52 protein-coding genes (1 of these 52 only partly in view) are annotated in these 57,435 nt (G+C 64.2%); 18 read left to right on the forward strand and 34 right to left on the reverse strand.

Going from position 1 to position 57,435, the window contains the following annotated elements; genetic code table 11:
• A partial coding sequence (locus tag PCE31107_RS12570) for a Rossmann-fold NAD(P)-binding domain-containing protein (protein WP_484549308.1) occupies positions 1 to 409 on the reverse strand: 409 nt, incomplete at its 3' end.
• 42 nt (positions 410 to 451) lie between these two features.
• A complete protein-coding gene (locus tag PCE31107_RS12575; protein ID WP_017231689.1) occupies positions 452 to 826 on the reverse strand; it encodes an HAD family hydrolase in 375 nt (124 codons plus the stop codon).
• Between the two features lie 250 nt (positions 827 to 1,076).
• Here PCE31107_RS12575 and PCE31107_RS12580 point away from each other — a divergent pair, with 250 nt between their 5' ends.
• Positions 1,077 to 2,072: a LysR family transcriptional regulator gene (locus PCE31107_RS12580; protein ID WP_150608814.1), complete on the forward strand. Its 996-nt coding sequence runs from the start codon at positions 1,077 to 1,079 to the stop codon at positions 2,070 to 2,072.
• A gap of 62 nt (positions 2,073 to 2,134) precedes the next feature.
• Here the strand turns inward: PCE31107_RS12580 and PCE31107_RS12585 are convergent, their stop codons facing one another.
• From PCE31107_RS12585 to oxlT, 7 genes are all read right to left on the reverse strand, one after another.
• Positions 2,135 to 2,908 carry a fumarylacetoacetate hydrolase family protein gene (locus PCE31107_RS12585; RefSeq protein WP_130025389.1) on the reverse strand — a complete coding sequence of 258 codons (774 nt, stop codon included), beginning with the start codon at positions 2,906 to 2,908 and terminating at the stop codon, positions 2,135 to 2,137.
• Between the two features lie 137 nt (positions 2,909 to 3,045).
• Positions 3,046 to 4,293, reverse strand: coding sequence for a formyl-CoA transferase (gene frc, locus PCE31107_RS12590; protein WP_130025388.1), 1,248 nt, complete (start codon positions 4,291 to 4,293; stop codon positions 3,046 to 3,048).
• Between the two features lie 12 nt (positions 4,294 to 4,305).
• The gene (locus PCE31107_RS23370) at positions 4,306 to 4,443 is read right to left on the reverse strand and encodes a hypothetical protein (RefSeq protein ID WP_165385250.1); all 138 of its coding nucleotides are present in this window, start codon (positions 4,441 to 4,443) and stop codon (positions 4,306 to 4,308) included.
• A gap of 549 nt (positions 4,444 to 4,992) precedes the next feature.
• Positions 4,993 to 5,433 (reverse strand): PAS domain-containing protein, encoded by a 441-nt coding sequence (locus tag PCE31107_RS12595; protein WP_017231694.1) that lies wholly within the window; start codon positions 5,431 to 5,433, stop codon positions 4,993 to 4,995.
• Positions 5,434 to 5,676: 243 nt separating this feature from the next.
• Positions 5,677 to 6,927, reverse strand: coding sequence for a formyl-CoA transferase (gene frc / locus PCE31107_RS12600; protein WP_130025387.1), 1,251 nt, complete (start codon positions 6,925 to 6,927; stop codon positions 5,677 to 5,679).
• Positions 6,928 to 6,952: 25 nt separating this feature from the next.
• Positions 6,953 to 8,743: an oxalyl-CoA decarboxylase gene (gene oxc, locus PCE31107_RS12605; RefSeq protein ID WP_246176608.1), complete on the reverse strand. Its 1,791-nt coding sequence runs from the start codon at positions 8,741 to 8,743 to the stop codon at positions 6,953 to 6,955.
• Positions 8,744 to 8,934: 191 nt separating this feature from the next.
• Complete coding sequence (oxlT, locus tag PCE31107_RS12610) at positions 8,935 to 10,281, reverse strand: oxalate/formate MFS antiporter (RefSeq protein WP_130027771.1); 1,347 nt, start codon at positions 10,279 to 10,281, stop codon at positions 8,935 to 8,937.
• A gap of 741 nt (positions 10,282 to 11,022) precedes the next feature.
• Between oxlT and PCE31107_RS12615 the strand changes: the two genes are divergently transcribed.
• The 7 genes from PCE31107_RS12615 (at position 11,023) to PCE31107_RS12645 (ending at position 19,482) form a co-directional block, all read left to right on the forward strand.
• Positions 11,023 to 12,036, forward strand: coding sequence for a 2-dehydropantoate 2-reductase (locus PCE31107_RS12615; RefSeq protein WP_130025386.1), 1,014 nt, complete (start codon positions 11,023 to 11,025; stop codon positions 12,034 to 12,036).
• 566 nt (positions 12,037 to 12,602) lie between these two features.
• Positions 12,603 to 12,821 (forward strand): hypothetical protein, encoded by a 219-nt coding sequence (locus PCE31107_RS12620; RefSeq protein WP_017231699.1) that lies wholly within the window; start codon positions 12,603 to 12,605, stop codon positions 12,819 to 12,821.
• 29 nt (positions 12,822 to 12,850) lie between these two features.
• Positions 12,851 to 13,564, forward strand: a complete 714-nt coding sequence (locus PCE31107_RS12625; protein ID WP_130025385.1) for a GntR family transcriptional regulator — start codon at positions 12,851 to 12,853, stop codon at positions 13,562 to 13,564.
• Positions 13,565 to 14,094: 530 nt separating this feature from the next.
• Positions 14,095 to 14,562, forward strand: coding sequence for a formate dehydrogenase subunit gamma (locus PCE31107_RS12630; RefSeq protein WP_150608816.1), 468 nt, complete (start codon positions 14,095 to 14,097; stop codon positions 14,560 to 14,562).
• Complete coding sequence (locus PCE31107_RS12635; protein ID WP_150608818.1) at positions 14,559 to 16,160, forward strand: formate dehydrogenase beta subunit; 1,602 nt, start codon at positions 14,559 to 14,561, stop codon at positions 16,158 to 16,160. The genes PCE31107_RS12630 and PCE31107_RS12635 overlap by 4 nt, the downstream gene beginning before the upstream one ends.
• A 13-nt stretch (positions 16,161 to 16,173) precedes the next feature.
• Positions 16,174 to 19,038: a formate dehydrogenase subunit alpha gene (fdhF, locus tag PCE31107_RS12640; protein ID WP_150608820.1), complete on the forward strand. Its 2,865-nt coding sequence runs from the start codon at positions 16,174 to 16,176 to the stop codon at positions 19,036 to 19,038.
• A 210-nt stretch (positions 19,039 to 19,248) separates the two neighbouring features.
• Positions 19,249 to 19,482, forward strand: coding sequence for a formate dehydrogenase subunit delta (locus PCE31107_RS12645; RefSeq protein WP_130025382.1), 234 nt, complete (start codon positions 19,249 to 19,251; stop codon positions 19,480 to 19,482).
• 135 nt (positions 19,483 to 19,617) lie between these two features.
• Here the strand turns inward: PCE31107_RS12645 and PCE31107_RS12650 are convergent, their stop codons facing one another.
• The gene (locus tag PCE31107_RS12650) at positions 19,618 to 20,466 is read right to left on the reverse strand and encodes an EamA family transporter (protein WP_150608822.1); all 849 of its coding nucleotides are present in this window, start codon (positions 20,464 to 20,466) and stop codon (positions 19,618 to 19,620) included.
• Between the two features lie 422 nt (positions 20,467 to 20,888).
• On the reverse strand, positions 20,889 to 21,392 hold the full coding sequence (locus PCE31107_RS12655) for a hypothetical protein (RefSeq protein WP_150608824.1): 504 nt from the start codon (positions 21,390 to 21,392) through the stop codon (positions 20,889 to 20,891).
• Positions 21,393 to 21,748: 356 nt separating this feature from the next.
• On the opposite strand from PCE31107_RS12655, the gene PCE31107_RS12660 reads away from it, so the two are divergent.
• Positions 21,749 to 22,297, forward strand: a complete 549-nt coding sequence (locus PCE31107_RS12660; RefSeq protein ID WP_246181820.1) for an SLOG cluster 4 domain-containing protein — start codon at positions 21,749 to 21,751, stop codon at positions 22,295 to 22,297.
• Here PCE31107_RS12660 and PCE31107_RS12665 read toward each other — a convergent pair.
• Both PCE31107_RS12665 and PCE31107_RS12670 read right to left on the reverse strand, forming a co-directional pair.
• Positions 22,281 to 23,516, reverse strand: a complete 1,236-nt coding sequence (locus PCE31107_RS12665) for a ShlB/FhaC/HecB family hemolysin secretion/activation protein (protein ID WP_150608826.1) — start codon at positions 23,514 to 23,516, stop codon at positions 22,281 to 22,283. The two genes, PCE31107_RS12660 and PCE31107_RS12665, sit on opposite strands and share 17 nt — an antisense overlap.
• 457 nt (positions 23,517 to 23,973) lie before the next feature.
• The gene (locus tag PCE31107_RS12670; RefSeq protein ID WP_246181821.1) at positions 23,974 to 24,276 is read right to left on the reverse strand and encodes a hypothetical protein; all 303 of its coding nucleotides are present in this window, start codon (positions 24,274 to 24,276) and stop codon (positions 23,974 to 23,976) included.
• A gap of 380 nt (positions 24,277 to 24,656) precedes the next feature.
• On the opposite strand from PCE31107_RS12670, the gene PCE31107_RS12675 reads away from it, so the two are divergent.
• On the forward strand, positions 24,657 to 25,988 hold the full coding sequence (locus PCE31107_RS12675) for an MATE family efflux transporter (protein ID WP_150608830.1): 1,332 nt from the start codon (positions 24,657 to 24,659) through the stop codon (positions 25,986 to 25,988).
• Between the two features lie 58 nt (positions 25,989 to 26,046).
• Here PCE31107_RS12675 and hisN read toward each other — a convergent pair whose 3' ends face one another.
• Positions 26,047 to 26,847: a histidinol-phosphatase gene (gene hisN, locus PCE31107_RS12680; protein ID WP_130025376.1), complete on the reverse strand. Its 801-nt coding sequence runs from the start codon at positions 26,845 to 26,847 to the stop codon at positions 26,047 to 26,049.
• Between the two features lie 198 nt (positions 26,848 to 27,045).
• Here hisN and rarD point away from each other — a divergent pair, with 198 nt between their 5' ends.
• From rarD to PCE31107_RS12695, 3 genes are all read left to right on the forward strand, one after another.
• Entirely contained in the window at positions 27,046 to 27,966 is a 921-nt protein-coding gene (rarD, locus tag PCE31107_RS12685) for an EamA family transporter RarD (protein WP_150608832.1), read from the forward strand.
• A gap of 93 nt (positions 27,967 to 28,059) precedes the next feature.
• Positions 28,060 to 28,314, forward strand: coding sequence for a YgdI/YgdR family lipoprotein (locus PCE31107_RS12690; RefSeq protein WP_150608834.1), 255 nt, complete (start codon positions 28,060 to 28,062; stop codon positions 28,312 to 28,314).
• Between the two features lie 265 nt (positions 28,315 to 28,579).
• On the forward strand, positions 28,580 to 29,041 hold the full coding sequence (locus tag PCE31107_RS12695; protein WP_017233675.1) for a universal stress protein: 462 nt from the start codon (positions 28,580 to 28,582) through the stop codon (positions 29,039 to 29,041).
• 105 nt (positions 29,042 to 29,146) lie between these two features.
• On the opposite strand, the gene PCE31107_RS12700 is transcribed toward PCE31107_RS12695, so the two are convergent.
• The 14 genes from PCE31107_RS12700 to PCE31107_RS12765 form a co-directional block, all read right to left on the reverse strand.
• Positions 29,147 to 29,965: a carbohydrate ABC transporter permease gene (locus tag PCE31107_RS12700; protein ID WP_174966658.1), complete on the reverse strand. Its 819-nt coding sequence runs from the start codon at positions 29,963 to 29,965 to the stop codon at positions 29,147 to 29,149.
• A 62-nt stretch (positions 29,966 to 30,027) separates the two neighbouring features.
• Entirely contained in the window at positions 30,028 to 30,903 is an 876-nt protein-coding gene (locus tag PCE31107_RS12705; protein ID WP_130025372.1) for a carbohydrate ABC transporter permease, read from the reverse strand.
• A gap of 108 nt (positions 30,904 to 31,011) precedes the next feature.
• Entirely contained in the window at positions 31,012 to 32,316 is a 1,305-nt protein-coding gene (locus PCE31107_RS12710; RefSeq protein WP_150608838.1) for an ABC transporter substrate-binding protein, read from the reverse strand.
• Positions 32,317 to 32,406: 90 nt separating this feature from the next.
• Entirely contained in the window at positions 32,407 to 33,609 is a 1,203-nt protein-coding gene (locus tag PCE31107_RS12715; RefSeq protein WP_150608840.1) for an ABC transporter ATP-binding protein, read from the reverse strand.
• 120 nt (positions 33,610 to 33,729) lie between these two features.
• A complete protein-coding gene (locus PCE31107_RS12720) occupies positions 33,730 to 34,599 on the reverse strand; it encodes an alpha/beta hydrolase (RefSeq protein ID WP_150608843.1) in 870 nt (289 codons plus the stop codon).
• Between the two features lie 2 nt (positions 34,600 to 34,601).
• Entirely contained in the window at positions 34,602 to 35,483 is an 882-nt protein-coding gene (locus tag PCE31107_RS12725; RefSeq protein ID WP_150608845.1) for a DUF4118 domain-containing protein, read from the reverse strand.
• A 176-nt stretch (positions 35,484 to 35,659) separates the two neighbouring features.
• Positions 35,660 to 36,478 (reverse strand): M55 family metallopeptidase, encoded by an 819-nt coding sequence (locus tag PCE31107_RS12730; RefSeq protein WP_017233668.1) that lies wholly within the window; start codon positions 36,476 to 36,478, stop codon positions 35,660 to 35,662.
• Between the two features lie 24 nt (positions 36,479 to 36,502).
• The gene (locus tag PCE31107_RS12735) at positions 36,503 to 37,612 is read right to left on the reverse strand and encodes a DmpA family aminopeptidase (RefSeq protein ID WP_240756212.1); all 1,110 of its coding nucleotides are present in this window, start codon (positions 37,610 to 37,612) and stop codon (positions 36,503 to 36,505) included.
• Positions 37,613 to 37,632: 20 nt separating this feature from the next.
• Entirely contained in the window at positions 37,633 to 38,541 is a 909-nt protein-coding gene (gene gsiD, locus PCE31107_RS12740) for a glutathione ABC transporter permease GsiD (RefSeq protein ID WP_130025367.1), read from the reverse strand.
• 10 nt (positions 38,542 to 38,551) lie between these two features.
• Positions 38,552 to 39,472, reverse strand: coding sequence for a glutathione ABC transporter permease GsiC (gene gsiC, locus PCE31107_RS12745; RefSeq protein ID WP_026131899.1), 921 nt, complete (start codon positions 39,470 to 39,472; stop codon positions 38,552 to 38,554).
• A gap of 98 nt (positions 39,473 to 39,570) precedes the next feature.
• Complete coding sequence (gsiB, locus tag PCE31107_RS12750) at positions 39,571 to 41,130, reverse strand: glutathione ABC transporter substrate-binding protein GsiB (protein ID WP_150608847.1); 1,560 nt, start codon at positions 41,128 to 41,130, stop codon at positions 39,571 to 39,573.
• Positions 41,131 to 41,253: 123 nt separating this feature from the next.
• Positions 41,254 to 43,140: a dipeptide ABC transporter ATP-binding protein gene (locus PCE31107_RS12755; protein ID WP_150608848.1), complete on the reverse strand. Its 1,887-nt coding sequence runs from the start codon at positions 43,138 to 43,140 to the stop codon at positions 41,254 to 41,256.
• A 137-nt stretch (positions 43,141 to 43,277) separates the two neighbouring features.
• Positions 43,278 to 44,234, reverse strand: coding sequence for an isoaspartyl peptidase/L-asparaginase family protein (locus tag PCE31107_RS12760; protein ID WP_150608849.1), 957 nt, complete (start codon positions 44,232 to 44,234; stop codon positions 43,278 to 43,280).
• Entirely contained in the window at positions 44,231 to 45,337 is a 1,107-nt protein-coding gene (locus PCE31107_RS12765) for a MurR/RpiR family transcriptional regulator (protein WP_130025364.1), read from the reverse strand. The genes PCE31107_RS12760 and PCE31107_RS12765 overlap by 4 nt, the downstream gene beginning before the upstream one ends.
• Before the next feature lie 418 nt (positions 45,338 to 45,755).
• Between PCE31107_RS12765 and PCE31107_RS12770 the strand changes: the two genes are divergently transcribed.
• Complete coding sequence (locus PCE31107_RS12770; protein WP_150608850.1) at positions 45,756 to 45,977, forward strand: hypothetical protein; 222 nt, start codon at positions 45,756 to 45,758, stop codon at positions 45,975 to 45,977.
• A 198-nt stretch (positions 45,978 to 46,175) separates the two neighbouring features.
• Here the strand turns inward: PCE31107_RS12770 and PCE31107_RS12775 are convergent, their stop codons facing one another.
• The 3 genes from PCE31107_RS12775 to PCE31107_RS12785 form a co-directional block, all read right to left on the reverse strand.
• Complete coding sequence (locus PCE31107_RS12775) at positions 46,176 to 46,733, reverse strand: YggT family protein (RefSeq protein WP_017233659.1); 558 nt, start codon at positions 46,731 to 46,733, stop codon at positions 46,176 to 46,178.
• 64 nt (positions 46,734 to 46,797) lie between these two features.
• Complete coding sequence (locus tag PCE31107_RS23660; RefSeq protein WP_246181822.1) at positions 46,798 to 48,090, reverse strand: enoyl-CoA hydratase/isomerase family protein; 1,293 nt, start codon at positions 48,088 to 48,090, stop codon at positions 46,798 to 46,800.
• Positions 48,091 to 48,181: 91 nt separating this feature from the next.
• A complete protein-coding gene (locus tag PCE31107_RS12785) occupies positions 48,182 to 49,315 on the reverse strand; it encodes an acyl-CoA dehydrogenase family protein (protein WP_130025362.1) in 1,134 nt (377 codons plus the stop codon).
• Positions 49,316 to 49,756: 441 nt separating this feature from the next.
• Between PCE31107_RS12785 and PCE31107_RS12790 the strand changes: the two genes are divergently transcribed.
• The 3 genes from PCE31107_RS12790 to PCE31107_RS12800 all read left to right on the forward strand — a co-directional run bounded on the left by PCE31107_RS12790 (position 49,757) and on the right by PCE31107_RS12800 (position 53,375).
• Positions 49,757 to 51,418 carry an acyl-CoA synthetase gene (locus PCE31107_RS12790; protein WP_150608851.1) on the forward strand — a complete coding sequence of 554 codons (1,662 nt, stop codon included), beginning with the start codon at positions 49,757 to 49,759 and terminating at the stop codon, positions 51,416 to 51,418.
• Positions 51,419 to 51,453: 35 nt separating this feature from the next.
• Positions 51,454 to 52,221: a 3-hydroxyacyl-CoA dehydrogenase gene (locus tag PCE31107_RS12795; RefSeq protein WP_150608852.1), complete on the forward strand. Its 768-nt coding sequence runs from the start codon at positions 51,454 to 51,456 to the stop codon at positions 52,219 to 52,221.
• 143 nt (positions 52,222 to 52,364) lie between these two features.
• Positions 52,365 to 53,375, forward strand: a complete 1,011-nt coding sequence (locus tag PCE31107_RS12800; protein ID WP_150608853.1) for an AraC family transcriptional regulator — start codon at positions 52,365 to 52,367, stop codon at positions 53,373 to 53,375.
• 15 nt (positions 53,376 to 53,390) lie between these two features.
• Here the strand turns inward: PCE31107_RS12800 and PCE31107_RS12805 are convergent, their stop codons facing one another.
• Together PCE31107_RS12805 and PCE31107_RS12810 are read right to left on the reverse strand one after the other, a co-directional pair.
• Positions 53,391 to 54,761 (reverse strand): MFS transporter, encoded by a 1,371-nt coding sequence (locus PCE31107_RS12805; RefSeq protein ID WP_150608854.1) that lies wholly within the window; start codon positions 54,759 to 54,761, stop codon positions 53,391 to 53,393.
• A gap of 237 nt (positions 54,762 to 54,998) precedes the next feature.
• Positions 54,999 to 55,814 carry an IclR family transcriptional regulator gene (locus tag PCE31107_RS12810; protein WP_150608855.1) on the reverse strand — a complete coding sequence of 272 codons (816 nt, stop codon included), beginning with the start codon at positions 55,812 to 55,814 and terminating at the stop codon, positions 54,999 to 55,001.
• 727 nt (positions 55,815 to 56,541) lie between these two features.
• Between PCE31107_RS12810 and PCE31107_RS12815 the strand changes: the two genes are divergently transcribed.
• Complete coding sequence (locus PCE31107_RS12815; protein WP_017233651.1) at positions 56,542 to 56,937, forward strand: transposase; 396 nt, start codon at positions 56,542 to 56,544, stop codon at positions 56,935 to 56,937.
• Between the two features lie 166 nt (positions 56,938 to 57,103).
• On the opposite strand, the gene PCE31107_RS12820 is transcribed toward PCE31107_RS12815, so the two are convergent.
• Positions 57,104 to 57,435: the end of an NAD(P)/FAD-dependent oxidoreductase gene (locus tag PCE31107_RS12820; protein ID WP_130025357.1), read on the reverse strand. 772 nt of this gene lie beyond the right edge of the window; only the last 332 of its 1,104 coding nucleotides appear in the window; the start codon falls outside the window, past its right edge; its stop codon occupies positions 57,104 to 57,106.

Below are 57,435 nucleotides of genomic sequence, written 5' to 3' on the forward strand. Positions count from 1 at the left end.
CGGCGATGTTGGCCTGCGAGGACAACACGTCCATGCTTTGCGCGCGCGTGGTCCGCGGCGCGGCTTCCAAGGCGAAGCCAATGACACCCGCCGCCGCCATGCGCGCATTGTTCTCGGCATCGAACGGATTGAGCATGCCGACCACCGCACTGCCACGTGGAATCAACGCGATTTCCGCGATCGACGGCGCGCGTACCTTGAGCACCAACTCGGCGCCAAGGGCTTCGGCCGCGCTACCGCTCGACGCGCCCGCTGCGACATACGCCGCATCAGGCACGCTGGCCGCCTCGCCCGCACCACGCTCCACGGTGACGCGATGCCCTGCGCCCACCAGCTTCTTCACCGTTTCCGGTGTGGCCGCGACGCGGGATTCGCCGGCGGCCGTCTCCTTTGGAATGCCAATATGCATAGTTATTGTCTCGGGGTCTGAGCCCCTGTCGTGTTGTGAAACTCAGGCCGCAACGGCTCTCGGCGACTGCATCGAACGCCCTTCATTGGCCGCTTCGAAGCAACGCACCTTGGTGCAGTGAATCAGGTCGCACAGGAATTCCGGCTCGTAGGCGCGCAGCAGATGCGGCTGATGTCCGTCGAGATAAGCCCCGATCAGCAGCAGCTCGGCCATGCGCAACGCCTGCGCCGAAGCGCCTTCGAGATACGCCAGCGGTAAATCTTGGTTCCCGGTCGCGTGCAGCAAACGGGCATAGGTGGGGTGATCCCAATACCAGTCCAGCCCCAATTCGACGAATGCGTTGTTGAACGCATGCAGATGGGCGTTGGCAACCGGTGCCAGGGCGGCGGGTTTGATATGCGATTCGATGACAGACATGATGGCGCTCTCCCAAAACAGTGATCGTCTCCAGAACACGCAGACCCGCGCTCGCCTGACATGACAGGTCACCGACGCTTTGCTGTCACACCACTTTCATGCGGGCTGCCATTGCAGATTACGCAGCCCAATCCATAAAAGACAGTTAAAGTTAATTATGCAAACCATCAACGATTACTTATACTTCTTCGACAACGCTTCGCGCGCGGAAATCATTCCGCCGCCCCACTGATGTCAGGATGACCGCCGCATGAAACACGCCACGCTTCGTCAACTCAAGGTCTTCGAAACCGTGGCGCGCCATTTGAGCTTTTCGCGCGCCGCCGAAGAGCTTCACCTCACGCAACCGGCCGTCTCGACACAGGTCAAGCAGCTCGAGAGTCACGTCGGCCTCCCGCTTTTCGAGCAGTTGGGCAAGAAGGTCTTTCTCACGCCGGCGGGCGCCGAAATGCTCCATTACAGCCGCGCGATCATTGCGCTCTTTCGCGAAACCGAAGAGGCAATGGATCACCTCAAGGGCATCACGGGCGGCAAGCTCAACGTGGCCGTGATCAGCGCGGGCGACTATTTCTTTCCCAGGTTGCTCGCGGCCTTTACCGCACGCCATCCCGGCGTGACGCTCAATCTCACGGTTCACAACCGCGAGGAACTCCTGCATCAGCTCACCGAAAACCTCACCGATCTGGCGGTGATGGTGCGTCCGCCACCGGAGATCGACACGATCAACGAAGCCTTCGCACCCCATCCGTATGTCATCGTGGCACCGCCGGATCATCCGCTGGCGAGCCAGCGTCAGATTCCCTTCTCGCGTCTGACGGAAGAACCGTTCATCAGCCGCGAGCGCGGATCCGACACGTGGAATTCCCTGCAGGACGCCTTCGGTCAGCGCACCCAGCGACTCAAGATCACGATGGAGATCGCCAGCACGGAAACCATCAAGCAAGCGGTCGTGGCGGGCATGGGCATCAGCTTCCTGTCGGCCCATACCGTTGGCATGGAGCTTCAGACCGGTCAGTTGACGGTGCTCGACGTCCAGGGCTTTCCGGCCTGGCAAAGCTGGTACGTCGTGCATCGTCGCAGCAAGCGGCTGCCGCCGGTCGCGCTCGCCTTCCGGGAATTCCTGCTGGCCGAAGGCGCTGCGCTCATCGACGGCATGATGGCCTACAAGAGTCCCGTGCCGCCTCCCGCTGCGCGCGGCGGCGATCACGCCGTCTCGCGCCGGACAGATCCCGGATCCGCCGAATGAAAAAGGGCGATCGACTCAGGCCTTTGCCACCCCGGCCGACCACCGTGAAATCGATTGCTTCCTCAGCCGCCCATGCGGTTGGCTAACGTCCCCAGTCCGTCGATGCTCACCTCGACCAGCGCGCCCTCTTTCATCGAGCCCACGCCAATCGAGGTGCCCACGGCGATCACGTCCCCCGGCATCAGGGTCATGTCCTGTGAGATACGCGCGACGAGTTGCCACGGGTTGAAGATCATGTCGGCGAGCGGATAGCGCTGACGCTCCGTGCCGTCGAGCCGCGTGACGACCTCTGCCTCGCGCCAGTCGAAATCCTGTGCAATGACGGGGCCGAGACAGCCGAACGTGTCGAAGCCCTTGGCCCGCGTCCACTGTGCGAAGTTGCCGTCCTGCTCGATGATTTCAGCGGCGGTCACGTCGTTGACCAACGTGTAGCCGAGGATGTAATCGCGCGCGGCTTCCTCGCTCACTTGGCTCGCGCGCTTGCCGATCACAACGCCCAGTTCGCCCTCGAACACGATCTTGCCCGCATACGACGGGGGACGCTGAATCACCGCGTCGGGCCCGTTCAGCGACGTGGCCGGCTTGATGAGAAAGAGCGGATGCGACGGCGCGGCCTTGCCGAGCTTCGCGCCGAGCGCGTGAAAGTTGTTCCACAGCGCCACGATTTTCGAGGGCTCGCACGGGCACAGCAGGTCGACCGTATCGCGCGCGATCGTCGCGCCCGTGGCGATCGGCTGATCGTAGAGATCGCCGCGATGTTCGAGAATATGGTCGTCCTGCAGCAGGCCAAAGCCGATGCGACCATGCGCGGTCTTGAAACGGGTCCAGAGCTTCATGCGTATGCCTTATCTGTAACCGCCCGGCGCTACGGCAGGGTTCGCCGTTCGCGCGCCGGACGCGATGTCGTGACGTCATTCCCATCTGCCTCGTGCAGACGACTTGCGTTCGTGCGACGACGCTTACGCGGCGCCGCTTATACCGCGCCGATTTCGCGCAGTGCCGCGATCTGCTGTGTGCTGTAGCCGAATTCCGAAAGCACGTCGTCGGTGTGTTCGCCAAGCAGCGGCGAGCGCTCCACGTGCGTGGGGCTGGCCGAGAGCTTGATCGGGTTGCCGACGGTGAGGTACTTGCCGCGCTTCGGGTGATCGACTTCGACGATGGTCCCGGTCTCGCGCAGCGACATATCCTCGGCAATCTCTTTCATCGACAGAATCGGACCGCACGGGATGTCGTACTCGTTGAGGATCGCCATGACCTCGAACTTCGTCTTGGTCATGGTCCAATGCTCAACCGTGTCGAAGATCTCGCGCAGGCGCGGCAGACGGGCACGCGGCGTGGCGTAGTCGGGATGCTCGACCCACTCGGGCTTGCCGATCACCTTGCAGATCGAGCCCCACACGGGCGCCTGGGCGATGAAGTAGATGTACGCGTTCGGGTCGGTCTCCCAGCCCTGGCATTTAAGAATCCAGCCCGGCTGACCGCCGCCCGACGCATTGCCGGCACGCGGCACCGCGTCGCCGAACTCGCCGTTCGGGAACTGCGGATACTCTTCCATCACGCGCGCGCGCTCCAGGCGCTGCTGATCGCGCAGCTTCACGCGGCACAGGTTCAACACCCCGTCCTGCATGGCGGCGAGCACGCGCTGGCCCTGTCCGGTCATCGTGCGCTGATACAGCGCCGTAACGATGCCCAGCGCCAGATGCAGCCCCGTTCCCGAGTCGCCGATCTGCGCGCCCGTGACCATCGGCGGGCCGTCGTCGAAACCGGTCGTCGACGCCGCACCGCCCACGCACTGCGCCACGTTCTCGTAGACCTTGCAGTCCTGGTACGGACCGGGTCCGAAGCCCTTGACCGAGGCCACGATCATGCGCGGGTTCAACGCGTGGATGTGCTCCCACGTGAAGCCCATGCGATCGAGCGCGCCGGGGGCGAAGTTTTCAACGAGCACGTCGCAGTCGCGGATCATGCGCTCGAGCACCGCCTTGCCTTCCGGGTGCTTCGTGTCGAGCGTGATCGAACGCTTGTTGCTGTTGAGCATCGTGAAGTAGAGACTGTCCGCGTCGGGAATGTCTCGCAGTTGATCGCGCGTCACGTCGCCGTGTCCCGCGCGTTCGATCTTGATCACGTCCGCGCCGAACCAGGCGAGCAACTGCGTGCAAGTCGGCCCCGACTGCACGTGCGTGAAGTCGAGAATGCGCACACCTTCAAGTGCCTTGCCCATGATCGGCTCCGCTCAGCAAGTGGCCCGGGCAGCCGCGCCCGACGCCGACAGTTGAACTTGCGCATGGCGCACGGCACATGCCGCGACCTGCTGAATGTGCGTGCCACGCGCTGGGCGGGCTTCGCGCCGGATGCTGGCGACGATGATCATGGTTTGTCTCCTCCTGATGCGACGGCGTTTATGTAATCGGTGCGCGAGACGCGACGACACGCGAGGCTCGCCTGATCGCTCGATGGTTGTCGCCTCTGCGGGCGCCATCCCCATCGTGGATCGATTGCTGTGATATACAGTATTTCATACACGATATTTTATCAACGGCTTTTTGTTGCCGATGAGATTTGCTGTCTCGCCGCATCGATCGGCAAAAAATCGCCAGAATCCCCATGTATCAAGGGAGTCCGCACCGCAACATGGTCCATGCGATCCGACCGGGCTACGGGTTTACAGGCATGTGTCACAGCGATGAAATTCGGTCGCCTGCGGTGCGGATTCCTTGCAAATCCTGTGAATATATTGAATACAAAATATTTTCGTCCCGCCGCATCGCCTTTGCCTGGCGGCCGAAATGCAAAAAGCACCGATTCGCGACGCCGCCCTTTCGGGCGCGTTGCGAATCGGTGCTTCCTGTCTCTTGCGGTGACGGCCGGGCGTTAGCGGCGACCCCAGGCGCACCGCGCTGCGTCGACCGACATCGAACGATCAGCCTGCGGTGGCGGCCACCTTCGCCTCGAGTTCCGCCACGCGCTTGCGCAACTGACGATCTTCCTGGAAGCGCGCAGTCTCGTCGCGAATCACGGCCACGATACCGGTGACTTCGCCGCCCTCGCCATGCAACAACGCCACGGTGAACGCAATCGACATGGCGCGGCCGTCCTTGTGCGCGGCGGGGACTTTGAGCAGATCGCTGCCGTACTTCGTCTGCCCGGTCTCCATCGTCTTCACATAGCCTTCATTGTGGCGCGCGCGCAGCCGCTCGGGAATGATGATGTCCAGCGGCTGCCCGAGCGCCTCGGCCTCGGAGAAGCCGAACATCTTTTGCGCGCCGCTGTTCCACAGCGTGATGATGTTGTTCGGATCGGCCACGACGATGGCGTCGCCCACTACCTGGACCAACTGACTGACGTCGACGGATGCGCTCATGATGTCTCCAATAATTTTGTGGGAAATGCGATTGGCAGGGATATCAAACATGCCAATAAAGTACATCAATTAGAGGACAACACGGTCCCGAAAATAAAAATGGGTGCTGGCTCCGCTTGGCGCCGCACCCATGAACATTGCCTGCCTTGCGTCCCGCGCGCCGTCACCGCCCAAAGGCGGCGTCGGCACAGGCGGCGCATTGGCGGCGAGCCGGGCTCGGCCTGACTCGCCCCCCTCGCGGACTTAAACCGACCGCGACGAATGCAGGTTCGCGATCTGGTCCTTGCTGTAGCCCAGCTCGGCCAGGATCTCGTCGGTGTGCTCACCCAGCAGCGGCGAACCGGTGATTTCCGGCTTCAGACCCGAGAACTTGATCGGGCTGCCGACGGTCAGGTACGTACCACGCTCCTTGTGCGGCACTTCCACGATCGTGCCCGACGCGCGCAGCGACGGGTCGTTCGCGATTTCCTTCATCGACAGGACCGGTGCGCACGGAATATCGAACTTGCGCAGGATGTCGACCGCTTCGTACTTCGTCTTGTCGGCCAGCCAGGCTTCGATGGTCGCGAAGATGTCGAAGATGTGCGGTTGACGTGCTTGCGGCGTGGCGTAGTTCGGATCTTCGATCCACTCCGGCTTGCCCAGCGCGCGGCAGATCGGCTCCCAGGCGTGGCCCTGAATCGTGAAGTAGATGTACGCGTTCGGGTCCGTCTCCCAGCCCTTGCACTTGAGCACCCAGCCCGGCTGACCGCCACCGCCGGCGTTGCCGCCACGCGGCACCACGTCGCTGAACTCGCCATGCGGGTACTGCGGATACTCTTCGAGGTAGCCGATACGGTCCAGGCGTTGCTGGTCGCGCAGCTTCACGCGGCACAGGTTGATGACCGAATCCTGCATCGAGACGGCGACCTTCTGACCACGCCCCGTCTGGCCACGGCCGATGATGGCCGTCAGAATGCCGATCGCGAGGTGCATGCCGGTGTTGCTGTCGCCCAGCGCCGCGGCCGACACCGTCGGAGGGCCGTCCCAGAAGCCCGTCGTCGATGCCGCGCCACCTGCGCACTGCGCCACGTTCTCGTACACCTTCAAGTCATCGTAGTGGTGACCGTCCGAGAAGCCCTTCACCGAGGCCATGATCAGCTTCGGGTTGAGTTCGTTCAGACGCTCCCACGAGAAGCCCATGCGATCCAGCGCGCCCGGGCCGAAGTTTTCCACCAGCACGTCGGATTCACGCACCAGCTTTTCGAGAACTTCCTTGCCTTCCTGCGTCTTCGTGTCCAGCGTCAGCGAGCGCTTGTTGCTGTTGAGCATCGTGAAGTACAAGGCGTCGGCGTCGGGGATGTCGCGCAGTTGGTTACGCGTGACGTCGCCCGAACCCGGGCGTTCCACCTTGATGACGTCCGCACCGAACCAGGCCAGCAACTGCGTGCAGGCGGGGCCGGCTTGAACGTGCGTGAAGTCGATGATCTTGATACCTTCGAGGGGTTTGCTCATGTCATGTCTCCTTAATTGACTCGAGTTACTTTTTCATCGCCGCGCTTTGCGGATTCAGGTTCGTCAGACGGCCGCTTTCGGTGCCCGCCGCTTCGTCGATGACGGCGTTAATCAGCGCCGGCTTGCCTGCTGCGATGGACTCCTGCAGCGCCTTCGTCAGTTCTTCCGGCGTGGTGACGTGGTAGCCGATGCCGCCGAACGCTTCGATCATCTTGTCGTAGCGCGCGCCCTTGACGAACACCGTCGGTGCCACGTCCTTGCCGCCCGTCGGATTGACGTCGGTGCCGCGATACACACCGTTGTTGTTGAAGATGATGGTGGTGACAGGCAGCTCGTAACGGCAGATGGTTTCGAGTTCCATGCCGCTGAAGCCGAATGCGCTGTCGCCTTCGATGGCCACGACCGGCTGACCGCTCGTGACGGCCGCGCCGATGGCGAAGCCCATGCCGATGCCCATCACGCCCCACGTACCCGAGTCGAAGCGCTTGCGCGGCTGGTACTGGTCGATGATGGCGCGCGCGTAGTCGAGCGTGTTCGCACCTTCGTTGACGAGGTTGATGTCCGGATGCTGCTTGAGCACGTCGCGAATCGCACCCAGCGCGCTGTGGAAGTTCATCGGCGACGGATTCTGCGCCAGCGTTGCCGCCATCTTCGCCAGGTTTTTGCTCCTGCGCTCGGCGATGGCGCCGGTCCATTCGGTCGACGGCTTGCCGAAGTTGGCGTCCACACCGGCGAGCAGTGCCGACACGCACGAGCCGATGTCACCGATCACCGGGGCCGCGATGGCCACGTTGCTGTCGATTTCCGTGGGCGAGATGTCGATCTGCACGAACTTCTTCGGGGCGGCGCCCCACGTCTTGCCCTTGCCGTGCGCGAGCAGCCAGTTCAGGCGCGCGCCGATCAGCACGACAACGTCGGCTTCCTGCAGCACGAACGAACGTGCGGCCGCGGCCGATTGCTCATGCGTGTCGGGCAGCAGCCCCTTGGCCATCGACATCGGCAGGTAGGGAATGCCGGTCTTCTCGATGAGCGCGCGAATGTCGGCGTCGGCTTGTGCGTACGAAGCGCCCTTGCCGAGCAAGATCAGCGGACGCTTGGCGCCCTTGATGACGTCGAGCGCGCGCTGGACGGCATCCGGTGCCGGGATCTGACGCGGTGCGGCGTCGATCACGCGAATCAGGGAGTCCTTCGCCTTCTGTGCGTCGATGGTCTGGGCCAGCAGCTTGGCCGGCAAATCCAGGTAGACGCCGCCCGGGCGGCCCGACACGGCGGCGCGAATGGCGCGGGCCAGGCCCACGCCGATGTCTTCGGCGTGCAGTACGCGGTAGGCCGCCTTGCAATACGGCTTGGCCGCATTGAGCTGGTCCATCTCTTCGTAGTCGCCCTGCTGCAAGTCGACGATCTCACGCTCGCTCGAACCGCTGATCAGGATCATCGGGAAGCAGTTGGTGGTCGCGTTGGCGAGGGCGGTCAGGCCATTCAGGAAGCCAGGGGCCGACACGGTCAGGCAGATGCCGGGCTTTTGCGTCATGTACCCGGCGATGGCTGCGGCATGCCCGGCATGCTGTTCGTGGCGGAAGCCGATGAAACGCATGCCTTCGGCTTGCGCGAGTCGCGCCAGATCGGTGATGGGAATCCCCACCAGACCGAAGATGGTGTCGATGTCGTTCGCTTTCAGGGCGTCAATGATCAGATGGAAGCCATCAGTCGTTGCTGCCTCGGACACGATGTTCGCGTGTCGGCTGGTGTCATTGAGCGTGTTGCCCGCGGTGTCGTTTTCCGCTTTGCCGACTGGCACGGTCATCGCAATGGACATAATTCTCTCCTCCAATTTTTCCGGTTTCAGTGTTGCGTCGTCTTGTCTGACGATTAATGGGTATTCCCAAACTGCTGCGCTACTTGCTCACCCGGCCGTGCAACCGGCCCCGCAAGGGCACGGATTGCACGCCGGTCAAACATCTCTTCAATCCAGCCGCTCACGCGACGTCTTCATATCGTCAGTTCACGTTACGTGGTACTGCGCGATAGATCCGCCGCCTGCACGACCGGCTCGCTGGCTTGCGCCTTGTAGTCACTGGCGTAACGCTGTGCCAGACGGGCACGCATCGGCTTGAGGACGAACAAGGCAAGGAAGGCGGCGAAGGCGTTCATGGCGCAAGCGATCATGAACACGGCCTGCCAACTGCCGGTCGACGTGGTGATGATGCTCGAGAAGGGCACCAGCAACGCGGCGGTCCCCTTCGCGGTGTAGAGCATCCCCGCGTTGGTGGCGGCGTACTTCGAGCCATACGTGTCGGCGCAGGTCGCCGGGAACAAGCTGTAGATCTCTCCCCAGGCGAAGAACACCAGCCCCGTCAGGATCACGAAGGCCACCGGATGCTGGCCGAACTTGGCCAAGGCATAAATCCCGACGGCTTCCATCGCGAAGGCGATGAACATCGTGTTTTCGCGACCGATCTTGTCGGAGATCCAGCCGAACACCGGACGCGTCACCCCATTGAGCACACGGTCGATAGCCAGTGCGAAGGTGAGTGCGGGCAGCGTCAGACCGAGGATCGACACCGGGGCCTGATCGAGACCGTAGTCCTTGGCGATCGGACCGAGCTGTGCCGTCGCCATCAAACCGCCGGCGGCCATCAGCACGAACATCAGATACATCATCCAGAACACTGGCGAGCGCATCACTTCCGTCGGCTTGGCGTTGTAGCGCATGGCACCCGGGGCCAACTTCTTGAGTGCCTCGATCGATGCCGGCGGGTTGCAGAGCGCCAGACCCAGCAGCAGCACGATGATCCCCTGGCCCAGACCGAAGGTCAGGAAGGTGTTTTCGTAGCCGCTCGACTTGATCATGTTGGCAATCGGCACCACCGTCAGTGCCGAACCGGCGCCGAAACCCGCGGCGGTCAAGCCCGCAGCCAGACCGCGGCGATCCGGGAACCACTTCAACGCATTACCCACGCAGGTGCCATATACCGCACCGGCACCCACCCCGCCCACGGCCGCCGCGAAATACAGCATCGGCAGCGACGAGGCATGGGCATTCAACACCCAGGCGACACCGCACAACAGACCACCCCCGACCACCACCGGGCGCGGGCCGAATTTGTCGACCAGATACCCTTCGATCGGCACCAACCAGGTTTCGGTCACGACAAAAATCGTGAACGCCACCTGAATGGCCGTACGGCCCCAGTGATACTTCTCATCGATCGGGTTGACGAACAGCGTCCACCCGTACTGCAAGTTGGCGATCATCGCCATGCAAATCACGCCGAACACGAGCTGAACCCAAGGGCTCGCGAACACGGATTGCTTACCGTGTTGATTTTTCGTCTCCACTTGTACCTCCTCCATCGGTTTCCAGTTGTTTGGCAGCTTCACAACAACAACACCTTCCGGATGGGGTCTGTGCCCCCTGGGTATGCTTTACGAGGTCTTCGCCTCGTCGACTTGTCTCTGATGCTTACGGGGTCCATTGCATTTCCCGTAAATATACCGAACGAAATATACGATATATCAGATATAAGTCAACACTAATTTATTGCGATCCTCGTCGTCCGCTTCGTGTACCGCAGTCGTTTTCGTCCATTGCAGCGAAAACCATTCCGGCACACGAGGCACTGTTCTAAGTGGCGGCTAGATACAGTAACGCCACTGTAGGCCCGAGCGACGCAACAACGCAATGCGAAAATACTAAGGAGTTAACCTGATCTGAAAGGCTTACCTGATAAGGCACTCCGCCTTTTTATATCGGCCTCCTTGGCAATTTTTAAAACCAACACAAGACGATATTTTTGATAGTTTTTCTCACAATAGACCCACTTCGAGCATTCTCGCGAATCTCTTGTAATACACCGTAATAATTCACCTAAGGGACGCGCAACGCGTTTTCCAGGCCCCCTTCTCATGCCCGATGTGCTCACACATCCCGACGCCGGTTTTGGGTGCGTCTGCGGGGAAACCATGACGGGAATTGCCCCCAGAAGGCTTGGCGCTCCGGATCTTGTGATATACGATATACAACATTTGGTATTAGAAGAATAAATGGCCAGTACCAGGCCCAGGTTTCGATTCACCTTTGGAGGGAGAGACTTCATGAAGATTTGCATCTATGGCGCCGGTGCCATCGGTGGCTATCTCGGCGTGCAACTCGCACACGCCGGAGCCGATGTCAGTCTAGTGGCCCGCGGCCCGCATCTGGCCGCCATGCGCGAACACGGACTCAAGCTGCTGATCGATGGCGAGGAACGCGTCGCCCAGCTGCGTTGCACGGACGATCCGCGTGAACTCGGTCCGCAGGATTACGTGATCATCGCGTTGAAGGCGCATTCGGTCCCCGCGGTACTGGACGCGATGCAGCCCCTGATCGGTCCGAATACGGCGGTCGTCACGGCGGTGAACGGCATCCCCTACTGGTACTTCTATAAGCACGGCGGCGCGCTTGAAGGCACGACGCTCGAGAGCATCGACCCGGGCGGCCGTCAGTGGCGTCAGCTCGGCCCCGAGCGCGCCATCGGCTGCGTGGTCTATCCGGCCACTGAAGTGGTGGCCCCCGGCGTGATCCAGCACGTCTACGGGAACAAGTTCCCGCTGGGCGAAGCCAGCGGCGAGCGCACCGAGCGTGTGGAGAAGCTCTCGCAGTTGATGACCGCCGGCGGACTCGACGCGCCGATTCGCGAGAATATCCGCGACGAAATCTGGCTCAAGCTCTGGGGCAACCTCTGCTTCAACCCGATTTCGGCACTCACGCACGGCACGCTCGATATCATCGCGAGCGATCCGGGCACCCGCGCCATTGCGCGCGCCATGATGCTCGAGGCCAAGGCGATCGGCGACAAGTTCGGCGTGCATTTCCGCGTCGACGTGGAGCGTCGCATCAACGGTGCGGGTGCGGTCGGTGCCCACAAGACGTCCATGCTGCAGGATCTGGAACGTGGCCGTGCGATGGAAATCGATCCGCTCGTCTCGGTGGTGCAAGAGATGGGGCGCCTCGCCAACGTGCCGACACCGACGCTCGACGTGGTGCTGGCATTGATCAAGCAGCGCGAGTTCATGACGCAGCCCGACGCGGTCGCGGCCGCGCAAGCGCGTCTGGCCAAAGCGGCCTGAGCCAAACGTTGTTTCCGTGAAACACTCCTCGCGGGACTGACGGGACTGTCCCGCGAGAATCGGCCCCTCTATATATAGAGAGGCGGCGTACGCAAGCGAAGGTAGGAATGGGTTCATCGCCCCGCCCTGCCGTCGTTCGAGTGGGCCGCCACCGAATCGCCGGCCGCGGTCGATTTTTCGCCGATAACCCGCGACCCGTCGCGCCGAACCACGCCATTGCCGATGTGGTTTCGCGGCAACGCAATAATTCGCTTTCGCACCACGTTCAGAGCACTTCGGGTTCTCCCTGAAACCACGCGCGCCACGGGCGTCCCGAAATCCGCACCAATGCAAGCCTGACGGACCACCCAGGAGGTTCACCGCCACCCTCGAACCACAGAACAAAATCGGAAAAAAAGACAAATCCGGGCAGTCAAGCATCGCAACGACACAGGGAACGTCCCGAAAAACGATAAATATTGGTATTTGGTATGTGGTATATCTTGAGACTTGTTGCAGCGCGACATACAATGCAAAGCAAGTTCTCCCCCACATTTCATTCGTCAACTTTTATCAGGAGTATCACCATGTTCGTCGCTGCGCTGACTTTGCTTGCCCTTGCTTCCGCCCTTGCCACCGGTGTTGCGATGGTTCACCTCTTCGTCGCCCTGCCGGCCTCGATGCTCGAAAAGGCCGAAAAGAACGGCCGCTTCGCCTACCTGGCGGAAACCACGCAGGCAAATGAATCGGGTAAACTCGTTACCAAGCCGGCAACCATCGTGGGGCAGCAAGCATTGCGCCTCTGAAGGGGCCGTAATACCTAGGAGACTATTGCATGTCCCTGATCACCCCAACTCCGGCGCGCGTGACTCCGCTCGCGCTGGAGCCGATCGACACCACCACGAGTTTTCGCAATCAGGCGTATGCGCTGCTGAAAAAAGCCATCGCCGATGCCGATATATATAACCAGAAGGAAGAAATTCGCCTGGACGAGCGTCAGCTCATCCAGGTGCTTGGCGTTTCGCGCACGCCGATTCGCGAAGCGATGACCTTGCTGGAACAGGAAGGTTTTCTGCGGACGGTGCCGCGCCGGGGCATCTTCATCATCCGCAAGACCAAGCGCGAAATCGTCGAGATGATTCAGATGTGGGCAGCGCTCGAGGGGATGTCCGCGCGTCTGGCGACATTGCACGCAACCGACGAGGAAATCGCCAGGCTGCGCCATCTGTTCGACGAGTTCGTCAACGCGCCGCCGACGGATCATATCGAAGAGTATTCGGACGCGAACATCGACTTCCATCAGGCGCTGATCAATCTTGGCGGCTCGCAAGCCATCGCCAATACGATCAAGAACCTGTTCATTCACGTGCGCGCCATCCGCAAGGTGACGATCGCTCAGAACGACCGAGCCGCCCGCTCGATTGTCGATCACCTGAAGATCATTACCGCCCTCGAGAAGCGCGACACGGAACTCGCCGAGAAGCTCGCGCGCGACCACACCCTGGGCCTGGCCGCCTTCGTCGAAGAGCATTGCGACTTCCTCGAATAACGCGCTTGTGCCGCTGCACCGCGCCCGGTAACGGACGCGAGCCCCAATAAAGCCAGTGACATCGGTATGTCGCTGGCTTTTTTCTTTTGCCCCCGCCCTATCGCGTTCCCGCCCAAGTCCCGCGTCACGCCGGCATCCCTTCTGCCCTCCCCCCACAGTCTCGACAATTGCGGGGGATTCTGGAGCCGAGTACCAGCCCCCAATTCGGGTAAACGAGCCTGTCAAACCCGCCCCGAATCTATTGCACGTATACCGTATATCATATATCGTGTTTCACATACGGATGTACCGCAGCACCGACTTGTTGACGCAGGTTGACGAAGTAAGCCACGGGCGAGAGGCCGAGCTCGTGCGGCATATGGTGGGGGCTATGTGCCGCACGCTCGTCCGGCGCCGCGCTGATCGCTAGACCCGAGCAGCGTCGCCGGATGTGACCATTGGGCCTCTCGCCCCAGGGCAAGACAAGAACAGATAACTCACACCCTCAGGCGCCCCGTTCCCCGCAGGGTGCCAAACAGGAGACAACAGCCATGCGCGAGGCTTTTTCCATCGCCACGGTGCACGCGATTCTGGACGCCCATTCGACTCAGGAAGGTCCGCTTCTACCGATCCTTCATGACGTTCAGGACGCTTTCGGCTATGTCCCCCCGGACGCCGTGCCCGTCATCGCCAACGCCCTCAACCTGTCTCGCGCCGAAGTGCACGGCGTGATCACGTTCTACCATCACTTCCGCACCAGCCCGCCGCCGCGCCACGTCGTGCAGATCTGCCGCGCCGAGGCGTGTCAGAGCATGGGCGCCGACGCGCTTGTCGCGCATGCCGAACGCGTGCTGGGCTGCACGATGCACAGTCATCACGGCGACGTTGCGCTCGAACCAGTGTATTGCCTGGGCCAATGCGCGACGTCACCCGCGATCACGATCGACGACAAGCTTCACGCGCGCGTCACCCCCGAGAAATTCGACCGTCTGGTCGCCCGTGCCAAGGATGCCGCATGAGCCAATCCTCCACTTCCGCCCAACCGTCCTCCGGCAAGGTACGGCTTTATTTGCCGCGTGACTCCGCCGCACTCGCGCTCGGTGCCGACGACGTCGCCGATGCCATCGTGGCGCAAGCCGCCCAGCGCGGTCTCGACATCGAACTGGTGCGCAATGGTACGCGCGGCATGCTGTGGCTTGAACCGTTGCTCGAAGTCGCGACCCCGGCGGGGCGCGTCGCCTATGGTCCGGTCGATGTCGACGACGTCCCGGGCCTGTTCGATGCCAACGTCACGGCCGGTGGCGATCATCCGCTCGCCCTCGGACTGACCGAAGAGATTCCGTATTTCAAGAAGCAGGAACGGTTGACGTTTGCGCGCGTGGGCATCACCGATCCCGTATCGGTCGATGACTACGTTGCACATGACGGCTATCGCGGTCTGCGCAATGCGCTCGCGTTGGACGGCGCGGCCATCGTCGCGCAAGTCACCGAATCGGGCCTGCGCGGTCGCGGCGGTGCGGCGTTCCCGACCGGCATCAAGTGGAAGACGGTGCTCAACACGCCCGCCGCGCAAAAGTACATCGTCTGCAATGCGGACGAAGGCGATTCGGGCACGTTCGCCGACCGCATGCTGATGGAAGGCGATCCGCTCGTGCTTGTCGAGGGCATGACGATTGCCGGCATCGCCGTGGGCGCCACGCGCGGCTATATCTACGTGCGCAGCGAGTATCCGCATTCCATCGATGTGCTCAACGAAGCCATTGTCAACGCCGGCAAGGCGGGCTACCTGGGCGATGACATCCTGGGCTCGGGCAAGACCTTCCATCTCGAAGTGCGCAAGGCGGCCGGGGCTTACGTCTGCGGCGAAGAAACCGCATTGCTGGAAAGTCTCGAAGGCAAGCGCGGCGTGGTGCGCGCCAAACCGCCGCTACCGGCCATCGAAGGTCTCTTCGGCCTGCCCACCGTCATCAACAACGTGATTTCGCTGGCGTCGGTGCCGATCATCATGGATCGCGGCGCGGCGTTCTACAAGGACTTCGGCATGGGTCGCTCGCGCGGCACGCTGCCGATCCAGCTCGCGGGCAACATCAAGTACGGCGGCCTGATCGAGAAGGCCTTCGGCGTGACGCTGCGCGACATCCTGTACGAGTTCGGCGGCGGCGCCATCACCGGTCGCCCGCTGCGCGCGGTACAGGTCGGCGGCCCGCTCGGCTCCTATCTGCCCGAATCGCAATGGGACACCCCACTCGACTACGAAGCGTTCGCCGCACTCTGGGCGGTGCTCGGCCACGGCGGCATCGTGGCGCATGACGACACCGTCGACCTCGCCAAGCTCGCGCGCTATGCGATGGAGTTCTGCACCATCGAGTCGTGCGGCAAGTGCACGCCGTGCCGCATCGGTTCGACGCGCGGCGTCGAAGTGATGGACAAGATCATCGACGGACGCGACCGTCCCAAGCAGATCAAGCTGCTGCGCGACCTGTGCGACACCATGCTCTCCGGCTCGCTGTGCGCGATGGGCGGCATGACGCCCTACCCCGTGCTGTCTGCACTGAACCATTTCCCCGAAGACTTCGGCGCGGCCGAACCGTCGAATCTGCCGACCCAGGCCGCCTAGGAGATCGCCCACCATGATGGACCCGATGTTTGAGAAGGATTACGGCACCCCGCGCCGCGAATCGACGCAGGAAGTCACGCTGGAGATCGACGGCGAACAGGTCACCGTGCCCGCGGGCACGTCGATCATGCGCGCCGCCTCCGAAGGCGGCGTGAACGTGCCCAAGCTGTGCGCCACCGACTCGCTCGAGCCGTTCGGCTCGTGCCGTCTTTGCCTCGTCGAGATCGAAGGCCGACGCGGCTACCCCGCGTCGTGCACCACGCCCGTCGAACCGGGCATGAAGGTGCGCACGCAATCGCCGAAGCTCCAGGAACTGCGCAAGGGCGTGATGGAGCTGTACATCTCCGATCACCCGCTCGACTGCCTGACCTGCGCGGCCAACGGTGACTGCGAACTGCAGGGCATGGCCGGCGTGACGGGCCTGCGCGAAGTGCGATACGGCTTCGACGGCGACAATCACTTCGACAGCCAGAAAGACGAGTCGAACCCCTACTTCACCTACGACGCCTCGAAGTGCATCGTCTGCAACCGTTGCGTGCGCGCCTGCGAAGAAACGCAGGGCACATTCGCGTTGACGATCTCGGGCCGCGGGTTCGAAGCGCGCGTCTCGGCGGGACAGGATCAGTCGTTCATGGATTCCGAATGCGTGTCGTGCGGCGCCTGCGTGGCCGCCTGCCCGACCGCGACGCTGCAGGAAAAGTCGGTCATCCATCTCGGCCAGGCCGAGCACGCCAAGATCACCACCTGCGCCTATTGCGGCGTGGGTTGCTCGTTCAAGGCCGAGATGAAGGGTAACGAAGTCGTGCGCATGGTGCCGCACAAGGACGGTCAGGCCAACGAAGGCCACGCCTGCGTGAAGGGCCGCTTTGCCTGGGGTTACGCCACGCACAAGGACCGTATCCTTACGCCCAAGATTCGCAAGAAGATCACCGATCCGTGGCAGGACGTGTCGTGGGACGAGGCGCTCGACTATGCGGCGTCGGAGTTCAAGCGCATTCAGGCCAAGTACGGGCGCGATTCGATCGGCGGTCTGGTGTCGTCACGCTGCACGAACGAAGAAGACTACCTGGTGCAAAAGCTCGTGCGCGCCGCGTTCGGCAACAACAACGTCGACACCTGCGCACGCGTGTGCCACTCGCCGACCGGCTACGGCCTGAAGGCAACGCTCGGCGAATCGGCCGGCACGCAGACGTTCAAGTCGGTCGAACACTCGGACGTGATTCTCGTGATGGGCGCGAACCCAACCGACGGTCACCCGGTGTTCGGCTCGCGCATGAAGAAGCGCTTGCGCGCAGGCGCCAAGCTGATCGTGATCGATCCGCGCCGCATCGACCTGGTCAACAGCCCGCACGTCAAGGCCGACTACCATCTGCAACTGCGTCCCGGCACGAACGTGGCGATGATCAACGCGCTTGCGCACGTGATCGTCACCGAAGGCCTGATGGACGACGCGTTCATTGCCGAGCGCTGCGAGGACCGCGCGTTCCAGCAGTGGCGCGAGTTCACTGCCCGCGCCGAAAACTCGCCCGAAGCCACCGAAGTGCACACCGGCGTGCCGGCGCACCTCGTGCGCGGTGCCGCGCGTCTGTATGCCAAGGGCGGCAACGCGGCGATCTATTACGGTCTGGGTGTGACGGAGCATGCGCAAGGTTCCACGACGGTGATCGGTATCGCCAACCTCGCCATGGCCACCGGCAACATCGGCCGTGAAGGCGTGGGCGTGAACCCGCTGCGCGGCCAGAACAACGTGCAGGGCTCGTGCGACATGGGCGCATTCCCGCACGAACTGCCGGGCTACCGTCACGTGTCGGATTCGACTGCCCGCGCGCTGTTCGAAGCGGAATGGGGCGTCGAGATCCAGTCCGAGCCGGGCCTGCGCATTCCGAACATGTTCGACGCGGCGATCGCGGGCACCTTCATGGGCCTGTACTGCCAGGGCGAGGACATCGTGCAGTCCGACCCGAACACGCAACACGTGACCCATGCGCTCGAACAGATGGAGTGCATCGTAGTGCAGGACATCTTCCTGAACGAAACGGCGAAGTATGCGCACGTGCTGCTGCCGGGCTCGTCGTTCCTGGAGAAGGACGGCACGTTCACCAACGCCGAGCGTCGTATCTCACGCGTGCGTCAGGTGATGCCGCCGCGCGCCGGTTACGCCGACTGGGAAGTCACGATCCAACTGGCCAAGCGACTGGGCTACGAGATGAACTACTCGCACCCGTCGGAAATCATGGACGAGATCGCACGCCTCACGCCGACGTTTACCGGCGTGAGCTACGAGAAACTCGACCAGTTGGGCAGTGTGCAGTGGCCGTGCAACGAAGCGGCACCGGACGGCACGCCCGTCATGCACATCGACGAATTCGTGCGCGGAAAGGGCAAGTTCCTCATCACGCAGTACGTGCCCACGGATGAAAAGGTCACGCGCCGTTTCCCGCTCATCCTGACCACCGGGCGGATTCTGTCGCAGTACAACGTCGGCGCGCAAACGCGCCGCACGGACAACGTTCACTGGCATGACGAGGACCGGCTCGACATCCATCCGCACGATGCAGAAGAACGCGGTGTGAAGGACGGCGACTGGGTCGGCATTCAGAGTCGCGCGGGCGAGACCGTGCTGCGTGCCGTCGTGAGCGACCGCATGCAGCCCGGCGTGGTGTACACAACGTTCCACTTCCCGGAGTCGGGCGCGAACGTGATCACCACCGACAACTCGGACTGGGCGACCAATTGCCCCGAGTACAAGGTGACAGCGGTGCAGGTCACGCCGGTGGCGCAGCCGTCGGAATGGCAGCGTCAGTACTCGGACTTCAATCGCCAGCAAGAGGCCTTCCTCGAGCACGCTCGCGGTGCGAGCGAGGCCAACGCGAACTGAGTCAGGGCAGGAAAAAGGGAAGCAACGCGCGCCGCGTCATCGGGGAGACCTTCGAGGCGGCGCGCTGCGACGGACAATCCGCGTCCATCGCCGGCGGCTGCGGCGAGCCTCATCGTCGATTGCCATCAGACGGTGCGGCGGACGCGCGATTGGCCACGTAAATGACGGCGGCCAACGCACCGAGAACGAATTCAGGGGACACAACAGATCATGGACACCGACAATCTGGTCAAGATGGCCAATCAGATCGGGGATTTCTTCGAGACGATGCCCGACCGCAGCGAGGCGCTCGACAACATTGCAGGCCACCTGCGACGCTTCTGGGCGCCGCGCATGCGCATGACGATTCTCGAACACCTCGAATCCACCGACGGACATGGGATGCGCGAGATCGTCGTGGCGGCGATCACGGCGCATCGCGCCGAACTCTGGCCACGCGGCTGAGCACACCCCCCCCAGGTACGACGCATGGCCGCCGGGGCCGCTGATCGGGTGGCTGATGCATCGACGGGTGCCTTCGCAGATGTCGCCACGTAGTCGCTGCGCAGGTGCCGCTCAGGTCAGCGCTCGGGTGCGCACCTAAGCGCTCAGTTTGATGAGTACCGCCCCGCCGACCACGAGGCCGCACGCCACGAGACGGCGGGCATTGAGCTTTTCGCGCAGGAACAACCAGCCCAGCAGCACCGCGATGATGGCGCTGGACTCGCGCAACGCCGACACGACACCCATCGGCAGGTATTGCAGCGCGAACACCACCATGGCATAGGCGCATTGCGCGACGATGCCCGCCCCCAGCGCTTCGGCCACGCGGCGGCGCGGCGCAAGGAACATGCCGCGCCATCCGCCCCGCCACTTCGCCACGGCACCGATCACCGGCACGCTCGCGAAAAGGTAGGCCCATGCGAGGTACCCGAAGCCGTTGCCGTTCGACAATCGCACGCCGAAGCCGTCGACAATCGTGTACGCCGCAATGAACACTCCCGTGAGCAACGCCGCAGGCACGCTGTCGCCCGAGAAGCGGCGCCCACGCAACGCCAGCGTCAGAATGCCGGCGCAGATACTCACGATGCCCCACGCCGCCATCGCCGTCGGCCACTCGCCCGCCAGCAGCAACGCCGCCCCCGAAATCAGCAACGGAGAAATGCCGCGTGCGATGGGATAGATTTGCCCGAACTCACCGACGCGATAGGCCCGGATGAGCGCCGCCGTGTATGCGACCTGCGCGCCGGCGGAGAGCAGAACAAGCGGCCAGACCTGTACTGGCGGCAGCGGCAACCACACGATGCCGGCCACGGCGGCGAGTCCTTGCGGCACCGCCATCACGCCGACTTGCCAGACGCGATCGGGACTGGCGTGGAGAAAGGCGTTCCAGGTGGCGTGCATCAGTGCCGAGAGCAGCACCAACAGCACAATGGGCGTGGTTGTCATGGGAATGAATCGCAGCGGGCGAATGCCCGGGGGGACGACGCAGGCCGCCCGCGTCGGACAGCACGCAAAGCGCCATTGTCGCAGCGGCGACCCCATCGAGATAGGGCCAACGTGAAGGATTCCTACGGGGCCAGGCCGCTGCGCGATCGCCGCGCCCCACGTCATCGATTCACGTCGCCTGCACCTCGTCGCTCGGTTGCGATGGCGTAACCGGTGCGCGCGGGCCTCGGTCGACGGCGCGCAAGCCACCTGCCGCCGGCGCCGCGCCGGCAAAAGTTGTCCACACCCTGTGTGGATAACCCACTGGATAACCTGCCCTTACCTTCTCGAACGCCTCACGAACAAAGGCTGTCAAGAGCCATGCTCAAAAAACGATCAGCCGCGGAACAAATTTTCGGCTTGACGGTCTTCCCCCTCCCTGCTCAGGCGCCGTCGCCTTCGTTTGCCGACGCATCGGGCTCCTTCGCAACCGGCGCATCGGATTTCCCGGATTTCCCGGATGCGTCGGGCGGCGACTGCGGCGCGCCGCGCAGCGCCGCCACCACCTGACTCTGCCCGAGCACCGCGTCCGGCGCCTGCTGCAAGGCCAGGCGATAGCGCTCGCCGAACTCGACGTCGGTGTGACGGAACAGCTTGGCCGCTTCGTCGGCCAGGGCAATGCCGGCGTCTGCCTGCGGCGGCGTCTGCTCCAGCCATTCGTCGAGGGCGACGATCAGACGCGAGAGCGGGTCGAGCCAGCGAAACCAGGCGTCTTCGGTAAGCAACTGCACGAAGCGTCCGGTGGGCACCGGTCCGAAGATTGCGTCGTATTGCAGACGATCGTTGGCGATCAGCACCTTGTGCTGGGCGAGCAGCGCGGCGCGCAACGCCTGCATGGCAGCGATGTGGGCGGCACTGGCCGGTGTATTGTCAGTCGGTTCGGTCATCTATCGCCCCGTGTACGTCAGAAAGGTTGGGAAACGGAAATGGAAAGCGTCTTACATGCACTTTAGGACTTGGCCCATAGCCAGCAGACGTTTGGGTCACGATACTACACGGGTCTCGCAAACACCTCGCGAGATCGGGCTTTCACTTCCCCGTGGAAGGCCTGCTTCCTCACCCGCCAAACCGGCGGGTTTTTTTTGTCCGTGTGCTCCCCGCTGAACGGTCATCCCGACCATCTGCCAACGCCTTGTGGCGGGCCCGACACGTCGTCGACGTTGCCTGCCGTCGATCGCGCTGGGCAAAGTCGTTTATCATCGGCTCCGCTGCTTCCCCTCCCCCCTCGATTCCGCGATCCGATATGAGCCATTCCTTGCGTCCCCAAACCATTGGTGTCATGGGTTCCGGCAAACAGCCGTGGACTGAACTGGCCGCGCCGCTTGGCCGCGCGATCGCCATGGCCGGGTTCCACCTGCTCACCGGCGGGGGACAGGGCGTGATGGCAAGCGTGAGCGAATCGTTCTGTGCCGTACCGCAGCGCTTGGGCCGCTGCATCGGCATCGTGCCGACCGAGGCCGTCGGCAACGAGGGCGAGCCGGTCAGGTTCCGCCCCGCGCCCGGTTATCCGAATCCGTTCGTGGAAGTGCCCATCGTGAGCCCGTTGCCGCGCCATCTGCCCGATGCGCCGCCAGGCACGCTCTCGCGCAATCACATCAATGTGCTTTCCAGCGATGTCATCGTCGCCCTGCCCGGCCAGCACGGGACACGCGACGAAGTCGGGCTCGCCGTGCGTTACGGCAAGCCCGTCATTTTGTTCGGGGACGTTGAGCATTTCACGGACATGCCCGCGACGCTCGTGCGAACGGTATCGCTCGATACCGTCATGAATTTCGTCAGAACGGTACGGTGAGCTTCGCGTCGACCGACTGGAAGCGATACGACCAGCCCGGCAGGCCGCTCGACGATGGCATCCACGGCGCGTTCAGGCGCTGCATCACCGACAGATCGAGCTTCGACGCCCCGAAATTGTGCGTGTGGCTCAGCCCCACCTCGGCATAGCTGTCGTAGGTGTGAAGCGCGTTCGGGTCTTCCGTGCGACTCCTGTTGTAGCGCAATTCCAGACCCGTCGAGCCATTCGCCGTGAAGTCGAACGCGCGGCGCACGCGCCATTGCAATGTCTGTGTCTGCGTAATGCCGGCGTCCATCTGGTCCTTCGCCGCGTTGGCCTTGCCGGTGATCCCGACCGTCCAGTCGGCATCGATCGGCACCGAGTAATTGGCCGACAAATCGCGGTTCGTCGCATCGCGACGCGCATTCTGCAAATCCTGACTGAGCGTCGTATTGAACTTCCCGTACATGCCCAGCGGATTGTTCATCAACAGATTCGCAGTGCCCTGCATCTTGCCCGAGGAGGTCATGCCGCTGTTGTTCATGCCGACGTTGAATTGGTAGGGCCGCTCGTTGATCACCTGGAGGCCCACGGCCCCCTCGCCGGGCGTGCGGCTGAGTGTAGCGACGAACGGCAACTGCGCGTCGCGCACCACGAGCCCTCCACGCATCAACATGCGGATGTTGCGATCCGCGCGACTCTCGTGTCGCGGCAGTCCGCGCAGACACGAGGCACGCGCAAGGAACGCATTGGGCGGCGCGATGTCCGGGGCCGGCGGCGGCTCGCCGCGCTCGGCCGATGCCGCCGATGCCGCCGCATCCAGGTCGACGGCGGAAATGGCCGTGCCGTCAGCGCTCAGCTCCGGCGCCACGGCAAAATCGGCGGCCGGCAGTGGCGGCGATGGCGCCGGCGCCTGTGCCGACGGCGCGCTTGCCATGCCGTCCGCCTCCGGCGCGTCTTGCGACGGATCGACGCGCGACGCTTGTGCGTCCGATGCCGGCTGCGGGGCCTCGGCCACCGCATCCCCGGCAGCGATCACGTCACTCGCCACTGATGGCGCGGCGCGCTTGGCGGCGTCGCGCTCGACGGCGGCGGCGACCGCGTTCGGATCATCCCCCGCGAACAAGGCAATGGGGTCGGAGGCGGCATCAGGATCCGTGGCCACCGGCGGCGCAGGCGCCGGGGGGGGCGGCACGAAATACTGAGGTGCGAGACCGCGATCCCACAACCCGTAGGACACTGCGTTCCGCTCAGTAAAACAGGGTGGATTGATATCCGAGAACAAGGATTGTGCGTACGCGCCCACCGGCATCCCGGCATTCAGGCACGCGGCCAACACGAGGCAACTCCGCACGACCGGCTTTACCGACATTCGACACCTGAAAATCTCACCCCGCGCTGATGTCATCCACCGGCGTCGTGCGCCGCGTCCGACATGAGGGGGGATGTAGCGACAAAGCGCCATTTTACGTCGATCGAGTGTCCCCCTGCCAGTCGCAAAACGCGGGGAACTCTTTCGCCCGATCGCCACTCATATCGCGTGACTTCCCCTGTAGTGATTTTTGCCCGCCTCGCGCGGGCATTTTTATTGACGCTCGCCGATGACATCCGTCGCACCGCCTTCAACGCTTGTCCGGCGGCCACATACGTCGGATGGCTGATGAATCAGCCGGCGTGCGAAGCGCTTCGCTGCCACGTCATTGGGGCGCGCGAATCTCGTGAATCGTGCCTGGCCCCCAGCCCGTGGCCGCCCAGGCACCGTCGCGCAACGTCCATTCGTGACGGCCCGTCTGCTCCCAATGCGGCGGCGTGTAGCGCATGCCCGGGCGCTTGGGTTCCATGTGTCCGTCGACCCAGTCGTAGCGACCGTCTGTCCACTGCCAGTAGCCCGGCACCCAGAATTGTCCGTGGGGCGCCGCGTGGTGATCCTCGAAGCGCGGCGGTGGCGGCCCCCGTTGCAGGGTCACGTCGGCGAGCACCGGCAGGCTCAGCAGACACAAGGCGCCCGCCAACGCATAACGACGGCGGGCAACCCGCAAGGCCGAAGATCGCAGGGAGGACGCGAGCCTCGAAACAGAAACGAGAGTCGAGGGCATCCGGCGCGAAGGCGAGGACGGCGAAGACGGCATATGCGGCCTTTTGTGACGAACGGAGACGTCGGGCATTGTACCGTTGGGGAATGGCACACCCCCGATCGCCGCGGCGGGCGCCCATCGCCCGGACGACGGCCAGACCTTATAATCGGCGCACTCGCAACCTGCCGCCGCTTGTGGCTTCCCGAATACCGGGTTTCCCGCCTTTCCGCTTTCCCGGATTGGCGGATTACCCGATTCCCCGATTCGATGGCAATCGCCCTGACCGGCGGCTGCCCAACTCACTCATGAACCCTGCCCCTGCGGCCGTCGACCACCGGCAACTGCTTCGTCTGGCGGTGCCTATCGTGCTCGCCAATCTCACTCAGCCCCTGCTCTCGGCCGTCGACACAGCCGTGGCCGGTCATCTGCCGGGCGCCGCTTATCTAGGCGGCGTCGCCCTCGGAGCGCTGCTGTTGAACCTGCTCTTCTGGGGCTTCTCGTTCCTGCGCATGGGCACCACGGGCCTCGCGGCACAAGCGTTCGGTGCCGGCGACGCCGAGCGTCTGCGCGACACGCTCGCACGCGCGCTGACGCTGGCGTTCGCGATTGGCGCCGTGTTGCTTGTCTTTCGCGAGCCGCTGGTGTCGCTGGGGGTGTCGTGGCTGGGGGGAAGCGCCCAAGTCCAATCCTTAGGACGACAATACGCAAGCATCCGCGTGCTCGCCGCGCCGCTGGCGCTCGGCAACTACGTGGTGCTCGGCTACCTGCTGGCGTGTCAACGCGTGCGGCAAGGGCTTGCCGTGCAGGTGTTCATCAATCTCGTGAATATCGTGGCGGTGTTGATCTTCGTGCGGGGCTTCGACTGGGGGGTGGCGGGCATTGCAGGGGCAACCGCGCTGGCCGATGTGCTCGGCTTTGCGCTGGGCGCATGGCTGCTCTGGCTCGCACGTACGCCCGGCTTGCCGCCGCTGCGACTGGCCACGCTGGTCGAGCGCGGCGCCCTGTGGCGCTTGCTGCGGCTCAATCTCGATATCTTCCTGCGCACGCTGTTTCTGCAACTCGCCTTTGCCTGGTTCGCTCGCGTGGGTGCGAGACTTGGCGACGTCACGCTCGCCGCCAACGCGCTGCTGCTGAACTTCCAGACGTTCATGGCGTTCGGCCTCGACGGCTTCGCCCACGCGGCCGAAGCCCTTGTAGGCGCCTATGTCGGTGCGCGTCAGCGAGCGGCGCTGCTGCATGCCATCCGGTTGTCGCTGGGCTGGGCGCTGGGGTGCGCCGTCGCGTTTTCCCTCGTCTACGCCGTGGCGGGTGGCGCGATCATCGATGCGCTGACCGATCAGCCGGCACTGCGCACGACGGCGCGCGAATTCCTGCCCTGGGCCGTGCTCTCGCCGCTTGTGGCGGTGTGGTGCTTCCAGCTCGACGGCGTCTTCATCGGCGCGACGCGTACGAGAGAACTGCTGACGTCCTCGTTGATCGGCCTGCTGGTCTTTGGCGCGGTCATGCCGTTCACGCTCGATGCCTGGGGCAATCACGGCTTGTGGGTCGCCCTCATGGCATTTCTCGCGACACGCGGCATCGTGCTGGGGGTGTTGCTGCCGCGCATCTGGCGGGGGCTTGCGCGCCCGATCACGTAACCCGCCAGCGAGGATGACCGGCACAACGACGACCGGGCGATCACTACCGTCGACGGCCTCAGTCCGCGCGAATACACGCCAGCGCGGCGGCGTGCAGCTCGGCATTCGCGGCGGCCAGCACGCGCCCCTGCGAGGTGAGCGTAAGCGGCCGGCCCTCCCAATCGGTGATGACGCCGCCCGCCGCCTCGACCACCGGCGCCACGGCCAGGTAATCGTAGGTTTGCAATCCCGCTTCCATGACCAACTCGATGTGTCCGCTCGCCAGCAGCCCGTAGGCGTAGCAATCTCCACCGAAGCGGCGACGGCTGACCGCCTTCGTCAGCCGCTCGAATTGCGCATACTCCGCCGCGTTGAAGATGTCGGGCGATGTCGCATAGACGGTCGCGTCGGCCAGCGTCGTCACTGGGCTGGTGGCACACACCGCACCGCCGAAGCGGGCCTCGCGCACGCCGCTGGCGGCGTCGTTCACGCCGATCCAGCGCTCGCCGGTCGCCGGAATGTCGATCAGGCCGACGACTGGCTGGCCGTGGTGCAACAGGGCGAGCAGCGTGCCCCACAGCGGGTGTCCCGTGATGAAGCTGCGCGTGCCGTCGATGGGGTCGACCGACCAGACGAATTCCGCGTCCACGCCCTGCTTGCCGAACTCTTCGCCCCAGATGCCGTGCGACGGATAGCGCGCCGCGATCTGCGCGCGCAGCGCCGTCTCGACCTCGCGATCCGCAATCGTGACCGGGCTCTCGTCTGCCTTGTCGTCAACCGCCAGGCGCCGGCGGAACCACCCCAACGACAGCGGTCTCACAGCATCGGCCATCGAAGCGGCGAAAGCCGCATACTCGGCAACAGCGGGTACGGACGACATGCACGAATCTCCTGCAAAGATGCCGCACGCGGCGGCAATCATGGAAAACGATCGACGAATCGCGATCATACGCGTTCGCGGGCATCGCGGACCGTTCCGCTGCCATTCGGCAGGCACGCCCCGATCTGGTGCGAATTTGCTATGCTCGCGATCTGACCCGGGCCTCGCCCTTTCCTTGCCCCCGCTCACAGGACCCCCATGCTTTCCGGTCGCGGCGTGATGCTCTCTGTCTCGGCATCCGTCATGTTTTCCGTTATGCCGGCGCTCGTCGCGCAACTGGCGCCCCTGTCCGGGCTGGACGTCTTCGCCTGGCGCATGCTGCTCACGCTGCCCGGCACGCTCGTCATTGTGACGGCACTGCGCCGGTGGCATGTGCTGCGCAGCACGCTCTCGCATGTGTTGCATCGCCCTGCGCTGCTCGTCGCCGTGCTGCTGTGCTCAGCGCTGCTGGGCGTTCAGCTCTGGCTGTTCGTCTGGGCACCGCTGCAACAGCGATTGCTCGACGTCTCGCTCGGTTACTTTCTCTTGCCGCTCACGATGGTGCTCGCCGGCCGCACGTTTTATCAAGAGCGTCTGAGCCGGCTGCAGACGGCGGCCGTCATCATCGCCGCGCTGGGCGTCGCACACGAACTCTGGGTAACGCACGCCTTGTCCTGGGTCACGGCGCTCATTGTGTTCGGCTATCCGCCCTACTTCTTGCTGCGCCGCCGGCTGAGGCTCGACGCGCTCAGCGGCTTCATCCTGGAAGTGCTCGCGATGACGCCGGTGGCCGTCTTCGTGCTCTGGCACGCGTGGCCGCAAAACGTCACGGTGCTCGGCGAGCCGCGCTACTGGTTCTGGCTGCCCGCGCTCGGCCTGCTCAGCGCCAGCGCACTGGCGAGCACACTGGGTGCCGCGCGCTTGCTGCCCATCGGCCTGTATGGCATTTTCGGGTACGTGGAGCCGGTGCTGCTGTTCGCCGTGTCGATCGTCGTGCTCGGCGAGCCTTTCACCGCGCGCGGGCTCTGGACGTACGTGCCCATCTGGTTCGGCGTTGCGCTCATCGTGTTCGACAGTCTGCACACGCTGCGCCGCCAGCGACGGGTCAGTGTCGCCACACGTGCCGACACGCCCCGTTGAGTCCGCTCGAGGCGTCGCCCCAAAGGCGGGCAGCCTTGCGCAGCAACGTCGCAGCGCCGCGCTATACTCCCGAGAGCTTATAAGACGACCTCTATGACAAATCTCGCCAAGATCGCTACGCTGCTCGCCTCGGGGCTCATGACGGTTGCGCTGTCGGCTTGCAGTTCGTCGGCCCCGCTGTTCACCTCGGACGGGCGTCCCACCCAGCAAATTCGGTGCTCGGCCAGCACCGCCGGCGACTGCGACCAGCGCGCCCGCACGCAATGCGTACAAAAGGACTACGACGTCCTCACGCGCGACGTGACGGGCGGTGTCGCCCATCTCGTGATCGCCTGCCGGCCGAACTAAGTCACGCGGTCCCCAAGGCCGCCTGACGTTCCGGACGTTGAAACACCCTTCCCCTCTCGACGCGAGTCGCCCCGGCGGATACGCACCGACCCGTGACATTCCGATGGATGCTTGCGTGCGGTCAATACCGCGCCATGTCGCGGGATGACTTTCGATGCCCGCGATGCGAGAATAAAAATACTCCAACGAATTGTCGTGCATCGCGGTCGCGATGCCGCCCAGGCGCCAAGCCTTCACGCACTTCCCGCACATAGAGGACACCATCATGTACGAACGCATTCTGGTCTCGATCGACGGCAGCACGCCCTCGAACCGCGCCATCGATGAAGCCGTCAAGCTCGTGGCGCTCAGCCAGGGCAAGATTCGCCTGGTGTCGGTCGTTCCCTCGCTCGCCAACGCCTACGCCGCCGGCGCCTACAGCGGCTTCGTGCCGTTGGAGAGCCAGGAGTCGTTCGAGAAGGAAACCGCGGAAATTCTGGCCAAGGCACAAACCGACCTGAAGCAGCGCGGGGTCGATGCCGAGACGAACATGATTACGCTCGAAGCCGGCACCGACGAAATCGCCGACGCAGTGCTGCGCGAAGCGCAAGCGTGGAATGCCGACGTGATCGTGCTCGGCACGCACGGCCGACGCGGCATCAACCGACTGCTGCTGGGGAGCGTCGCCGAAACGCTGCTGCGCATCACCACGCTGCCGATCCTGCTGGTCAAGGCCACCGACAAGTAAGCCTGCAAGCGCCCGGCTTCGCCAGCGCAAGCGACGCGACGGCACGCTCCCCAGCGTGCCGTTTTGTCTATTGCGGTCGCGCGACGTCGCGCGCCGCCATGCCTTTTATCGAATGCCCGCACGCATGAACGACTGCACGAACTGTCGCTGAAAGAGCAAAAATGCGACGAACAGCGGCGCGGCGGTCATCAGCGTCGCGGCCGTGATCATCGTCCAGTCGATGCCCTGGTCGGTCGACGCAAACACCTGCAGGCCGACCGTGAGCGGACGTGTCTCGACGGAGTTCGTGACGATGAGCGGCCACAGGAAGTTGTTCCAGTGGTGACTGATCGACACCAGCGCGTAGGCGACATACACCGGGCGGGCGAGCGGCACATACACGCGCCAGAGCACCTGCCACGCGTTGGCGCCTTCCACGCGCGCCGCGTCGTCCAATTCGCGCGGCACGGTCTTGAACGCCTGACGCAACAGAAAAATGCCGAACGCCGACGCGAAGTACGGCAACGCAATGCCGAAGATCGTGTCGCGCAGTCCCATCCAGGCGATCGTGCGATAGTTCTCGACGATCAGCACGTCGGGCATGACCATCAGTTGGAGCAGCACGACCATGAACGCCACCTCGCTGCCGCGAAACGTGAAGCGGGCAAAGGCATACGCTGCCAGCGTGCCCAGCACGAGTTGCGCCGCCAGGATCACTGTCACCAGAACGAAAGTATTGACGAGGTAGCGCCCAAACGGTGCAGCCTGCCATGCGTGCTCGAAATTCGCGAGCGTGAGCGGCGCACTCATGGAGAAGTGCGTGGCGTAGGCCGACGGATGGAACGCGCTCCACAGCGCATAGAGCAGCGGCAGCAGCCACAGCAGTCCGAGCAGCCATGCCCCGACGACGTCGAGCAGCGTCGTGTGACCGGTTGCGGAAAACACCGCAAGCGCGGCGCCTGGCTTTGTGGGCTTGCGGGGGCGCGTGTTCGGGCTGGCAGAGGTCGTCATTGATAATGCGTGCGTGAGTCGAGCAGACGGAATTTCACGAAGGCGACGACGGCGAGCAGCGTGAGCAGGACCACGGTGAGCGCTGCCGCGTATGAGGTATCCCAGAAGCTGAAGGCCACCTGATAGATGTAGTACAGGAGCAGTTGCGTGGCGTTATCGGGTCCTCCACGCGTCATCACGATAATGTGATCGACGAGACGGAACGCGTTGATGACGGCATTGATCACCACGAACACGGTCGTGGGCATGAGCAACGGCCACTGAACGCGGCGAAAGAACTGCCAGCGCGAGGCGCCTTCGAGCGCCGCCGCCTCGGCCAGGGTGGGCGAAATCTGTTGCAGTGCGGCCAGGTAGAAGATCATGAAGAACCCGGCCTCTTTCCAGATCGTCACGACCATCAGCGCCGGGAGTGCGGTGTCGGGTTGCCCGAGCCAGTTGTGATCGCCCCACCCGAGCGCCTGCGAAATCTGCGCGATGAGACCGTACTGCGGCGTGTAGAAAAACAGCCAGATGTTCGCCACGGCGATCATCGGCAAAATCGCGGGCGTGAAGTACGCGAGGCGCAATAACGTGCGCCCCGGCACTTGCCGGTGCACCCACAGCGCCATGGCGATCGCGAGCGCAATCGCGGCGGGCACGGTGACCAGTGCGAACAAGAGGTTGTTGCGCAGCGCCTGCCAGAAGACCGGGTCGTCGATCAGAAGCCGATAATTCTCGGTGCCGACAAAGACAGACGGCATCCCGGCGCGGCCCGTCGAGAAAAAGCTGTGCCACAGCGTGGCGACGGCCGGATAGTGGGTGAAGGCGACGAGCAGCACCAGCGCCGGAGACAACAGCAGCCAGGGCACCCACGAAGCAGAAGAGCGATTCATCGACGGTCCATCGATTCAACATGCGAGGCCGTGAAGATCGCGATCGCCGCGACGTTCAGGGCCCCGCATTTCAACGAGACTGACAGCAAAGTCCGGCGTCGGCCAGACTCATCGAGCGTACGGACGCAGGATGCGATCCGCTTCACGTTGCGCGTCGTCCAGCGCCTGCTTGGGCGACTTGGTGCCGGTGAGCGCCGCTTGCAGGGCGTCGTTCAGGGCCTTCGTCACGCGCTGGTTGTCGTGCGTCGAGAACTCGGCCACGCTCACCGCGAGCTGATCGCGTGCCACGGCCGCAGCAGGCACCTTCTGCACATATTGCTTCATCGCCGGGGTTTCCCAAGCAGCCGGCGTCACGGCCACATAGCCCGTGTCGATACCGAACTGCGCCGCACGCTCAGGCGAAGTGGCCCACTTGATGAACGTCATCGCCGCCTGCTTTTCTTCCGGCGAGGTCTTCTTGAACACGTAGAAGTTGCCACCGCCCGTCGGACTGCCGCCGCGCACCTTGGCCGGCATCTTGCCGACACCGAACGGGAACGTGGCGTTGGTCCGGATGTTGGTCAGGTTGCCGGTGGTCGTGTAGATGATGGCCGCCTTCTTCTCGAGAAAGTCCTTCGGCGTGGTGCCCCATTCGATCGCCCCCGTCGGCATCGCCTTGTACTTCGTCGCAAGATCGACCCAGTATTGCAACGACTCGACGGCCTGCGGCGCGTTCAGGAACGTCTTGGTCCCCGACGGATTCATCAGTTCGATACCCGCCGGCGTGGTGAACGCCTGGAACAGCCAATACGGGAAGCCCACGGACGGCACCTTGATGCCCCATTGCTTCACGTTGCCCGATGCGTCGCGCTGGGTGAGCTTCTGCGCGTCGCTGGCCAGTTCGGCCCAGTTCGCCGGCGCGCGGTCCGGGTCGAGACCCGCCTCACGGAACATGTCCTTGTTCCAGTACATGACGATGGTCGAACGCTGGAACGGCACACCCCACGTGTGGCCGTTGACGCGCGAGTTCAACATCAGCGCCGAGTAGAAGCCGTCGAGCCACTGCTTGTCGGCCGGCGTGTTGGCGATGCTGTCGATGGGCACCACCGCGTCTTCGTCGATCAACGTGAACACGTCGGCGGCAGCGAGCACAGCCAGTTGCGGCGGCGTGCCCGCCTTCGCGGCTGTCAGGGCCTTGACGACGGAATCCTGGTAAGTCCCGGCATATACCGGCTTGACCTTGATGCTCGGATGATCCTTTTCGAAGTCGGCCACCAGATCGTTGATGATCTTCGTCACCGGACCGCCGACGGCCACCGGGTAATAGAACGTGAGTTCCACCGGCTTCGTCTGCGCGATGGCCGAGCCGCTCAGGCCACCCAATGCCAGCGCGGCCAAACTGGCCGAAAACGTTTTCAGGATCGTGCGTCGCATATCGTTTGGTTCCCCATGTAAGCGTTGTGGTGATGTGCCGCCGTCGCGCCGCACCGAGCCGATGCGGCAGGGCCGGTGGCGGCCCTCGCGTCAGACGTGTTGTTCTGGGTTTTGCAACGTCACTGCGCCCCCCGGAAGCGGCCGCGCCGGTGCAAGCGCGGCCTCAGGTGCGCAGACCGCGCTTGCAACGACAGACTCGGCAGCGTCGATCGCCACACGGCCCGCTGCGCCCGTCACGAGGCGCTCCCCGGTGGTCGCGTCGAACAGATGCTGGTCGATCGCCGCCCATTGCAGACCGATGGCGTCGCCCACGGCGAACGGCCGATGGCCGGGCACCCGCGTGGTGATCGTGCCCGCGTCGCCAAGCGTGCAAGCAACGAGTGTGTCCGCGCCCAGATATTCGATGGCGCTCACTCTGGCAAGCACTGCGCCCAGCGACGTGGGCGGAACCGCGCGCACATGCTCCGGGCGCAGGCCGAGCAGCGCGGCGTTGCGCGCACCGGCCGCCACCAGCGCCGGGCCGGATTGCCCGGCGGGCACCAGGGCGTCGCCATGGCGGACAAGACGCAACAACTGCATCGGCGGCGTGCCGATGAAGCTCGCGGCAAAGCGCGTCGCCGGAGTGGCGTAGAGCGTGTGCGGGGCACCGCACTGCTCGATGCGGCCATCTCGCAGCAGCACGACCTGATCGGCCATGCTCATCGCTTCGGTTTGATCGTGGGTCACGTAGACAAGCGTCATGCCGAGCTGCTGTTGCAGCGCCCGGATCTCGCGACGCATGTCCTGACGCAGTTGGGCGTCGAGATTCGAGAGGGGTTCGTCCATCAGACACACGGACGTCTCGGCAATCACCGCGCGGCCCAGCGCCACACGCTGCTGCTGCCCCCCCGAGAGTTGCGACGGCTTGCGCTCCAGGTACGGCGCCAGCCCGAGCAGCGACGCCACGCGCGCCAGACGCTGCGGATACTCGCGCGCCGGTTCGCCGCGCACGCGAAGCCCGAACAACAGGTTTTCGCGCACCGAGAGATGCGGGAAGAGCGCGTACGACTGGAACACCATCGAGAGCTTGCGACGCGCAGGTGGCAGCGCGGTCACATCGGCGCCGCCAAGCACAATGCGCCCGGCGCTCGGCGTATCGAGGCCTGCGATCATGCGCAGCAGCGTCGACTTACCGCAGCCGGACGGGCCCAGCAGCACCACCAGCGAGCCGGCTTCAGCGGTGAAACTCACACCGTCGAGCGCACGTGTATTGCCCCACTGCTTGCAGACGGATTCGATGATGAGCGAGGACATGGCCGGATGAGCGCAGCGCCACCCTCAACTAACGCGGGTGGCCGTATCGGAAAACCACGACCATAACCGCCCATCGATGGCAGTTTGATGACACCACGCGCCGACCTCCGGCGCGTTCGGTCAGGCGGCGGACTGCCGGCGCTTGGCGCGCAGCAGCGCCTTCGAGATGATGCGCGTCTCGGACGTGGCGGCGCCGGTACGGCGCGCCACGGCGTCGCGGAAGAAGCGCCGCGTCTCGTCGGCAACGGTTTCGCGCTCGTTGTCCATCGTCAGAATGTGATAGCTCTCGCCGAGCAGGCACTTCTGTTTCACCTTGGACGACACCCCGTCGTAGACGATGCGCGCGTTGTGCGGGCTCGACGTGTCGTCGTCCACGGCGTGAATGACGAGACAATCCGCCGTCACCCGAGCCAGGCGCGCGCGCACGTGCGCGGCAAGCCGCCGCGCGTGATAGAGGTGCGCGAGCGGCAGCGACGCCGCACCGATTTCGGACGCATCGTGCAGCGACATCGATTTCGCCACGCGTGCTCGCAGCACCTCATTCTTCAGGCCGAACGGCGCGCGCTCGCGATAACGATAGTAATGGCGCAACGGCGTATGGAAGCCCAGATCGATAAGCGGGTAATACCACGGGATGGTCCAGCCGTCGTACACGAGGGTGACGGAGAGCAGCGAGAGCGCCGTCACATCCGGTTCCTCCTCCGCGACGGCCAGGCTCAACGTCGCGCCGATACACAACCCGCACAGCGACACCATCGCGTGCGTCGCCCGCAGTTCACGATACTTCGCCCGCGCGGCGGCAATCCAGGCGCGCCAGTCCGTGCATGGCCCGCCGAGTCCGTAGCCTTCGATATGCGGCACCCAGACGGTGTAGCCCTCGCGATGCAACGCCTTCGCCACCGGACGCATTTCGAGCGGCGTGCTCGACAGCCCCGGCAGCATCAGCACTGCATGCTCGCCGCCCTTGTAGAAAATATCTTCCTGGAACATGGTCAAATCCCGCCGGAGACGAGGGGCGTCTCGGTGACATCATGCGCCGTGGCTGCCGGTGTGAGCGTCTGCAGCGGCGCGACCGGACGCACCGTCGGCCCCGCATGCAAGCGCAAAATCACGTACGTGCCAACGTGCGCGCGAAAATACTGCAATTCGCAATGGCACATCTCGTAGCCGCCGTCGCGCGTGCGGATACGCAGATTGTGCGCGCCATGATGGGGGCGCTCGCCATCGAGGGCAAACAGCCCCGCCATACGCTGTGCGTCCTCCGGATGCAGCAGCGCGAGCAGCCCCTCGCGCTTGACGACGTCGGGCGCGACGCCCGTCGCCCGGCGAAAATGCTCGTCGATGTATTCGTAATGCGCGGCCGGATTGGACAGATAGAAGATCGTATCGAGGTGCTTCGTCAGATACGTCATCAGCGCATTGCCCAGTTGCACCGAGTCGGACAGGAGCATGCGCTCGTTTTCGGCGCGCAGCAGCATCTCATAGCGTGTCTGCGCGACCTCCGCGATCAGCTCGGCACGGTACTGGGCGCGACGCAGGCGCTCGATCAGCACGACGGCAAGTGGCGTAATCAACAGGAAGCCGGAGACGATCAGCACATCGCGCCGGTCGAACTGAGCGATGTCGCGAAACGGCGGCACGAAGAAGAAGTCGAAAATCGGGATGCTGATGATCATGGCCATGATCGCCGGCCCCAATCCCCATGTGAATTCGACAATGATGACGGCGCAAGTAAAGAAGATGCCCGGCATCGAGTGATCGAGCACCGGGTGCAGCAGGCTGCGCACGACAAACGCGGCAAAAACCACGAGCAACGCCCCGACGTAACGCTTCGCGCCGGGTTCCGCCCACCGTCGGGCGTTTCTGATATCCATGATGCCTCGCCCGGCCCCGCCGGTGCTCAATGATCCAGGGGGCAACCGATAGCACGGCGCCGCCGTTACGAAATATTACGGATTATCGCATGCCAGGCATTGACATTTCGTGACGGAGAACCCTGATTCAGTAGCGCCTTAACAACATGGGACGGGAGGTGGCGCCAAAACGGCACTCAGCGCAGCATGAACGACATCGCCGAGAGGCAGTTCAGTACCCGAACCGCCGCCTCGACGCTTGGCGCGACGAATTGCAGGGTCACGCCATCGACACGCTCAAGCGTCGGCCACTGGCAGAAGAGGTCGGCCAGTGCGGGGGTCTGCGCCTGCAGGCGCACCTCGACGGGCGTCTCGACCCGGTAGGCATGCCACGTGCGCGGGTCCGCGAGCGATGCCTTGGCGGCGTCGCGGATCAGGTCGCACGACTGGCTCGGGTTGAGCGTCATGCCACTGCCCTGTCCCCAGGCGGCTTTCGTCTGCACGTAATGCGCATGGGGAAAGATCAGTTGCGTCTCTTCGCAGAAGACGTCGTCGCCACTGGCCATGACCATCGGCACACCGCGCTCGCCGGCGAGCGCGCCGTACAACATGGCCTCGCTCGCTTCCTCCCCCGCCAGCCACACGCGCGCGAAGGCGAAGCTGTTGATCGTATGCGCCAGGATCCCGGCGCTCTGCGATCGGCTGTGGTAGCCGATCATGAAGAGCGCATCGCAACCGGCCTCCACCCCCGCCACCATGCCAAGATAGCGCGGCTTGCCCAGCACGAGGCGGGCGCGCGGATCGAGTTCGTCCGGCAGCAGGTTGCGAAAACCGCCGTGCGAATCGTTGACCATCACTTCGGTCGCGCCGCCGGCAAACGCGCCTTCGACAGCGGCATTGGCCTCGTGCGTCATCCAGCGGCGCGCGCGTTCGTATTCGCCATTGCCCGCCCGGGTCTGTTCGGCGTGGAAGACGCCCGCGACGCCTTCGATATCGGTGGAGATCAGGATTCGCATGATGTCGGCTTTGTCGTGAAAGGCTTACAGCGAGGCCCAGTCGGGCAGCACGTCGGCGAGGGCGCGGCGCACGTGCGCGTCGCGCCCGAGCACCGACTCGGCCGCAAAGAGCGCGTGCAGGATCGCCTGCTCGGTGGCGTCCGCCGTGGCCTGGAAAATCGGGTCGAGCAAGGCGTCCGGCACAAGCGCGGCGGGGGCAACGCGGCCCGTCGCGTCATGCGACACCGTATAGCCCGTGGTGAAGGCGAGTGCGACATCGCCGCTGCCGTGGCCGTACACGGACCCGGTGCGCGCCAAGCCGGCACCGGTACGCGTGGCGACCCGGCGCAACTGGCGCGCATCGAGCGGCGCGTCGGTGGCCACCAACATGATGATGGAGCCACGCTCGGGTGCCGCGCTCAACGCCGGCTGCGCCAGACGCGCGTCGAGCACCGGCCCGACATGACGCCCGGCGATCGTCAGTTGCGACGGACGGCCGAAATTCGACAGCACGAGCACGCCGACGGTAAAGCGCGCCCCGGCCGTCTCGACTATGCGCGACGCGGAGCCAATACCGCCCTTGAGGCCGAAGCTCGACATGCCGCGCCCCGCGCCGACCGCGCCCTGCGCGACATCGCGCGACGCATTCGCCAGCGCCTGCGCATAGTGTGCGTCGGTCACAGCAAACGCCTGCATATCGTTGAGATAGCCGTCGTTGCATTCGAGCACCGTCGGATTCAGCGACGGGCTGCCACGGCCGATGTCCGGATTCGCCGCGATCGCCGCGCGCAACTGGCCAAGCACCACGTGACTGACGGAAAACGTGTTGGTGAGCGCCACCGGCGCCTCGAGCACGCCGAGTTCGTCGATCTGCATCAATCCGACGCTCTTGCCGAAGCCATTGATGACGGCAGCGGCCGCCGGAATCTTGTCCCGGAACGGATCCCAGCCGGCGTCGGGCACTTCCGCGGCGGCAGCGTTGGCGGGCGTCGGGCACACCACCGTCACGCCCGTCTGCACCGGGCCTTGCGCGAGCGTGGCATGACCGACGTACACGCCCGGCACGTCGGTGATCGCATGGCGCGGCCCGGCCGGCAGATGCCCCACGTAGGGCGCACCGAACAAGGCTTCGCGCGGGTCCGTCGACGGTATCATGCGGCGCTCCTGCGCAGTCATCAATGCCGATCGAGCTTCGGATCGAGCGCGTCGCGCAGGCCGTCGCCCAGCAGGTTGAACGCGAGCACGGTCAGGAAAATGGCCAGGCTCGGGAAGATGGCGATGTGCGGGGCGTTGACCATGTCCGCACGGGCTTCGTTGAGCATCGCCCCCCACTCCGGCGTGGGCGGTTGGGCACCCAGACCGAGGAACGACAGACTCGCGGCCGTGATGATCGACGTGCCGATACGCATCGAGAAGTACACGACAATGGACGACACCGTGCCTGGCAAGATGTGCCGCATGATGATCGTCCAGTCCGACGCCCCGATGGAGCGCGCCGCTTCGATATACGTCAGATGCTTGAGCACCAGCGTGTTGCCGCGCACGAGCCGAGCGAAGGCCGGAATCGAGAAGATGGCGACGGCGACGATCACGTTGATCATGCCGTTCCCCAACACGGCCACCACACCGATGGCGAGCAGAATGCCCGGGAACGCGAAGAGCACGTCGGAAATGCGCATGACGATGCGATCCCACCAGCCTTCGTAATAGCCGGCGAGCAGCCCGAGCACCGTGCCGATCACCGCACCCAGCGCGACCGACCCGAACCCGGCGGCCAGCGAAATCCGTGCACCCGCGAGCACGCGGCTGAAGATGTCGCGCCCCAGCGAGTCGACACCGAACCAATGCGTCGCCGACGGCCCGGCGTTCAGGGCGTCGTAGTCGAAGTAGTTCTCCGGATCGAACGGCACGAGGTGCGGTGCAAGAATCGCGATGATGACGAGCGCGAGCACAAACGCCCCGGCGACCATGGCGATGTGCTGCTTCTTGAATTTGCGCCAGAACTCACGCCACGGCGTGCGCACGCGCGTTTGGCTGGTGGAGGCCGCGGCGTTGGCGGTAGTAGTCGGTTGACCCGCGTTCATGGTGCGTGCCTCACTTGTAGCGAATGGTCGGGTTGATGACGGCGTACAGCACGTCGACCACGAGGTTGATCAGAATGAACTCGAGCGAGAACAGCAGCACCAGCGCCTGGATCACCGGGTAGTCGCGCATCTCGACCGAATCGATCAGCAAACGCCCGAGCCCCGGCCAGTTGAAGACCACCTCGACGACAATCGAGCCGCCGAGCAAGAAACCGAACTGCAAGCCCATCATGGTGACGACGGGAATCATGGCGTTGCGCAGCGCGTGCTTGAAGACCACGCGCATTTCATTGAGCCCCTTCGCGCGCGCCGTGCGCACGAAATCTTCGTGCAACACGTCGACGAACGCCGAGCGGGTGAAGCGCGCCATCACGGCCGCCACCGCCGCCCCGAGGGTGATCGACGGCAGGATATAGCTCTTCCACGAATCGGCGCCCATCGTGGGCAGCCAGCCGAGCTGCACCGAAAAGACCTGCATCAGTAGCATCCCCAGCGCGAAGGCGGGGAACGAAATACCGGAGACGGCGAACGTCATGCCCAGCCGGTCGGGCCAGCGGTTGCGCCAGACCGCCGAGGCGACCCCGAGGCCCATGCCGATGATCACCGACCAGATCATGCTCACCAGCGTGAGCCACAGCGTCGGCATGAAGCGGCTACCGATCTCTTCGGAGACCGGCTGCTTGCTGCGCATCGACAGCCCGAAGTCGCCACGCACTGCGTGCGTGATGAAGTTCGTGAACTGCGTGAGCAACGGCTTGTCGAGGCCGAGATCCTGGCGCACCAGCGCCACGGTCGCCTCGTCCGCCTGCGGACCGGCGGCCAGACGCGCCGGATCGCCCGGCAACATGTGCACGAAGGCGAACACCAGCACAGCCACGATCAGCAGCGTGGGAATCAGGCCGAACAGGCGCTTGAGAGAGTAATTGAGCATCGCAGTCTTGCCGAACGTCTTGCCAAACCATGTCTTGCGGTAAACCGCGCCGCCGGCCAATGCCGGCGGCGCGGGCACGTCACACTTGCGCGCGGCGCTTACTTCATCGAGATATCGGTGAAGTTGAACGATCCGTCAGGCATCGTGTAGACGCCCGACAGGTTCTTGTTGCGCGCATACAGCAGCTTTTCCGTCACGAGGAACGCCCACGGCGCGTCGTTCCAGATCTTCTTCTGCGCGTCGGTATAGAGCTTGGCCTTCTCCGCGCGGTCGGTCGTGAGCAGCGCCTTGTTGAAGTCGGCATCCACCGCATCGTTCTTGTAGTACGCCGTGTTGAACAGCTTCGGCGGGAACGACTCGGAGGCCAGCAGCGGACGCAGCGCCCAATCGGCTTCACCCGTCGATGACGACCAGCCCACGTAGTACATGCGCACCGGGGCCTTGTCGGGATCCGGCGCCGACTCGACGAGGTCGACACGCTGACCGGCTTCGAGCGCGCGCACCTGCGCCTTGATGCCAACCTGCGCCAGTTGCTGCTGCACGAACTGAATCACCTTCTGCGCCGTCGTGAACGTGTAAGCCGACCAGAGGGTGGTCTCGAAGCCGTTCGGGTAGCCGGCTTCCTTGAGCAGTTCTTTCGCCTTGGCCGGGTTGTACGGCCACGGGCCGGTCTTGGCGGCGTAATCCACCCCGTTCGGCACCACGCCTTCAGCCGGCGTTGCGTAGCCCGAGAAGGCCACCTTCACCAGCGCTTCCTTGTTGATGGCGTAGTTGATCGCCTGACGCACGCGCACGTCGTCGAACGGCTTCTGGCGGGTGTTCAAGCTGATGTAGCGTTGGATGATCGACGGGCCGGCGATCACATCGACCTTGCCGCTGGCCTTCAGCGTGGCGGCCTGCTCGTAAGGCAGCGGGAAGGCGAAACTGGCTTCGCCGGTCTGCATCACGGCGGCACGCGTGTTGTTGTCGACAACCGGCTTGAAGGTGATCGTGTCGACCTTCGGATAGCCCTTCTTCCAGTAGCCGTCGAACTTCTTCACCTTCACGTAATCGGTGCGGTTCCATTCGACGAACTCGAACGGGCCGGTGCCGACCGGGTGCGAGGCGATGTCCTTGCCGTACTTCTTGAGCGCCTCGGGCGAAATGATCACGGCCGACGGGTGCGCCAGCGTATTGATGAACGGCGAGAACGCCTCCTTGAGCGTGAACTTCACCGTATGCGGATCGACCACTTCCGTCTTGGCGATTTCCTTGTACAGGTTGTAGCGCTTGAGCTTGTTGTCCGGATTCGTCACGCGGTCGAAGTTGGCCTTGACGGCGGCCGCATCGAACGTCGTGCCGTCCTGGAACTTCACCCCCGACTTGAGCTTGATCGTGTAGACGAGGCCATCCGGCGACACCGTATAGCTGTCGGCCAGCACGTTGATGAGTTTCATGTCCTTGTCGAAGCCGAACATGCCTTCGTAGAACGACTTGGCAACGGCTTGCGACAGCGTATCGTTGGCGTCGTACGGGTCCATCGTCGTAAACGTCGACTGCACGGCCATCACGACATCCTTGGCGGCGAACGCCGGGGCTGCACTGAGCACCGCGGACGCCACGGCAACGGACGCGATCGCGGTTTTCCAGCGAGCGCCCAACAAAGCGTTTTTCGACATCTGTCTTTCTCCTTCTTGTCTGACGGGGTCGCCGCGAGCGAGTCTTGCGACTGCATCCCTTGGCGGGCATTGTGGCTACAACGAGAACTGCAACTGGGGACTGCCTGAGCTACTGAATCACGATCAATACACGCCGGCCACGCGGTGGCGCGCCACGAAGTGCCCCGCGCCGACTTCCACCAGCGGCTGCACCTGCGGTTCGTCGCCGACCGCGCGGATCGGGCTGGGAATCTCTTCCGTCAACAACTCGCGCTTGGCGTGACGACGCGCCGGATCGGCAATCGGCACGGCCGACATCAACTTCTTCGTGTATGGATGCTGCGGGTTTTCGAAGATGGCGCGACGCGGACCGATCTCCACGATCTGGCCGAGGAACATCACCGCCACCCGATGGCTGATGCGCTCGACGACCGCCATGTCGTGCGAGATGAACAGGAACGCGATGCCGAACTCCTTCTGCAGATCGAGCATCAGGTTGATGATCTGCGCCTGCACGGAGACGTCGAGCGCCGAGACGGATTCGTCGGCGATCACGACCTTCGGCTTGAGGGCCAGCGCCCGTGCAATCGCAATACGCTGGCGCTGCCCGCCCGAGAACTCGTGCGGATAGCGCTGGGCGTAATCGGTCGGCAGGCCAACCCGCTCGAGCAGTTCGGCCACGCGCCGCTCGGCCTCGACTCCGCTGGCCACGCCGTGCACGAGCAGCGGCTCCATGATCGAGAAGCCCACGGTGAGGCGCGGATCGAGCGACGCGAACGGATCCTGGAAAATGAACTGGATGTCGCGGCGCAGCCGCTGCAGCGCGCGTCCGGCGAGATCCTGAATCGGCTTGCCGCCGAATTCGATGGAACCGCCCTGGCTGGCGACCAGACGCAGCAACGCGCGCCCCGTGGTCGACTTGCCGCATCCGGACTCGCCCACGAGACCCAGCGTCTCGCCCGGGTACAGATCGAAACTCACGCGCTCGACGGCGTGCACGCGCTGCTTCACGCCACCGAAGAACCCCGACGGCACATCGAATCGGGCGACCAGATCCTTCACGCGAAGGATCGGGCCGGCGTCGGTCTTGACCGGCGGTTGTGGCGTTTCCGCCAGGGGCCTGGCGTCGGCCGGGGCGTCGTAGCGCAGCAGCGGAAAACGCGCCGGAAGGTCGGTCCCCTGCATCGAGCCCAGACGCGGCACGGCCGAGAGCAGTGCCTGTGTGTAGCGCTCGCGCGGCGCCGCGAAAATCTCGCGCGACGGCCCCTCTTCCACCGCGTCGCCGCGATGCATGACGAGCACGCGGTCGGCCACTTCCGCCACCACGCCCATGTCGTGCGTGATGAATACGACCCCCATGTGCATCTCGTCTTGCAGCGCACGAATCAACTGCAGGATCTGCGCCTGAATCGTCACGTCCAGGGCAGTCGTGGGTTCGTCGGCAATCAGCAGGCCCGGCTTGCACGACAACGCCATCGCGATCATGACCCGCTGACGCATTCCCCCCGAGAGTTGATGCGGGAAGCGGTCGAGCACGCGGCGTGCTTCGGGAATGCGCACGAGTTCGAGCATGCGCAGGGCTTCGGCACGCGCGGCGCCGGTGTCCTTGCCCTGGTGCAGGCGAATCGATTCGGCAATCTGTTCGCCCACCGGGAACACCGGGTTGAGCGAGGTCATCGGCTCCTGGAAGATCATCGCCATGTCCGCGCCGCGAATGCTGCGCATGGAGCTGCCGCTCGCGCGCGTGAGGTCGACGAGCGAGCCGTTGCGGCGGCGCATGACCATCGAGCCTTGGGCGATACGTCCCCCCCCGGTCTCGACGAGGCGCATGGCGGCCAGCGACGTCACCGACTTGCCGGAGCCCGACTCGCCCACGATGGCGAGCGTCTCGCCACGGTCGACATGGAAAGACAGGTCGCGCACGGCCGTGACCATGCGCTCGGACGTCGCGAACTGCACGGTAAGGCCGCGCACGTCGAGCACGCGCTCGTCGGGCAACGAAATCGTAGGGGTTGTCTTGCGCTCTGCCACGCCTGTCCTCGCTAATCTTCGCTTGCTGGTCTGAATCTTGATTCGGCGTGATGCCGTGTGATACCAAGTGATACCAAGTGATACCAGGCGATACCGAGGCCCAGACCGATGACGGCCAGGCCCCTCGCCTTCGAGCGTTACTCGTGAATGGACGTCACGGGCGTCTCGCCCACGCGGGCCACGCCACGATACATCCCTTCGGTATTGAAGGGCAGTGCGACGTTGCCTTGCGCGTCGACGGCGATCAGGCCGCCGCGACCCTGCACGCGCGGCAGCCGCTCGTGAATCACGCGCTCGGCGGCATCGGCGAGCGACAGGCCCGCGTAGGCCATCAGCGCGCCCACTTCGTAACACGCCACCGTGCGGATGAACGCCTCGCCGGTCCCCGTCGCCGAGACGGCCGCTGTCGCATCGTTCGCATAGCACCCGGCGCCGATGAGCGGCGTGTCGCCCACGCGGCCGACCGCCTTGTTCGTCATGCCCCCGGTGGATGTCGCGGCCGCCACGTGTCCATGCATGTCGCATGCCACGGCCCCGACTGTGCCGAACTTGGTGTCGGGATCGATCGGCTCTTTCTTGAGCGGCATGTCGTGGTCGAGCGCAACCGCCGCATCGGCCAGCGCGCGTTGCCATTGGGCGTAGCGACCTTCGGTGAAAAAGTACCCGGACTCGACCAGTTCGGCCCCGTTGGCCGCCGCGAAGGCTTCCGCGCCCTCGCCCATGAGCAATACATGCGGGCTATGTTCGAGCACCGAGCGGGCGGCGAGAATCGGGTTGCGCACGCGATGCACGCAGGCGATGGCGCCCGCGTCGAGCGTGGCACCGTCCATGATGGCCGCGTCGAGTTCGTGCGTGCCCTCGTGGGTGAACACGGCGCCGCGTCCCGCATTGAAGCGCGGACAATCTTCGAGGTGACGCACGGCTTCGGTGACGGCATCGAGCGCCGATCCGCCCGCGGCGAGCACGGTCTGGCCCGCGCGCAAGGCGTCGGCCAATGCCTCGTGATAGGCCGCGATTTCCGCCGGCGAGGTGTCGCGACTGATGGTTCCGGCACCGCCATGAATGGCGATGACCGCACGTTGGGTGTGACTCATGAGGCTTTGTCCTTTCTGTCCAGACGGCCCGGCGCAAGGCGGGGCGTGGCCGGTGGGGCCGGGTTCGGTTGGCTTTGCATCGTGACGCCTGCCGCCGTGGCCGCGCTTGTCAACGCCTTTGCCGTGACCGTGGCAGCCGCCGTGCGTTGCGGTGTAACGATTTGACCCACGGCCGATCCTGCCGGCACGTTAGCCAGACGGCCTGCCGTGGCCGCCGGGGCCAGCGAGGCGGAATCGAGCCACGGCAGCAGGAAATCGGTGAGTTCCGTCGCGCGATCGACGGCGTGTTTGGCGCGTTGGGCTACGGCGTCGCACAGGGCGTCGATCATCGCCAGCACGCTCGCTTCAGAGTTGCTGGACAGCCGCGGCTTGCTGCGCACGAAAATCACGATGTCGCCAAGCGGAGCCAACGGCGACGTCGGGCTGTCAGTGAGCGCCAACAAGGGCACCCCGCGCCCGCGCAGGCGTCGGCAAAGCGTGATGGTGTCCGTCACATATCGCGGGAAGGCGAGCGCGATCACCAGGTCGCCCTCGCGCAGTTTGAAGAGCTGGCGCGCAGCATGCGTCGATCCCCCGGCGCCGACCACCGCTTGCACATTCTCACAGTATGGATCGAGACCGTGATGCAGCAGGCCGGCGAGATAACCGCTCGCGCCCAGCCCCAGCACGTAGATGCGCCGCGCCTGCAGAATCGCGTCGACGGCACGCTCGCAAGTGCCGGCGTCGAGCGTGCGACGCGTCCATTCGAGGTTCTCGGCGGCCTGCGCCAATGACGCCGCCATCACATCGGCACTGGCGCTCGCCTGCGCTTTGCTCGTGCGCAGGCTTTCGATTGGGGCCAGTGTCGCCTCGAACCCGCGCACCATCGCGGCCCGGCATTGCGGATAGCCGTCGAAGCCGAGCGCGCGGGCGAAGCGATTGACAGTGGCGAGCGACACGCCAACGGCGTCGGCAAATTCGTCGATACGCATGGTCGCCGCACGAAACGTGTTTTCGAGCACGAACGCCGCCATGCGCTGCTGCGCGGGCGTCAGATCGGGCATGGCGCGCACGATGCGCTCGGTGAGCGGCAAATCGGCGGGCAACGAATCGGCGTTAATCATGGACCAAGGCGTTCTATGGGTGACGAAGAAAGTATATTTTCATTCACCCCCCGTCAAAAGAAAAAAAATAGTTCAAATGATGGCGAGGCGAGCGCGCGCCCCCTCGAGTTTCGCGGCAACCCCTGTCAAAACAGGGGGGAAGCCCGCCATCGAGACGCAAAAAGCGGTCATACTAGGGAAAACCCGAATGCACGAACTTGCCGGACGCTTTGCGATCCGACGTTAGGCGTACGGCGTCACCGCGCGGCGATTTGCGACCGACGTGAACCGTCAGGCCGCCGCATCACAGCACCGTCGAAGGATCTTCTGGGGAGGCGGGGTCGGAGGCGAGTCGTAACGTGCGGTAAACATGGCGTAGCCGAGGGCTTACATTTGCCCGGTACGCTGACGAAAAGCCTTCGCCTCAAGGAGCATGACCATGCTGAGCCCGCATGAAATCGCCACGCTGTTGCTGGCGGCCGCATCCCTTGGCCCTATCGATGCCGATGCGCTCGAACCACCGGACCTCGCGGCGCTGGAGCAAGCGCGTCTGGTGCATGTGAATGTCGACGAGGGACAAGCCAAAGTGATCGTGACCGAGGATGGTCGCCGCGTCCTGCATCGGCTGGGTCTGGCGCGAGCGGGCGGAGAGCGCGCGTAGGCGGCGCGGCCAACGATGGCGTACGCGCATCACGCAGGGCAAGCGGGAGGGCGCGTCGTCAGCCAGCGGTCCGCATCGACCACATCGACCGCATCAGCGAGGACGGCAGCGGCAGCGGGGTCGATCGAGTCAACGGGATGGCCCGTCGACTCGACCGCCCGTGAGTGTCGGCAGGCAGCGACGCTGCCCGCCAATGCATCAGAGCGTCGCGAAGAAAAGGCTTAAGCGCGCGAGCACGATCAGCAGGATCTGCATCAGCAGGAACAGTCCGAGCGGCGACAGATCGAAGCCGCCGACCATCGGAATGACGCGACGGATCGGGCGCAGCAGCGGGTCGAGCAAGTGCTGGAGAATCGGCATGGCGGCGGCACGCGGATTGACCCACGACAGCACGGCCATCAACAGCGTCATCCACATCACGAGGTTGGCGCCCCACTTGGCCACCAACACCAACGCCACCAGCAAGCCGCGCGGGAACACCGCGACCGGCGAGACGCCCACGACGGCGGTGATCAGCACCAGATAGACGATGCCGCACAGCCACGCGGCGATCAAGCTCGCCCAGTCGATGCCGCCCACGCCCGGCACGATACGCCGCAACGGCAACACCATCCAGTTGGTGAACTGGAACACCCCTTGTGAGAGCGGATTGCGCGGAGGCAACTGCGTCGCTTGCATCCACACGCGCAACAGCAACAACGCGCCGAATAGCGAGAAGACGAGGTCTAAGAGTAGACGGGCGATTTCGACAAGCATCTGGACTCCAACGGATGGTGCGGTCCCCCGCAAAGCGGGCATTGTCGCATGCGTTCGCCGAAGTTCAATGATCTCCCAACGCTTTCAGGGGATGCTCGCCTTGCGGCCACGGCGAGACGAAGAAGGCCTCGACCTGTGCCTGCGGGACTTCATCCAGGGTGGCGTAGCGCCATCGCGGCTGTTTGTCCTTGTCGATCAGCAGGGCGCGCACGCCCTCGACGAAATCACCGGACGCGAACGCGTGATATCCCAGCACCAGCTCCATGCGAAACGCGTCGGCCAGATCGAGCCGACGTCCCTTCGCCAATTGCCGGTCGGTCACGCACAGGCTCAGCGGCGAGCGCTGCTGCAACAACGCGAGCGTGTCGATGGCCCAGGGGGTCTGCGCGTCGCTGGCGAGCGACGCCACAATCCCCGGCACGTCGATTGCGCTGAAATGCCGGTCGAGGGTGGCCCGCACGTGCGCCAACGGCGCGGCGTCGGTCCACGCGCGCCCCAGCGGGAGGATAACGGATCGAAGCCGTTCCAGCAGATCGGCCGACGCAGATACCGACGCATGGCGGTCTGCCCGGCATCCGCCGTTGGCCCCCGCGTTGACCCCCGCGTTGACCCCGGCGTTGGCCCCGGCGTTGGCCCCAGTAGCGTCGTCCACCCCACTTGCACCGCCTGCACCTCCTCCTGCCCCGCTTGCGTCGAGCTTCGCATCGCTGGCAGGCGCATCTTCCGGCCAATTGAAATGCCGGAGTGCCGCCCGTAATTGCTGCGGCGCGTCGCCTTCGAGCCAGACGTCGGCGAGCCCGCAATACAGGGCATCGGCCGCAGTAATGGTCGCGCCGGTCAGACCGAGATAGCGCGCAAGCGTCGGTGCCAGATGCCCGAGGAACCAGCTGGCGCCCACGTCAGGAAACAGGCCGATGCCCGTCTCCGGCATCGCCAGTCGAGTGCGATCCGTAACGATACGCAGCGCCGCCCCTTGCGCGACGCCCATGCCGCCGCCCATCACAATCCCGTCGAGCAGAGCGATATATGGCTTCGGGTAACGGTGTATCAGATAGTCGAGACGGTATTCGTCGATGAAGAACGCCTGGTGATCGCTCGCGTCGTTCACGCGGCTTTCATAGAGCGCTCGCACGTCGCCGCCTGCGCAGAACGCCTTTTCGCCCGCGCCTTCGATCAACACGGCCCGCACCGCGGGGTCGTCGGCCCACGCATTGAGCTGGTGCCACATCGATCGCACCATGCCGTGCGTGATCGCGTTCAACGCCTTCGGCCGGTTCAGGGTGATGACGCCGAATCCATTGACCACGTCGAACAACACTTCATCTTGCGCCTCGACGGCGCGCTCATGCTGAGTCACTCCCCCTCCCCCTTAGCCATGCTGCGCCAATCGTCGCCGCCAGGCCCATGATCTCATCGCCGTATCGCTTGCCACGTTTGCCGTTTCGCGATCAGTCCAGCGCGCGGGCAATGACCTGACGCTGAATCTCGCTAGTACCCTCGTAGATCTGCGTAATACGGGCATCGCGGTAGTGACGCTCCACCGGATAATCCTCGAGATAGCCGTAGCCGCCGTGAATCTGGATGGCGTCGGAGCACACCGACTCCGCCAGCTCCGACGCGAACAGCTTGGCCTGCGACGCCTCGGACAGGCACGGCAATCCCTGGGTGCGCAACGCCGCCGCGTGCAGGATCAGGAATCTTGCCGCGTTGATACGCGTCGTCATGTCCGCCAGCATGTTCGCGATACTCTGATGCTCACGGATCGGCTTGCCAAACTGCTGGCGCTCGCCGGAATACCGCAGCGCCGCTTCGAACGCCGCCCGCGCCACGCCGAGCGCGAGCGCGGCAATGCCGATGCGTCCGCCCTCGAGATTGGACAACGCAATCTTCAGTCCCTGCCCCGGTTCGCCAAGGAGCGCATCGTCGCCCACTTCACAGTCGACGAGGGTGATCGGGCACGTATCCGACGCCCGGATGCCGAGCTTGTGCTCGGGATGCCCCACCTCGAACCCCGGGGTATGCGTCGGCACGATAAACGCCGAGATGCCACGCTTGCCGGCCGCGGGGTCCGTTACGGCGAACACGATGGCGATCGCCGCGCGCTTGCCGTTCGTCACGAACTGCTTGCTGCCGTTGAGCACCCATTTGTCGCCGCGGCGCTCGGCACGCGTTCGCAGATTATTGGCCTCCGACCCGGCCTGCGGTTCAGTCAGGCAGAACGCTCCGATTTTCCGACCGGCAGCCAGATCCGGCAACCAGCGCTCACGCTGCGCGTCGGTGCCGAATTTCAAAATCGGCCCGCACCCCACGGAGTTGTGAACAGACATCATCGTGGCTGTCGACGCACAACCGACGGCAATCTCCTCCATCGCCAGGGCATACGCCGTGTAATCCGTGTAAGAGCCGCCGTACGTTTCGGGCACCATCATCCCCAGCAAACCAAGCTCGCCCATTTGCGCGACCATGGCGTTGGGCAACGCGCAGTCGCGGTCCCATTGCGCCGCATTCGGCGCAAGCTGCTCGCTGGCAAACGTACGCGCCATGTCGCGAATCATGCGTTGGTCTTCGGTATAGAAATCCATGTTCTGTCTCCTGCACCCTGCCGTTATCCGAAGGGATCGCCAGCACCAGTGCCCTATCAATGGAATCAGTGTAGGGATCGCGCCGCATCGGCACCATAGCCAAAAGCGGCAAACTGCATGAGCGGAATTGCCATCGGAAACGGACGAAGCCACCCTCGGTAAAACCCTCGGTTCGGTCTGCGTCACCGAAGCGCCTTGCCCGGCGGGGAGCCCCGCCACCATTCAAGTCCCCACTGACGGAGTGGATAAATCCCTCACATACTCTGACCCGTTTGGGCATTGCCTCTCGCCGACGCCACGCATTAGGATGAATTTTGCCAATGCCGAGTGAGCGCCGCGTCCCGGATCAAGACGGCGCCACGGCGGTCCGCGATGCGTGCCCGAGCCTTTCCATCATAGGCGCGCGGCTGCGGACCGGCATCCGACTACAGGAGACGACCCATGACTGCCGACTACGCCGACACCTACCGCGCGTTCGACCTCGACGCGACCGTGCGCGCCACGCTTGCCGGCCAACTCGACGCGATGAACGCGTGCGTCGAGTGCTGTGACCGCCACGCGCTTCCCGGGCGCATCGCCCTGTTCTGGGAAGGGAAAGACGGCACGAGCCAGACATGGACGTTTCGCCAATTGCAAACGCTCTCCGCGCGCTTTGCCAATTTCCTTCGCGAACAGGGCGTGCAGCCCGGCGACCGCGTGAGCGGGCTGTTGCCGCGCACCCCCGAACTGCTCGTGACGATTCTTGGCACCTGGCGCGCGGGCGCCGTGTATCAACCGCTCTTCACGGCATTCGGCCCGAAGGCCATCGAACACCGGTTGCACAGCGCCCAGAGCAAGCTGGTGGTGACCGACGGTGCCAATCGGGCCAAGCTCGACGAAGTGGCCCTCTGCCCGCCCGTCGCCACGGTCAGCGGACCGCGCGGGCAAGGGGTGCGCCGGGGCGACTTCAGCTTCTGGCATGAAGTCGAGCAACACGCCCCCGACTTCGCGCCGGTGCTGCGCCGCGGCGACGATCCGTTTCTGATGATGTTCACCTCGGGCACGACCGGCGCCGCAAAGCCGGTCATGGTGCCATTGCGCGCGATCCTGGCGTTCGTCGGCTACATGCGCGACGCCGTCGATCTGCGACCGACCGATACGTTCTGGAACATTGCCGATCCGGGTTGGGCCTATGGCCTGTACTACGCGGTGACGGGCCCGCTCGCGATGGGCATTCCCACCACCTTCTACGACGGCCCCTTCAACGTCGAAAGTACGTACCGAATCATCCAGAAACTGGGTATCACGAATCTGGCCGGCTCACCGACCGCCTTTCGCCTGCTGATCGCGGGCGGCGACAAGGCGGCCGCGGCCGTAAAAGGAAAGCTGCGCGCCGTGTCCAGTGCGGGCGAGCCACTCAACCCCGAAGTCATCCGCTGGTTTGCCGAGCACCTCGGCGTAACCATTCATGACCACTATGGGCAGACTGAACTCGGCATGGTCGTCTGTAATCACCACGCGCTGGCCCATCCCGTGCGAGCCGGGACTGCCGGCTTCGCGTCGCCGGGACATCGCGTGGTCGTGCTGGGTGACGACGGACGCGAGTGCCCGGTCGGGCAGCCGGGCGTGCTCGCCCTCGATCGACGGCAATCGCCGCTGATGTGGTTCAACGGTTACTGGGAGCGGGACACGCCTGCGTTCGTGGGCGAGTACTATCTCTCCGGCGACACTGTCGAGCGCAACGAGGACGGCAGCATCAGCTTCGTCGGACGCAACGACGACGTCATCACGTCGGCCGGGTATCGCATCGGGCCGTTCGATGTCGAGAGTGCGCTGATCGAGCACCCCGCGGTGATCGAAACCGCCGTGGTCGGCAAACCGGATCCGGAGCGCACCGAACTGGTCAAGGCGTTCGTCGTGCTGCACCCGCAGTTCGCGCCGACGGACGCGCTCGCGCATGAATTGCAAGCGCATGTCCGTCACCGGCTGTCCACGCACGCCTATCCGCGTGAAATCGAATTCGTCGCCGAACTGCCCAAAACCCCGAGCGGCAAGCTTCAGCGCTTCATCTTGCGCAACCAGGAAATCGCCAAGGCCGCGCAGACTTCTGCCGGCGCGGTCTGAACCTCAACGCGCTTTTCTTTCAGGAATCGCAGCCCATGCAAATCAAGGATCGTGTCTTTCTCGTCACCGGCGCATCGTCGGGTCTCGGTGCAGCCACCGCCCGCATGTTCGTCGACGCGGGCGCCAAGGTCGTGCTCGGTGACATCAACGCCGAGGCCGGCGCCCGACAGGCCGAGGCATTGGGCGACGCCGCGCGTTTCGTCGCGACCGACATTACCCGCGAAGACGACGTTCAGCGCCTGGTCGACACGGCCCAAAGCGCGTTCGGCCGTCTGAACGGCGTGGTCAACTGCGCTGGGCTCGTCATGGGCGAACGTATTCTGGGCAAGCAAGGCCCGCACCGGCTCGACAGCTTTTCCCGCATCGTCAATGTGAATTTGATCGGCACGTTCAACGTGCTGCGCATCGCGGCAACGGCCATGGCCACGGGCGATGCCGACGCCGAGGGCGAACGCGGCGTGGTCGTCAACACGGCGTCGGTCGCCGCGTTCGACGGACAGATCGGGCAAGCCGCGTATGCGGCCTCGAAGGGCGGCGTTGCCGCCCTGACGCTACCGGCCGCACGTGAGCTGGCGCGCGTTGGCGTGCGCGTGGTGACGATTGCGCCGGGCATCTTCGAAACGCCGATGATGGCCGGCATGACGCCGGAGGTGCAGGCCGCGCTGGGCGCTTCGGTGCCGTTCCCGCCGCGCCTTGGTCGTCCGTCGGAATATGCCGCGCTGGTGCGCCATATCGTCGAGAACGTCATGCTCAACGGCGAAGTGATTCGTCTCGACGGCGCGCTGCGCATGGCACCGAAATAAGTCGTCGCCAGTCTCGTTGTCATACGCTGAACGCGAATTCGGAAAGCGCCGATCCTGTTTTCGGACGGCATCGGAGGCGTCTTCAGGGGCCGCACTGCTAGAATCGTTGCGTCCCCTGGCTACGATGTTCCGTTTCGCGACGCATGGAAAAAGGCAGCATTTCGATTCATTTCGTGATTAACGCATTGGCGCACGTCGAGCGGCTCGGCGGCGATCCGGCGGCATTGCTGCATGCCGCGGATATCGCGCCATCGCTGCTCGCGCACCCGCAAGCCCGCGTTTCCGCGGATCGCTATGCGCAGCTGTGGCGGCTGATCAGTGTCGCGCTCGACGACGAATTCTTCGGGCAGGATTCGCGCCGCATGAAAGTCGGCAGCTTTGCGATGCTGTGTCACACCGTCGTCGCGTGCCGCACCCTCGAGCAGGCGCTGCAACGTGCAACGCGTTTCATGGGACTCTTGCTCGACGACCTGCAGATGCACCTGGTGCGGGACGGCGCGCTCGCCCGACTCGAAGTCCGTGAGCGCGCGGACGAACGGTCGCCACGCATCTTCGGGCACGAAACACTGCTGATTCTCTTCTATGCGCTGACGTGCTGGCTGATCGCGCGTCGAGTGCCCTTGAGCACAGCCTATTTTTCATTTTCCGAGCCGGCATACAGCGACGAGTATCGGACGATGTACTCCCCGCGTCTGGTGTTCCACGCGACACATACGGCCATCGAATTCGATGCAGCCTGCCTGGACTTGACGGTGGTGCAGAACGACGCGTCGGTGAAGGAATTCCTGCGCGCGGCGCCGGGCAACATCATCCTCAAATACAAGAATACGAAGGGCATGGTCGCGCGCGTGCGGCGGCGTTTGAAGACGATGCCGACCGATCGCTGGCCGGCCTTCGACGCGCTGGCGGGCGAGTTCCACACCACACCGTCGACGTTGCGTCGGCGACTGGAGGACGAGGGGCAGTCGTATCAGTCGATCAAAGACCAACTGCGGCGCGATTTCGCGATTCATGCGCTGTGCCACACGTCCAAGCCGATGCTGGAGATCGCCCTGTCGCTGGGCTTTGCCGATCCGAGCGCGTTCTTTCGTGCGTTCCGAAAATGGACCGGGGCGCGTCCCGGCGACTATCGCCGTCAAGCCGTGGCCGCGTGACGCCGATCGGGCCGTTCAAACCGCGCGCGCATCCGCGTTGGCACCATTGCCCTCACCCCGCTCACCGGGCGCGTCGTCATCGAGCTCGATGCGCTTGACCTCACCCAGCAGCAACAGGTAGCACAACACGCCGGCGATCGCGAAGAGACTGATAAGCCCGAGCGCCCAGCCGAACGATCCGGTCGCCTTGACGATGAACCCGATCGCAATCGGCGTGACGATGCCCGACAGGTTACCGGCGAAGTTCACCGCCCCGCCCGTGATGCCCACCATGCCCTTGGGCGCGATGTCGGCCACCAGCGACCACGAGGCCGAGGCCACGCCTTGCGCGAAGAACGCGAACGACATGATGGCGATCACGAGGCCATTGGCGTCGGTCAGCACGCTGAGCGACATGGTCGGCACCAGCAACAAGCCGGTCACGATGGGCGTCTTGCGCGCCGTCCCCACGGCCACGCCGCGACGCAGTAGCCAGTCCGAGAGCAGGCCGCCGCAAACCACACCGATGGACGCCGCCACGAAGGGCACGGACGCCATGCCGCCCGCCTTGAGCACCGTCATGTGGCGCTCGGTGATCAGGTACGTCGGGAACCACGTCAGGAAGAAGTACAGCGACGAGAGCGACGCGAACTTGCCCACGCAGATCGCGATGATCTGACGATTCCGGAACAGCGCGAGCAACTTGCGCCACGGGAAAGCGTTCGCGGCGGACCGATCGGTTGGCGCCACCTCGACAAGCGCCCCACCGCGACGAATGTGCGCCAGCTCGGCGGCGTTCACCCAGGCACATTGATCCGGGTCGCGATAGCCGACGAACCACACGCCCGCCCAGACAATGCCCAGGAGACCGGTCGCGTAGAAGATCTCGCGCCAGCCCCACGTGTGGGCGATCCAGAACAGCACGGGCGTGAGGGCCGCCATGCCGATGTACTGGCCCACCAGATAGACGCTGGTGGCCACCCCACGCTCACGTTGCGCAAACCAGATCGAGACCACGCGGTTATTGACCGGGAACGTCGGTGCTTCGGCGATACCCACGCCCAGACGCATGGCGAACAACGCGGCAAAGCGCGAGGCGAAGCCTTGCATGAATGTCAGCATCGACCAACCGAGAATGGCGACGCCGTAAATCGCACGCGTACCGAAACGGTCGATGACCCAGCCGCCCGGAATGTTCGCGATGACGTAGGTCCACGCGTACGCCGAGAAGATAAAGCCCAGCGCGACGGGGTCCAGGCCGAACTCCTGCTTGAGCATCGGGGCGGCCACGGAGAGATTCGCTCGGTCGACATAGTTGATGACCGTGCCGATGAATACCAGGAAGAGCATCCAGAAACGCACTCGAGACGGGCGCTGAGCCGCAGACGGACGCAGGGAAACTGACATGATGACTCTCGTAGTAAGCCGCGGGACAGCGGCACCTCTTCGCCTCGCATTAACCAAATATGGAACGATGGTTATTGGGCGAAACAATTATGACGAAGTGGTTTGCGCGAGACAAGCGCAATCATCTGGAGAGGCGCGTGATCAAGGCGTGCTGATATAGACACACTGATGGGGCCGCACCGTTGACGACACACCGAATGCATGGCGCGTGGGCTGACGCGCGCGAGCCGGCGCGCTTTACTTCGTCGCCGCCGACGTTGCGCCTGCGCGGTCCGAGCGGTAGTTGAGCTTGTGCGAGAGTTCGTCGGCGGCGGACACGACCTTCTCGACGATGCCGCTCTCGAGCAGGTCCGCTTCTACGCGCGACTGAGGAATCGTCACACTGATCACGGCGACGATCTTTCCGAGATGATTGCGCACGGGTGCCGCGATCGTCGAGATGTTCTGCTCGAAGAATGCCTGGCTCATGCTGTACCCGCGGGCGATGTCTTCCTGGACCACGCGGTACAACGCTTCCACGGTCGTTGGCGTGTGGGCCGTATAGCCTTCGAGCTTGGCTTCCGGGTAAAGCTGCTTGAGCGCCGGCAGCGAGTAGTCGCCGAGCAGAATGTGTCCGACGACCGTCGCATGGGCGGGCAGGCGAGTGCCCACGCGGACCGTGCCGAACACCAGTTCACGGCTCGCCGCTTTGGCGACAAACACCGCGTCGCGCTGATCGAGAATCAGAATATGGCTGGAGAAACCCGTGGCATCGCGTAGCTTTTCGATGACCGGCGTTCCGAGATCGGTCAGTTCGAGCGAATTCAGATACTCGAAACCCAGGCGAAGCACTGCCACGCCCAACCGGTAATGACGATCGTCCCCGGCCTTCTCGATGAACCCCTCGGCTTCGAGTGTCTGCAACAGGCGGAACACCGTCGAGCGTGGGATGCCGAGTCGTCGCGCCAAGTCGGCCCCGGCCAGCACGGGCTCGCGCGCCGAGAACGTCATGAGAACGCGCAATCCGCGCTCGAGGCCCGGGACGGAGTATTTGTTATCGCTGTCGTTGCTCATGCCGTTTGCGCACACTGGCGCCGACCGGTGTGCAGGGGTGCCGCGCAACCGATAGACGATATTCATCGAAGGCGCACATTATAGGCCACAGGCCCGCCGTCGGGCCATGACGAAACGCCACCCGGCGACCCGGCCACTTTCTCACCTCCCGAGACTCGGTTGCACCGCGTACGCGCGGAGTTGCGCCCTACCTCGCGTCACCATGCCCTATCGGGGCGCAAGTGAGCACTCATCTTGGGCGACTCGCCGGCAACACGGCCGATGCACCGCAATGGGGGTAATTCCGAAGCGCGTCGACGCGCGCTTTTTGTCATCATGGCGGTTGCAAGCTTGACAAGCTGGCGCATGTGGAGCGAGACACTCTGGCCGGGGCCGAGAATAATAAACGATCCGGACTGGCCAAAAGGCACGTATTCCTTTTCTCCTGACGCTTTTGCGATTGCCTATCCCAATAGCCACCCAGGAGCTGCGCCCACCTGCCAAGTGGGCGTTTTTTTGCTGGTCAAACGCTCCCTTCGCAGTGTGGTTCGCCCCGCCCGCGGCGTTCTTCATAAGAGAACCCGATGATCTGGCATGCTTGTTGCTTGTATTTCCAGCATCGGGGAACGACGCCGCCTTGGCCGAGGTTTCACGAATAAGCACTTACCGGATTGCATCGGTACCTGCCGGATCGTGAAACTCGGACTCGCCCCCTGCGGCGCCTCCGTTTGTTTTGGGTCGAGGTGTTATGTTTACTGAACTGAGCGACGTTGAATGGCACGCCCTGCGTGATCTGATTTGTGACCGTCCGGTCCGTACGGAGCGGCGTGGCCGCCCTCAAGTCGAGCAGCGCACGCTGACTAATGCTGTCTTGTGGGTGCTGTTCACGGGCGAAAGCTGGTCCAAGCTACCCATGCAGTACCCCTCCGTGCCGACTTGCCGCCGCAAACTCAACGAGTGGCGCGAATCAGGCATGCTCGATACGATCCTGAAGCGCCTGCAACAATCGGGCCGCGATATCAGCACCTGCGCGGGTCAGATCAGCAAGCCGACCCGCAGCACGCCCTGCGGCGACACCGATCGCCTGCGCGGGGTGTTCTGGACCAACCCGGCCTCGTGGAAGCCGCCGGTTGCCGTGCGCTGACCGGCAAACCCACCACGACCACCTTCACACCGATTCTTGTCCGACAGGCATGCCGCGCAACGCCCGCGGCACCGTTGGAACCGCACGACGGGGTTAGCCAGATAGCTGCCTAATGCGCGAGAGGTGACCACCGGTCACCTCTCGCGTTTTTACATCGAAACGCACGTCAAAGCGCCGCGCGCACCGCTTCGGCAATCGCGAGTGACGCCGTCAGTCCGGGGGACTCGATACCGAACAGGTTGACGAGTCCCGCGACACCATGCACCGCCGGCCCATCGATGCGGAAGTCTGCCGCCGGCTCGCCGGGTGCACTGATCTTCGGTCGAATGCCGGCATAGCCGGGCTGCAGCGCGCCGTCTGCCAATGCCGGCCAATAGCGCCGCACCGCCGCGTAGAAACCATCGCCATCGGCGGCATTGACGGTGTAGTCAATCTCGTCGACCCATGCCACGTTCGGCCCGAAACGGGCTTGTCCCGCGAGATCTAGCGTCAGGTGTA

This window comes from Pandoraea cepalis (genome assembly GCF_902459625.1).
Lineage (GTDB): Bacteria > Pseudomonadota > Gammaproteobacteria > Burkholderiales > Burkholderiaceae > Pandoraea > Pandoraea cepalis.

Coding starts and splice junctions, on each gene's coding strand:
- PCE31107_RS12575 (WP_017231689.1), bottom strand. CDS start 826: ATGTCTGTCATCGAATCGCATATCAAACCCGCCGCCCTGGCACCGGTT.
- PCE31107_RS12580 (WP_150608814.1), top strand. CDS start 1,077: ATGAAACACGCCACGCTTCGTCAACTCAAGGTCTTCGAAACCGTGGCG.
- PCE31107_RS12585 (WP_130025389.1), bottom strand. CDS start 2,908: ATGAAGCTCTGGACCCGTTTCAAGACCGCGCATGGTCGCATCGGCTTT.
- frc (WP_130025388.1), bottom strand. CDS start 4,293: ATGGGCAAGGCACTTGAAGGTGTGCGCATTCTCGACTTCACGCACGTG.
- PCE31107_RS23370 (WP_165385250.1), bottom strand. CDS start 4,443: ATGATCATCGTCGCCAGCATCCGGCGCGAAGCCCGCCCAGCGCGTGGC.
- PCE31107_RS12595 (WP_017231694.1), bottom strand. CDS start 5,433: ATGAGCGCATCCGTCGACGTCAGTCAGTTGGTCCAGGTAGTGGGCGAC.
- frc (WP_130025387.1), bottom strand. CDS start 6,927: ATGAGCAAACCCCTCGAAGGTATCAAGATCATCGACTTCACGCACGTT.
- oxc (WP_246176608.1), bottom strand. CDS start 8,743: ATGTCCATTGCGATGACCGTGCCAGTCGGCAAAGCGGAAAACGACACC.
- oxlT (WP_130027771.1), bottom strand. CDS start 10,281: ATGGAGGAGGTACAAGTGGAGACGAAAAATCAACACGGTAAGCAATCC.
- PCE31107_RS12615 (WP_130025386.1), top strand. CDS start 11,023: ATGAAGATTTGCATCTATGGCGCCGGTGCCATCGGTGGCTATCTCGGC.
- PCE31107_RS12620 (WP_017231699.1), top strand. CDS start 12,603: ATGTTCGTCGCTGCGCTGACTTTGCTTGCCCTTGCTTCCGCCCTTGCC.
- PCE31107_RS12625 (WP_130025385.1), top strand. CDS start 12,851: ATGTCCCTGATCACCCCAACTCCGGCGCGCGTGACTCCGCTCGCGCTG.
- PCE31107_RS12630 (WP_150608816.1), top strand. CDS start 14,095: ATGCGCGAGGCTTTTTCCATCGCCACGGTGCACGCGATTCTGGACGCC.
- PCE31107_RS12635 (WP_150608818.1), top strand. CDS start 14,559: ATGAGCCAATCCTCCACTTCCGCCCAACCGTCCTCCGGCAAGGTACGG.
- fdhF (WP_150608820.1), top strand. CDS start 16,174: ATGATGGACCCGATGTTTGAGAAGGATTACGGCACCCCGCGCCGCGAA.
- PCE31107_RS12645 (WP_130025382.1), top strand. CDS start 19,249: ATGGACACCGACAATCTGGTCAAGATGGCCAATCAGATCGGGGATTTC.
- PCE31107_RS12650 (WP_150608822.1), bottom strand. CDS start 20,466: ATGACAACCACGCCCATTGTGCTGTTGGTGCTGCTCTCGGCACTGATG.
- PCE31107_RS12655 (WP_150608824.1), bottom strand. CDS start 21,392: ATGACCGAACCGACTGACAATACACCGGCCAGTGCCGCCCACATCGCT.
- PCE31107_RS12660 (WP_246181820.1), top strand. CDS start 21,749: ATGAGCCATTCCTTGCGTCCCCAAACCATTGGTGTCATGGGTTCCGGC.
- PCE31107_RS12675 (WP_150608830.1), top strand. CDS start 24,657: ATGAACCCTGCCCCTGCGGCCGTCGACCACCGGCAACTGCTTCGTCTG.
- hisN (WP_130025376.1), bottom strand. CDS start 26,847: ATGTCGTCCGTACCCGCTGTTGCCGAGTATGCGGCTTTCGCCGCTTCG.
- rarD (WP_150608832.1), top strand. CDS start 27,046: ATGCTTTCCGGTCGCGGCGTGATGCTCTCTGTCTCGGCATCCGTCATG.
- PCE31107_RS12690 (WP_150608834.1), top strand. CDS start 28,060: ATGACAAATCTCGCCAAGATCGCTACGCTGCTCGCCTCGGGGCTCATG.
- PCE31107_RS12695 (WP_017233675.1), top strand. CDS start 28,580: ATGTACGAACGCATTCTGGTCTCGATCGACGGCAGCACGCCCTCGAAC.
- PCE31107_RS12705 (WP_130025372.1), bottom strand. CDS start 30,903: ATGAATCGCTCTTCTGCTTCGTGGGTGCCCTGGCTGCTGTTGTCTCCG.
- PCE31107_RS12710 (WP_150608838.1), bottom strand. CDS start 32,316: ATGCGACGCACGATCCTGAAAACGTTTTCGGCCAGTTTGGCCGCGCTG.
- PCE31107_RS12715 (WP_150608840.1), bottom strand. CDS start 33,609: ATGTCCTCGCTCATCATCGAATCCGTCTGCAAGCAGTGGGGCAATACA.
- PCE31107_RS12720 (WP_150608843.1), bottom strand. CDS start 34,599: ATGTTCCAGGAAGATATTTTCTACAAGGGCGGCGAGCATGCAGTGCTG.
- PCE31107_RS12725 (WP_150608845.1), bottom strand. CDS start 35,483: ATGGATATCAGAAACGCCCGACGGTGGGCGGAACCCGGCGCGAAGCGT.
- PCE31107_RS12730 (WP_017233668.1), bottom strand. CDS start 36,478: ATGCGAATCCTGATCTCCACCGATATCGAAGGCGTCGCGGGCGTCTTC.
- PCE31107_RS12735 (WP_240756212.1), bottom strand. CDS start 37,612: ATGATACCGTCGACGGACCCGCGCGAAGCCTTGTTCGGTGCGCCCTAC.
- gsiD (WP_130025367.1), bottom strand. CDS start 38,541: ATGAACGCGGGTCAACCGACTACTACCGCCAACGCCGCGGCCTCCACC.
- gsiC (WP_026131899.1), bottom strand. CDS start 39,472: ATGCTCAATTACTCTCTCAAGCGCCTGTTCGGCCTGATTCCCACGCTG.
- gsiB (WP_150608847.1), bottom strand. CDS start 41,130: ATGTCGAAAAACGCTTTGTTGGGCGCTCGCTGGAAAACCGCGATCGCG.
- PCE31107_RS12760 (WP_150608849.1), bottom strand. CDS start 44,234: ATGAGTCACACCCAACGTGCGGTCATCGCCATTCATGGCGGTGCCGGA.
- PCE31107_RS12765 (WP_130025364.1), bottom strand. CDS start 45,337: ATGATTAACGCCGATTCGTTGCCCGCCGATTTGCCGCTCACCGAGCGC.
- PCE31107_RS12770 (WP_150608850.1), top strand. CDS start 45,756: ATGCTGAGCCCGCATGAAATCGCCACGCTGTTGCTGGCGGCCGCATCC.
- PCE31107_RS12775 (WP_017233659.1), bottom strand. CDS start 46,733: ATGCTTGTCGAAATCGCCCGTCTACTCTTAGACCTCGTCTTCTCGCTA.
- PCE31107_RS12785 (WP_130025362.1), bottom strand. CDS start 49,315: ATGGATTTCTATACCGAAGACCAACGCATGATTCGCGACATGGCGCGT.
- PCE31107_RS12790 (WP_150608851.1), top strand. CDS start 49,757: ATGACTGCCGACTACGCCGACACCTACCGCGCGTTCGACCTCGACGCG.
- PCE31107_RS12795 (WP_150608852.1), top strand. CDS start 51,454: ATGCAAATCAAGGATCGTGTCTTTCTCGTCACCGGCGCATCGTCGGGT.
- PCE31107_RS12800 (WP_150608853.1), top strand. CDS start 52,365: ATGGAAAAAGGCAGCATTTCGATTCATTTCGTGATTAACGCATTGGCG.
- PCE31107_RS12805 (WP_150608854.1), bottom strand. CDS start 54,761: ATGTCAGTTTCCCTGCGTCCGTCTGCGGCTCAGCGCCCGTCTCGAGTG.
- PCE31107_RS12810 (WP_150608855.1), bottom strand. CDS start 55,814: ATGAGCAACGACAGCGATAACAAATACTCCGTCCCGGGCCTCGAGCGC.
- PCE31107_RS12815 (WP_017233651.1), top strand. CDS start 56,542: ATGTTTACTGAACTGAGCGACGTTGAATGGCACGCCCTGCGTGATCTG.